Source organism: Shewanella sp. SR43-8, assembly GCF_014163775.1.
Lineage (GTDB): Bacteria > Pseudomonadota > Gammaproteobacteria > Enterobacterales > Shewanellaceae > Shewanella > Shewanella vesiculosa.
Genome location: NZ_JACJDX010000015.1, coordinates 1 through 57671 on the forward strand (window position 1 = coordinate 1; position 57671 = coordinate 57671).

53 protein-coding genes and 2 pseudogenes (1 of these 55 running past the window's edge) are annotated in these 57671 nt (G+C 40.9%); 34 read left to right on the forward strand and 21 right to left on the reverse strand.

All coding sequences use genetic code 11. From position 1 onward, the window contains the following. Positions 1-835: 835 nt before the first annotated feature. The 4 genes from H5114_RS17555 to H5114_RS17570 all read right to left on the reverse strand — a co-directional run bounded on the left by H5114_RS17555 (position 836) and on the right by H5114_RS17570 (position 4196). Positions 836-1735 (reverse strand): ABC transporter ATP-binding protein, encoded by a 900-nt coding sequence (locus tag H5114_RS17555; RefSeq protein ID WP_182723641.1) that lies wholly within the window; start codon positions 1733-1735, stop codon positions 836-838. Further along, the gene (locus H5114_RS17560) at positions 1732-2565 is read right to left on the reverse strand and encodes an ABC transporter permease (protein ID WP_182723642.1); all 834 of its coding nucleotides are present in this window, start codon (positions 2563-2565) and stop codon (positions 1732-1734) included. Before H5114_RS17560 ends, H5114_RS17555 begins: the two co-directional genes overlap by 4 nt. A 38-nt stretch (positions 2566-2603) precedes the next feature. Then, positions 2604-3257, reverse strand: a complete 654-nt coding sequence (locus H5114_RS17565; RefSeq protein WP_182723643.1) for a YceH family protein — start codon at positions 3255-3257, stop codon at positions 2604-2606. A gap of 105 nt (positions 3258-3362) precedes the next feature. Continuing rightward, positions 3363-4196 (reverse strand): S1 RNA-binding domain-containing protein, encoded by an 834-nt coding sequence (locus H5114_RS17570; protein ID WP_182698523.1) that lies wholly within the window; start codon positions 4194-4196, stop codon positions 3363-3365. A gap of 587 nt (positions 4197-4783) precedes the next feature. On the opposite strand from H5114_RS17570, the gene speA reads away from it, so the two are divergent. The 13 genes and pseudogenes from speA (at position 4784) to lpxM (ending at position 19946) form a co-directional block, all read left to right on the forward strand. Further along, on the forward strand, positions 4784-6694 hold the full coding sequence (gene speA / locus H5114_RS17575; protein ID WP_124018118.1) for a biosynthetic arginine decarboxylase: 1911 nt from the start codon (positions 4784-4786) through the stop codon (positions 6692-6694). A gap of 73 nt (positions 6695-6767) precedes the next feature. After that, positions 6768-7697 (forward strand): adenosylmethionine decarboxylase, encoded by a 930-nt coding sequence (locus H5114_RS17580; RefSeq protein WP_182698524.1) that lies wholly within the window; start codon positions 6768-6770, stop codon positions 7695-7697. 198 nt (positions 7698-7895) lie between these two features. Further along, positions 7896-7979: pseudogene (locus H5114_RS20655) on the forward strand (hypothetical protein); the annotation flags it as partial. Positions 7980-8173: 194 nt separating this feature from the next. Then, positions 8174-8812 carry a pyridoxamine 5'-phosphate oxidase gene (gene pdxH, locus H5114_RS17590; RefSeq protein WP_124018120.1) on the forward strand — a complete coding sequence of 213 codons (639 nt, stop codon included), beginning with the start codon at positions 8174-8176 and terminating at the stop codon, positions 8810-8812. Continuing rightward, positions 8812-9309, forward strand: coding sequence for a YaiI/YqxD family protein (locus tag H5114_RS17595; protein WP_220492609.1), 498 nt, complete (start codon positions 8812-8814; stop codon positions 9307-9309). The genes pdxH and H5114_RS17595 overlap by 1 nt, the downstream gene beginning before the upstream one ends. Before the next feature lie 50 nt (positions 9310-9359). Then, positions 9360-9935 (forward strand): YceI family protein, encoded by a 576-nt coding sequence (locus tag H5114_RS17600; protein ID WP_165870182.1) that lies wholly within the window; start codon positions 9360-9362, stop codon positions 9933-9935. Between the two features lie 82 nt (positions 9936-10017). After that, complete coding sequence (locus H5114_RS17605) at positions 10018-10368, forward strand: DUF3802 family protein (protein WP_124018123.1); 351 nt, start codon at positions 10018-10020, stop codon at positions 10366-10368. A 52-nt stretch (positions 10369-10420) separates the two neighbouring features. Next, positions 10421-11305: a RimK/LysX family protein gene (locus tag H5114_RS17610; RefSeq protein WP_124018124.1), complete on the forward strand. Its 885-nt coding sequence runs from the start codon at positions 10421-10423 to the stop codon at positions 11303-11305. A 206-nt stretch (positions 11306-11511) separates the two neighbouring features. Then, positions 11512-14355 (forward strand): ExeM/NucH family extracellular endonuclease, encoded by a 2844-nt coding sequence (locus H5114_RS17615; protein WP_182723645.1) that lies wholly within the window; start codon positions 11512-11514, stop codon positions 14353-14355. 394 nt (positions 14356-14749) lie between these two features. Next, positions 14750-15733, forward strand: coding sequence for a phenylalanine--tRNA ligase subunit alpha (gene pheS / locus H5114_RS17620; RefSeq protein ID WP_182698526.1), 984 nt, complete (start codon positions 14750-14752; stop codon positions 15731-15733). Positions 15734-15748: 15 nt separating this feature from the next. Further along, positions 15749-18136 carry a phenylalanine--tRNA ligase subunit beta gene (gene pheT / locus H5114_RS17625; RefSeq protein WP_182723646.1) on the forward strand — a complete coding sequence of 796 codons (2388 nt, stop codon included), beginning with the start codon at positions 15749-15751 and terminating at the stop codon, positions 18134-18136. A 3-nt stretch (positions 18137-18139) separates the two neighbouring features. Continuing rightward, positions 18140-18439 (forward strand): integration host factor subunit alpha, encoded by a 300-nt coding sequence (gene ihfA / locus H5114_RS17630; RefSeq protein WP_011637176.1) that lies wholly within the window; start codon positions 18140-18142, stop codon positions 18437-18439. Positions 18440-19010: 571 nt separating this feature from the next. Next, entirely contained in the window at positions 19011-19946 is a 936-nt protein-coding gene (gene lpxM / locus H5114_RS17635; RefSeq protein WP_124018128.1) for a lauroyl-Kdo(2)-lipid IV(A) myristoyltransferase, read from the forward strand. 150 nt (positions 19947-20096) lie between these two features. Here the strand turns inward: lpxM and hisIE are convergent, their stop codons facing one another. The 8 genes from hisIE to hisG form a co-directional block, all read right to left on the reverse strand. Beyond that, a complete protein-coding gene (hisIE, locus tag H5114_RS17640; protein WP_182723647.1) occupies positions 20097-20735 on the reverse strand; it encodes a bifunctional phosphoribosyl-AMP cyclohydrolase/phosphoribosyl-ATP diphosphatase HisIE in 639 nt (212 codons plus the stop codon). Positions 20736-20786: 51 nt separating this feature from the next. Further along, positions 20787-21560 carry an imidazole glycerol phosphate synthase subunit HisF gene (gene hisF, locus H5114_RS17645; RefSeq protein ID WP_124018130.1) on the reverse strand — a complete coding sequence of 258 codons (774 nt, stop codon included), beginning with the start codon at positions 21558-21560 and terminating at the stop codon, positions 20787-20789. Next, positions 21542-22279 carry a 1-(5-phosphoribosyl)-5-[(5-phosphoribosylamino)methylideneamino]imidazole-4-carboxamide isomerase gene (hisA, locus tag H5114_RS17650; protein ID WP_182723648.1) on the reverse strand — a complete coding sequence of 246 codons (738 nt, stop codon included), beginning with the start codon at positions 22277-22279 and terminating at the stop codon, positions 21542-21544. The genes hisF and hisA overlap by 19 nt, the downstream gene beginning before the upstream one ends. Continuing rightward, positions 22276-22926: an imidazole glycerol phosphate synthase subunit HisH gene (hisH, locus tag H5114_RS17655; protein ID WP_182723649.1), complete on the reverse strand. Its 651-nt coding sequence runs from the start codon at positions 22924-22926 to the stop codon at positions 22276-22278. The genes hisA and hisH overlap by 4 nt, the downstream gene beginning before the upstream one ends. A gap of 9 nt (positions 22927-22935) precedes the next feature. Next, positions 22936-24003: a bifunctional histidinol-phosphatase/imidazoleglycerol-phosphate dehydratase HisB gene (gene hisB / locus H5114_RS17660; protein WP_124018133.1), complete on the reverse strand. Its 1068-nt coding sequence runs from the start codon at positions 24001-24003 to the stop codon at positions 22936-22938. A 121-nt stretch (positions 24004-24124) separates the two neighbouring features. Further along, positions 24125-25198, reverse strand: coding sequence for a histidinol-phosphate transaminase (gene hisC, locus H5114_RS17665; RefSeq protein ID WP_182723650.1), 1074 nt, complete (start codon positions 25196-25198; stop codon positions 24125-24127). 72 nt (positions 25199-25270) lie between these two features. Then, positions 25271-26557 carry a histidinol dehydrogenase gene (hisD, locus tag H5114_RS17670; protein ID WP_182723651.1) on the reverse strand — a complete coding sequence of 429 codons (1287 nt, stop codon included), beginning with the start codon at positions 26555-26557 and terminating at the stop codon, positions 25271-25273. Positions 26558-26562: 5 nt separating this feature from the next. Further along, positions 26563-27462: an ATP phosphoribosyltransferase gene (gene hisG, locus H5114_RS17675; protein WP_124018136.1), complete on the reverse strand. Its 900-nt coding sequence runs from the start codon at positions 27460-27462 to the stop codon at positions 26563-26565. A gap of 859 nt (positions 27463-28321) precedes the next feature. Between hisG and H5114_RS17680 the strand changes: the two genes are divergently transcribed. After that, positions 28322-29191 carry a diguanylate cyclase domain-containing protein gene (locus H5114_RS17680; RefSeq protein ID WP_182723652.1) on the forward strand — a complete coding sequence of 290 codons (870 nt, stop codon included), beginning with the start codon at positions 28322-28324 and terminating at the stop codon, positions 29189-29191. Positions 29192-29404: 213 nt separating this feature from the next. Here the strand turns inward: H5114_RS17680 and H5114_RS17685 are convergent, their stop codons facing one another. Continuing rightward, positions 29405-30748: a hypothetical protein gene (locus H5114_RS17685; RefSeq protein WP_182723653.1), complete on the reverse strand. Its 1344-nt coding sequence runs from the start codon at positions 30746-30748 to the stop codon at positions 29405-29407. A 185-nt stretch (positions 30749-30933) separates the two neighbouring features. Here H5114_RS17685 and H5114_RS17690 point away from each other — a divergent pair, with 185 nt between their 5' ends. The 11 genes and pseudogenes from H5114_RS17690 (at position 30934) to rnd (ending at position 41790) form a co-directional block, all read left to right on the forward strand. Next, a complete protein-coding gene (locus H5114_RS17690; protein ID WP_182698535.1) occupies positions 30934-31302 on the forward strand; it encodes a Fis family transcriptional regulator in 369 nt (122 codons plus the stop codon). Between the two features lie 213 nt (positions 31303-31515). Beyond that, positions 31516-32526 (forward strand): annotated as a pseudogene (locus H5114_RS17695) (permease). Between the two features lie 25 nt (positions 32527-32551). Next, positions 32552-32782, forward strand: coding sequence for a thioredoxin family protein (locus H5114_RS17700; RefSeq protein WP_182723654.1), 231 nt, complete (start codon positions 32552-32554; stop codon positions 32780-32782). Positions 32783-33179: 397 nt separating this feature from the next. Continuing rightward, complete coding sequence (locus tag H5114_RS17705) at positions 33180-35105, forward strand: ATP-dependent DNA helicase (RefSeq protein WP_182723655.1); 1926 nt, start codon at positions 33180-33182, stop codon at positions 35103-35105. 74 nt (positions 35106-35179) lie between these two features. Next, a complete protein-coding gene (gene tsaB, locus H5114_RS17710) occupies positions 35180-35881 on the forward strand; it encodes a tRNA (adenosine(37)-N6)-threonylcarbamoyltransferase complex dimerization subunit type 1 TsaB (protein WP_182723656.1) in 702 nt (233 codons plus the stop codon). A 59-nt stretch (positions 35882-35940) separates the two neighbouring features. Further along, entirely contained in the window at positions 35941-36270 is a 330-nt protein-coding gene (locus tag H5114_RS17715) for a hypothetical protein (RefSeq protein WP_182723657.1), read from the forward strand. After that, on the forward strand, positions 36263-36940 hold the full coding sequence (locus H5114_RS17720; RefSeq protein WP_182723658.1) for a M50 family metallopeptidase: 678 nt from the start codon (positions 36263-36265) through the stop codon (positions 36938-36940). The genes H5114_RS17715 and H5114_RS17720 overlap by 8 nt, the downstream gene beginning before the upstream one ends. Next, positions 36937-37800: a class I SAM-dependent methyltransferase gene (locus tag H5114_RS17725; RefSeq protein ID WP_124018146.1), complete on the forward strand. Its 864-nt coding sequence runs from the start codon at positions 36937-36939 to the stop codon at positions 37798-37800. The genes H5114_RS17720 and H5114_RS17725 overlap by 4 nt, the downstream gene beginning before the upstream one ends. Positions 37801-37821: 21 nt before the next feature. Further along, positions 37822-38715, forward strand: a complete 894-nt coding sequence (locus H5114_RS17730) for an alpha/beta fold hydrolase (protein ID WP_182723659.1) — start codon at positions 37822-37824, stop codon at positions 38713-38715. A gap of 198 nt (positions 38716-38913) precedes the next feature. Beyond that, entirely contained in the window at positions 38914-40587 is a 1674-nt protein-coding gene (fadD, locus tag H5114_RS17735; RefSeq protein WP_182698541.1) for a long-chain-fatty-acid--CoA ligase FadD, read from the forward strand. A gap of 90 nt (positions 40588-40677) precedes the next feature. After that, complete coding sequence (rnd, locus tag H5114_RS17740; RefSeq protein WP_182723660.1) at positions 40678-41790, forward strand: ribonuclease D; 1113 nt, start codon at positions 40678-40680, stop codon at positions 41788-41790. A gap of 91 nt (positions 41791-41881) precedes the next feature. Here rnd and minE read toward each other — a convergent pair whose 3' ends face one another. The 3 genes from minE to minC are packed head-to-tail and all read right to left on the reverse strand — an operon-like array spanning position 41882 to position 43647. Continuing rightward, positions 41882-42142, reverse strand: coding sequence for a cell division topological specificity factor MinE (gene minE, locus H5114_RS17745; protein WP_124018150.1), 261 nt, complete (start codon positions 42140-42142; stop codon positions 41882-41884). Positions 42143-42144: 2 nt separating this feature from the next. Beyond that, positions 42145-42954, reverse strand: coding sequence for a septum site-determining protein MinD (gene minD / locus H5114_RS17750; protein ID WP_124018151.1), 810 nt, complete (start codon positions 42952-42954; stop codon positions 42145-42147). A gap of 27 nt (positions 42955-42981) precedes the next feature. Further along, the gene (gene minC / locus H5114_RS17755; protein WP_182723661.1) at positions 42982-43647 is read right to left on the reverse strand and encodes a septum site-determining protein MinC; all 666 of its coding nucleotides are present in this window, start codon (positions 43645-43647) and stop codon (positions 42982-42984) included. Between the two features lie 117 nt (positions 43648-43764). Here minC and H5114_RS17760 point away from each other — a divergent pair, with 117 nt between their 5' ends. The 3 genes from H5114_RS17760 to H5114_RS17770 all read left to right on the forward strand — a co-directional run bounded on the left by H5114_RS17760 (position 43765) and on the right by H5114_RS17770 (position 45551). Next, positions 43765-44043, forward strand: a complete 279-nt coding sequence (locus tag H5114_RS17760; RefSeq protein WP_124018153.1) for a YcgL domain-containing protein — start codon at positions 43765-43767, stop codon at positions 44041-44043. 31 nt (positions 44044-44074) lie between these two features. Next, the gene (locus H5114_RS17765) at positions 44075-45043 is read left to right on the forward strand and encodes a lytic transglycosylase domain-containing protein (protein ID WP_182723662.1); all 969 of its coding nucleotides are present in this window, start codon (positions 44075-44077) and stop codon (positions 45041-45043) included. Positions 45044-45104: 61 nt separating this feature from the next. Then, positions 45105-45551 (forward strand): YcgN family cysteine cluster protein, encoded by a 447-nt coding sequence (locus H5114_RS17770; RefSeq protein WP_124018155.1) that lies wholly within the window; start codon positions 45105-45107, stop codon positions 45549-45551. Between the two features lie 460 nt (positions 45552-46011). Here H5114_RS17770 and H5114_RS17775 read toward each other — a convergent pair whose 3' ends face one another. Further along, a complete protein-coding gene (locus H5114_RS17775; protein ID WP_182698545.1) occupies positions 46012-46761 on the reverse strand; it encodes an SDR family oxidoreductase in 750 nt (249 codons plus the stop codon). 582 nt (positions 46762-47343) lie between these two features. Here H5114_RS17775 and H5114_RS17780 point away from each other — a divergent pair. Further along, positions 47344-48993 (forward strand): methyl-accepting chemotaxis protein, encoded by a 1650-nt coding sequence (locus tag H5114_RS17780; protein ID WP_182723663.1) that lies wholly within the window; start codon positions 47344-47346, stop codon positions 48991-48993. A gap of 84 nt (positions 48994-49077) precedes the next feature. Here H5114_RS17780 and H5114_RS17785 read toward each other — a convergent pair whose 3' ends face one another. Further along, the gene (locus H5114_RS17785; RefSeq protein WP_182698547.1) at positions 49078-49392 is read right to left on the reverse strand and encodes a hypothetical protein; all 315 of its coding nucleotides are present in this window, start codon (positions 49390-49392) and stop codon (positions 49078-49080) included. A gap of 194 nt (positions 49393-49586) precedes the next feature. Between H5114_RS17785 and H5114_RS17790 the strand changes: the two genes are divergently transcribed. Both H5114_RS17790 and H5114_RS17795 read left to right on the forward strand, forming a co-directional pair. Next, positions 49587-50081, forward strand: a complete 495-nt coding sequence (locus tag H5114_RS17790) for a putative 4-hydroxy-4-methyl-2-oxoglutarate aldolase (RefSeq protein ID WP_124018159.1) — start codon at positions 49587-49589, stop codon at positions 50079-50081. A 25-nt stretch (positions 50082-50106) separates the two neighbouring features. Continuing rightward, positions 50107-51930, forward strand: coding sequence for an AsmA family protein (locus H5114_RS17795; protein ID WP_182723664.1), 1824 nt, complete (start codon positions 50107-50109; stop codon positions 51928-51930). Between the two features lie 262 nt (positions 51931-52192). On the opposite strand, the gene H5114_RS17800 is transcribed toward H5114_RS17795, so the two are convergent. Beyond that, entirely contained in the window at positions 52193-53746 is a 1554-nt protein-coding gene (locus tag H5114_RS17800) for a LysM peptidoglycan-binding domain-containing protein (protein WP_124018161.1), read from the reverse strand. A 152-nt stretch (positions 53747-53898) separates the two neighbouring features. After that, positions 53899-54678: a hydroxyacylglutathione hydrolase gene (gene gloB, locus H5114_RS17805; RefSeq protein WP_124018162.1), complete on the reverse strand. Its 780-nt coding sequence runs from the start codon at positions 54676-54678 to the stop codon at positions 53899-53901. Positions 54679-54849: 171 nt separating this feature from the next. Here gloB and H5114_RS17810 point away from each other — a divergent pair, with 171 nt between their 5' ends. Continuing rightward, positions 54850-55629, forward strand: a complete 780-nt coding sequence (locus H5114_RS17810) for a methyltransferase domain-containing protein (protein WP_182723665.1) — start codon at positions 54850-54852, stop codon at positions 55627-55629. A gap of 26 nt (positions 55630-55655) precedes the next feature. Here the strand turns inward: H5114_RS17810 and rnhA are convergent, their stop codons facing one another. Then, on the reverse strand, positions 55656-56129 hold the full coding sequence (gene rnhA / locus H5114_RS17815; RefSeq protein WP_182698551.1) for a ribonuclease HI: 474 nt from the start codon (positions 56127-56129) through the stop codon (positions 55656-55658). Between the two features lie 77 nt (positions 56130-56206). Between rnhA and dnaQ the strand changes: the two genes are divergently transcribed. Continuing rightward, positions 56207-56935: a DNA polymerase III subunit epsilon gene (dnaQ, locus tag H5114_RS17820; protein WP_124018165.1), complete on the forward strand. Its 729-nt coding sequence runs from the start codon at positions 56207-56209 to the stop codon at positions 56933-56935. Between the two features lie 10 nt (positions 56936-56945). Next, positions 56946-57671, forward strand: the 5' portion of a protein-coding gene (locus H5114_RS17825) for a TIGR03503 family protein (protein WP_182723666.1). It continues 612 nt past the right edge of the window; the window shows 726 of its 1338 coding nt (coding positions 1-726); it begins with the start codon at positions 56946-56948; its stop codon lies off the right edge, out of view.

Here is a 57671-nt window from a genome sequence, read left to right on the forward strand (position 1 = left end):
CATACCCATACCCATACCCATATCAATCATCATCATCCTGCTCTTGCTATCGATTGTTATCATCAAAAACTATCTGTTTTTATCAAGTCATGATCAATTGCTGTCCATCATCCATCTTCTACCATCCATCATCATAAATCTCAGTTTTACTTAGGTTTATTATATTAATTCCTGATGCTTAGACCTGGTATCGCGTTAATCATTTTTCATTAGGGTTTGTTTAATCATCGATTACTCGCCGCTATGGGCTTGAGGCTTGTCATTTAATAGAGAATAAGCTCGACTCGGGATAATAAACGATTATCAAACAGTAGTTTGTATCGCGGATTGGATTTCATTATTTTGCCATGGGCTGGTTATTAAGGTGTTGATCGGTGTTGCTAACAAAACAAATGCGAGGTTAATGAAATAGGCCGAATGGGATGGATTTTGCTTACTTACTTCCCATAGCTTAACCTGAGTAATTAAAAATTTGTTCAAACTGATCTGCTAGATGTAATGACAATAACTGGCTGATGTAAGTTGTGCGCTGTGTGATTAATTTACTCTTGGTTAATACAGTCTATGCCTGCTAGTTCAAGCGAGTGGCTAAGGAGTGCGAGTTTAAGAGTATTTTTGGGAATGGATAGTGTTTGAGCACTGTTAATATCAAGAGATGATCACTGAATTGAGAGGTGATGATGAAGTGACATTTTTGGATCCCCTCGTTTATGAACAGTGCTAGTTAATCATAAATAAGGGGACTACATACTATTGTAATAACGCGCAGTGAGTCGCTTTCTCATCACTAGCGAAGCTGATGAGCATAAGTCATATTCTGAATAATCTTTAAATATTAAGAGAATAAGGTTTCTTCTAAGGTTCGGCCTTTCAGCAAGGCTTTATATTGCCATTGATTCACCGTAAACAGTTCAAATAATTGTATTTCAATGGCGAAGCCAGATTGTTTTTGGTACTCAATAACATATTGATCATCACCGATACGTCTAACTTGAATAACATCGTTTAGCCCCAATAGTTTTTGGTGGAGGCTATCCATGTCACACTGTTTCATTGTCAGGGTAATAAAGTCAGTCGCTTGACTGGCTTTTATCGATACAGATTGTTGTAGTTTGCCATGCTCAAGATAGACAACTTGGTCGCACAATTTCTCCAATTCATCTAGGTTATGTGAACTGATCACAAATGTCGTATTATCTGATAAATCTTTAACAATCTGGCGGATTTTTTTCGCATTGGCAGGATCAAGTCCAGCTGTTGGTTCATCAAGTAAGACAATTTTAGGTGAACCCATTAACGCTTGTGCTATTGAGACTCGTTTGCTCATCCCGTGACTTAAGCTTTTGGGCTTAGCTTCAGCTGAATCGGTTAAATCAACAAGCGCAAGTACTCGTAATGCTTCTAGCTTGGCGGCTTTTGTTGTCATGCCTTGTAATTGGGCAAAGAATTGCAGTTGTGACACGATACTAAAATTAGGATCTAATGCTGCATCTTGTGGTAATGCCGATAATAGTCCTTGCAGCGCTTTGCTACCTGGCTTGTGGCCTAAAATGCTAATACTGCCATTGGTAGGTTGAATATACCCACATAATAAACTGAATAAGGTCGTTTTACCGGCCCCATTAGGACCAACTAATGCAATGGGTGCGCCCTGTGTCAACGTTAACGATACTGTGTCGAGCGCCAGTTTATTACCATATTGTTTAGAAAGGTTGTCACATTGAATGATACTCATAGTGCGCTCCGACTCATTAAGTGTTTACCGACAAATAAAATAACCGCAGTTTGCAGTAATGGAATGGGAGCTAGTGCGAAAGAGCTTAACCCTTGAGTATTAATTAAATTAGAAATTTGCGAACCTGGCAATATCCAATTTAACCAGCTCAGTTGGGGGAAGTTCATATTGATCAAGGCAATAAAAATCGATACCACAGCCCACAAGATAACCGCAAAGATACTCGCTTGTCTGGCCGAGTTGGCATGTAATGACAGCACCGCCATGGCGGCGGTGTAGGGTAATAATACAATGACTAAGTTCACCATCACTAATAGGCTGGTGGTGATTGATGGCAGTAATAATGACATCTCACGCGAAAGAGCCAATGCGATGGTGGCCAATAGTGTTAACACAATAAGCATTAATTGGATCAGCATTTGACCTAGGAAACGTCCAAAAAACAAACTGCTACGACTAACTCTTAAGGTTAAAAATCGCAAGCTACCACGTTGCTTATCTGAGCTAAATTGATCTGCGGCGATAAAAATACTGAACATAGGAAACAGATATAGTGCGGCTAGCCAGAACACTGCAAATTCTTCAACTGGCCATTCGAATAGATGGCGTAAACTCCCAGGTCCAAAGAGTGCTTCGGTAAAGTCTCTGAAGTTTGGCTGCATAATAAATTCAGATGCACTCTTAATTGGATACAGTAATAAAATTGCCCAAATTAACATAAAGGCAATTAATGAAATCATGCCGCTTTTATTGGTAAAGCGTTTGCTTAACTCATATTTGGCTAATAACCAAATATGAGTCAATGTTGATGGGGAGGCAGTACTTTCCATAATGTTGTCCTTGCTTACCGTTTAACGAAAAGCATAAGTTAGTCTAATAGGGGTTCTAATTGTGCGAGCTTTTGTTCCAGCAATTCAACTCTGCGCTCTAATTCTGCAATCCGAGTATCTTGCTGTAATGTTTGCTGCGTGTGGCCTGAAACCACAATGGCATCACTACTGTTAACATCATAGTCGTCAACATTACCACTGAAGCACTCAAGAAAGCGGCAATCACGTTTATTCGGCTCTCGAGCAAGTTGTACTACTAAGGGTTTTTCACCTTGGCTTAATGCCAGTAATACTGCTTCAACTTGGGATACATCAGTGAACTCGTGCAGTCTATTTGAGCGAGTTTTGAGTTCCCCTGGTGTTTGAGGACCACGTAATAACAACACACAAATTAATCCAACTTCAGCACTGGTTAACTGTAATTCGCTGAACTCGGTATTACAAAAGCGATGTTTATATTTTACGACGCGACTACCAAAACCGGATTGCTCACTGATTAAGCGTTTTTTAGTGAGGTCTTCGAGTATCGTTTGTACTTGAGATTCACTGAGTGACATAACCGGTTCACGGCTACTTTTTTGGTTACATGCTAAGGTAAGTGAGTTTAATGACAGGGGATATTGATCAGGAGTTGTAAGTTCTTTTTCGAGCAAGCACCCGATAACTCGAGCTTCTAGCGGGGTTAATTCCATAAACAGTATCCTTTTAATAAAAAGCATGATTCTATTACTTTTATAACAGAGCCATGCTTTTTCTCAAAGGATTGCACTAGTTTAGGGAGGTTAATCGATTATTGTTCACACAGTTAAGCGAATACCGTCACTTTCGATAGTGATTTCACCTGCTTTAAATAAACCACCAATAGATTTTTTAAAGGCTTTCTTACTCATAGCGAGTTTGTCATAAATAACATCGGCATCAGTTTTGTCATGTAAAGGTAAAAAGCCGTTTGCGCTGCGCAGTTTATTGATGATCAAGCGAGCATTTTTATCGAGCTCATCTTTGTCACCTTTTTGCAGCACAAGATCAATTTTGCCATCACTGCGCATCGTTTTAATAAAACCGGTGACTTTTTGGCCAAAGCGAAGTTTTTGAAACACTTCATTTTGGTATATCACTCCCCAGTGCTGGTGATTGATAATAGCTTTGTAGCCTAAATCTGTTGTGCCGCCAATAATCAAGTTAACTTGTTCGCCTTCGGTGTAATGAGCTTCTGTTTTATCAACAAACTTATCCAGTTTAGAGGAGGCCATGATGCGTTCATCGGCATGGTTAGCATGAACATACACTAAATATGAGTGGCCTTCTTCGGCAGGTTTGTGTTGCTCGCCAAAAGGCAGCAATAAATCTTTATCTAATCCCCAATCTAAAAAGGCACCATATGGGCCTGTTGCAACCACTTTTAAGTAAGCATATTCACCTACTTGAGCAAGTGCTTTTTGGGTGGTAGCTATCACAATGTCTTCTGAGTCTAAGTAAAGAAATACATCGACCATATCACCGACATTACAACCGGTAGGGACAAATTTATTAGGAAGCAAAACTTGCCCAAGCTCTTGAGCATTTAGATAAACCCCAAAATTAACTTGTTTAACGACTTCTAATGAATAACGTTTACCGATTTGTATCATGAATGACTCTGCTCTACTTTAATGAAAGATAAAAATGAAAAGACGATCTTTGGAAATCCGTTTAATTATACACGTAAATTTAGCTGACGTTGTGCCAATTAAGCACGATTAAAAATCATTTATGGTTGAGGTACTGTTTATTGATGTTTAACTCATCGATTATAGACGTTTTTTTCTGGTAATTATTCGGTAATTAACTTGCATTACTCGCCATTGCAGGTTTTAATTGCGCCGTTTTTATAAAGGCTGAAAATGTTACTGGTTTTGGGATTAAAAAGTGATCTAACCGTGCGCGAAATCAGTAAAAAACCTGTTACAGCAACTAGTCGATACTCTGTTAGTAAAATTTGCATGATTTGTGAATATCTGCGTAAGATGATTAGCATTAGATGTTGTGCAATAGATAAATAAAGATGAGATGACATTAGGGCACTTGGCAGTGCCTTTTTAGTCAAGAGTTTTGTAGCTTCAATCGTGCTGCACACTCTTTTACTGTTGAGATAACCTTGTTGTGTTATCTGGATTTTTAACAAGTAGATGCCCCTATTGCGGCACTGCTAACTTTGATACAAATACGGAAAATAATTATGTCTGATTGGTCTATCGAAGATGCTCGCTCGGGTTATAACGTGACTCACTGGAGCCAAGGTTTTTATGGTATTCGTGAAGATGGCGAAGTGACAGTGTCACCTAACCCACAAAATCCTGATCATAAAGTTGGCTTAAATGAATTAGCTAAAAGTATGGTTGAAGCAGGCGTTTCGTTACCGGTTTTAGTCCGTTTCCCGCAGATTTTGCACCACAGAGTGGAAAGTTTATGCGAAGCATTTAATGATGCAATTAAGAAGTACGATTATCAAAATGATTACTTGTTAGTTTACCCAATTAAAGTAAACCAACAGAAAACGGTAGTTGAAGAAATTTTAGCTAGCCAAAAATCGAAAGAAGTCCCTCAATTAGGGCTTGAAGCTGGTAGTAAGCCTGAATTAATGGCTGTATTGGCCATGGCACAAAAAGCCAGTTCAGTGATTGTATGTAATGGTTATAAAGATAAAGAATATATTCGTTTAGCGCTTATCGGCGAAAAGCTAGGCCATAAGGTGTATATCGTTCTGGAAAAAATGTCAGAACTTAAAATGGTATTAATTGAAGCAGAAAAGCTCGGTATTACACCTCGTTTAGGTTTACGTGTACGTTTGGCTTTCCAAGGTAAAGGCAAATGGCAAGCCAGCGGTGGCGAAAAGTCCAAGTTTGGTTTATCTGCAGCGCAGGTGTTGAAAGTTATAGCTGAATTGAAAAGTGCTAACATGCTTAATTCTCTACAGTTATTACATTTCCATTTAGGGTCGCAAATTGCCAACATCCGTGACATTCGCCAAGGCGTAAGTGAAGCTGGCCGTTTTTATTGTGAATTACGCCAACTGGGTGCCAGTATTGATTGTTTCGATGTCGGCGGCGGGTTAGCGGTTGACTACGATGGTACTCGTAGCCAAAGCAACAACTCAATGAATTATGGTTTAAATGAGTATGCAAACAATATCGTCAATGTATTAACCGATTTATGTAATGAATACGAGCAACCAATGCCGCGTATTATTTCTGAATCAGGTCGCCATTTAACGGCGCATCATGCAGTGTTGATTACGGATGTTATAGGTACTGAAGCCTATCTTCCTGAAAATATTCAGGAACCAAGTGAAGATGCACCGCAATTGCTCCACAATATGTGGCAATCTTGGTTAGAAATCAGCGGTCGTTATGATCAACGTGCGATTATTGAAATTTATCATGATAGCCAAAGTGATATTTCTGAAGCACACTCATTGTTTGCTGTGGGTCAATTAAGTTTGGCTGACCGAGCTTGGGCAGAACAAGCTAATTTACGTGTTTGCCATGAAGTGAAGGGATTATTAAGTAACAATAACCGTTATCATCGTCCAGTGATTGATGAATTAAATGAAAAATTAGCCGATAAGTTTTTCGTTAACTTCTCATTATTCCAGTCATTACCTGATGCATGGGGTATTGATCAAGTGTTCCCTGTGTTGCCTTTATCGGGATTAGATAAAGCGCCAGAGCGCCGTGCGGTTATGTTAGATATTACCTGTGACTCAGACGGTATTGTGGATCAATATGTTGATGGTCAAGGTATTGAAACTACCTTACCTGTACCTGCGTGGAGTGCTGACAGCCCGTATTTGATTGGTTTCTTCATGGTGGGTGCGTACCAAGAAATCTTGGGCGATATGCATAACTTATTTGGTGATACTAACTCAGCAGTAGTGCGTATCGATGAGCGTGGATTAAGCCAGATTGAGTCTGTCTTACAAGGCGACACGGTAGCAGATGTATTGCGCTACGTTAATCTAGATGCTGTTGACTTTATGCGCACCTATGAAGAGCTTGTGAATCAGCATATTGTTGAAGATGAGCGAGCTAGTATTCTAGAAGAATTGCAGTTAGGTCTTAAAGGCTACACTTACTTAGAAGATTTTTAATCTCTTCTATTAGGTTAACTTGTTATCCAAAAAGCCTAGCACCCTCAGGTGGCTAGGCTTTTAAGTTGCTAAGATGTTTTTTGAAGGTTCAGAGAAAAAGTTAGAGATTATTGTTGATGCAGCCGCGCCTAAATTACGGTCTTTAGATCGAACGTTTTGGCAGGGGCTTGTTGCTGCCTCAAATGCAGACATTTTATCTAGCATAAGCAATGATTTTTGTGATGCTTATTTATTGAGTGAATCAAGCTTATTTGTTTGGGATGATCGTATCGTTGTGCTCACATGCGGGGCTAGTACGTTAGTCGAATCAGCCTGTTACTTCATTGAGCATATAGGTGAACAAGCGATTTCCTATGTGTGTTATCAGCGTAAAAATGAATATTATGCTCATTTACAAGCCAGCTCTTTTGGCGATGATGTGCTTAGGTTAAGAGATTTTATTGGTGGGCAGGCCTATAGAATGGGTCATTTAGATAGCCATCACCATTATATTTTTACCACAGATAAGCATTATCAAGCCAGTCCACTTGATACCACCAATGAATTACTGATGTATCATATTTCTGGTACCGTAGCAGACTATTTACGTGGCGAGCATCAATCAACAGAACAAATTAGTCAGCTGTTACAATTGGAACAATTATTCAGCGGTTTTAGTGTTGATCAATATTTATTCAGTCCTTTAGGGTATTCCATTAATGGTATTCGAGGTGCTGAATATTTTACTATACACATTACGCCGCAGGAAAATAGCTCTTATGTGAGTGTTGAAACCAACATCGATATTAGCTCAAATCAGGTCGATATTTTTGCTGAGCTTATCGTATTATTACAGCCTAACAGCTGCGATATTATTGGCTTTAATAGTCATATGGCCAATAAGCCAATGTTAAATTATGTGTGTTTAAGCCATTGTTCGATGACTCTTGAGCAAGGTTACAACATACATTTTAGCCACTATCAGCAAGATTGCTTAGAAGTGCTGAAGCCTATTTTATTATAATTATCGGTGCTAGCTATCTTTTGCATAGCCTATGACTCCTTTCACCGACAAAGCTAATTATTGGCTTTATTCAAATGTATTTAGCTATTTACGCCAAGCGCTTAATTTTAAACCCATTGACTCTAACACTGTCATCGTGATTACTTAGATGGTGCTTTTTCATCCGCTACGGGTACCTCAGAGTGTTGTGGCTTAACCTGTGATAAGTCAATGGCAATTATGCGCGGTTTACGTGGTATGAGTCTTGTTGCGATAGATGTTGTTGCAGTCGCAGCATCATAAATTCTGCTGAAATTACCGTGCTTGCAGGTGCAACATTGGACCTTGAAATACTGTATGTTTGCACCCAAGGTAAAGGCTTAATTAAAAAGTAATTTTAACTTTACTATTAAACACCTAAGCCAACGTGTTGACGTTGGCTTTTTTGTGTTAGCTCAGCGTAGAATACAACTTGCAAGCTTTAATGAGGAGCCAGTATGAGTGATTTAAGTGATATTCGCCGTGAATATACCCAAGGTGGATTAAGAAGGGCTAATTTACCTGCTAACCCAATGGATCTGTTTGAACAATGGATGCAGCAAGCTAAAGATGCTCAGCTTTCCGATCCAACGGCTATGTGCGTTGCTACGGTTGATGAAGATGGTCAGCCATTTCAACGTATTGTGTTACTGAAGAAATTTGATGACAACGGTTTTGTTTTTTTTACTAATTTAGAAAGCCGCAAAGCTAAACAAATAGCCGTTAATAGCAAAATCAGTTTATTGTTTCCATGGCATCCACTTGATCGCCAAGTCGCGGTATTAGGTCAAGCGGAGCCATTATCGATGTTAGATGTGGCAAAATACTTTATGTCTAGACCCAAAGACAGCCAAATTGCTGCTTGGGTATCTAAGCAATCAAGCAAAATTAGTGCGCGACAGGCCCTTGAAGGAAAATTTGCAGAAATGAAAGCAAAGTTTGCCCAAGGTGAAGTCCCTCTGCCGAAGTTTTGGGGCGGATATTTAGTTCGTCCTGCCAGCGTTGAGTTTTGGCAAGGTGGTGAACACAGATTACACGACCGATTTATTTACACCAAAACCGATGCTGATTGGAATATTGATCGTTTGGCACCTTAATGAGTGTTAATGAACAGGAGCTTTTAGCTGTGATAACGAATAAAATCTGGGTTGATGCTGATGCTTGCCCTAATCCGGTTAAAGAGATGTTATTTCGGGCATCTGAGCGGAAATCGATTCAACTTGTGCTGGTTGCTAATCAGATGATTAAAGTACCAATATCACCTTTAATTAGCATGATCCGAGTGAGCTCAGGTTTTGATGAGGCCGACAACTACATTGTCGAACAAGTGGCAAAAGGGGATTTGGTGGTTACTGCTGATATTCCCCTTGCATCGGATGCGGTTGATAAAGGTGCGCTTGTATTAAATCCCAGAGGAACGGTTTATACCGTGGAAAATATCAAACAGATCCTGACTATGCGTGACTTTATGGAAGAAATGCGCAGCAGTGGTATTCATACTGGTGGCCCGAATAGTTTTTCACAAACGGATAAGCATGCGTTTGCACAAGCATTAGACAAATGGCTGGCTAAATTGATCCCCAGCAAAATATAAGCAAATATTACTCTATACTTAATCTGACTTTCTATACTAAGGACTTTATGATGAAAAAATGGTTACCATTATTAGCCGCTAGCTTGCTCAGCACATCTGTGATGGCAAGCGACTGGCAAGTCAATCAAGATCATTCTCGAGTAAGCTTTATTTCGATTAAGAAAACTGATATTGCTGAAGTGAATCATTTTAAACACGTTGCTGGTTCATTAACGGATGCGGGTGCATTTTCTTTATCGATTGATTTAACCAGTGTTGATACTGGAGTTGAAATTCGTGATCAGCGTTTGCAGTCAGTGTTATTTGAAGTCGCGCAGTTTCCAACATTAACGATAGATGCGGTGGTCAATCCTAAATTGCTTGCCGGATTAAAAGTCGGTGACACATTAACGACCCAAGTTGAAGCGACCATTATGTTACATGGTCAGAAACAACAGAAGAGCTTTGATGTGTTAGTGGCAAAATTATCTGATAAGAAAATGGTGGTTTCAAGTTTAGCGCCTGTGATTGTACAAGCAAATGAATTCGGTCTTGTGGCAGGTGTCGAAAAACTCAAAGAATTGGCCGGTTTACCGAGCATCAGCTTAGCAGTGCCTGTGTCATTTGTGCTAACCTTAGCGCAGTAGTTATCGGTGATTGAAAATGGCATTCGATCATCACGATTGAAAGCCATTTTCGGTTAAGTCGTTTCAAGAAAGGTAGGATAAAATGGTTACTGACAAAGAAGGGTACATACATTTAATTCAGTATTTAACTGAACATTTAGGGCTGTTTGAGTCATCTGAGAATAATGTAGCGGCAACTGAAACTGTCATGGAATTGTTTGAAGAGCAGTTATCTGCTCAGATTATTATGGTTTGCGGCCAGAACCCACAGTTATCGTTTGCTGAGCGCAATATGGTGATCCGTGAAATTGACGCAATTGTATACGATTTAGAAGAGATTTTAGCCTCTGTCGCTAATCATTTAGCCACCCCTGAACAGAGTATTTTTATTACTGAGTTTTCTGGTTTAATTAAAAATTTATTTGATCAAGAAGTTGATCATTTGTTGCGTTAAACGCAGCTAAACGCCCGCTATTAAAGCGATTTGTGGATTTTTGGAATTGATCATGTTTAAAAGAATTGTGATTGCCGCTGTATTGTGTTTCCTTTCTATATCCGTATTTGCAAGTGATAAAACCGTTTTAAGACAAGTTGAAACCATGACTGTTGCTAAGTCTGGACTTCATTATCGTGCCCGAATTGATACCGGTGCAGCCAATACCTCATTACACGCAGTCGATATAGATATTATTGGCGGTGCATCTAAGAAAATGAAAAACGATGTCGGTAAAATTGTTGAATTTACTACACAAAATGAGCGTGGTGAGAAAAAACGTATTCAAGCTGAAATAGTCAGTACATCTAGAGTCAAAAATTCTCAAGGGATTGAAACACGTTATATGGTGAAACTCGACGTCGGTTTTGCCAATGAGTTTCATAATATTCATGTTAATTTACGTGATCGTAGCCATATGAATCACAAATTACTCATAGGGCGTAACTTTTTAAAGCATGATTATATCGTGGATGTTTCAGATAAAAAAATGATTGGGCCTCTAGCTGAGTTGAGTATTAAGCAAACTGGCTTGTTGTATAATACCCGCATTGATACGGGGGCTGTTGAAAACTCATTACACGCGGTGAATATTCGCGTCGATAAAGAAGACACAGTTAATATCGAAAATAACATAGGTAAAATGATCACATTCACCACAGCTAACGAAAAAGGTCAGCAAGCTGAGGTTCGCACCAAAATTCGTGGTACCTCATTAATTCGTAATGCACAAGGTACAGAAAGACGATACATGGTGAGGTTAAATGTTGGTGAACCTCGTCATGAATATGTTGTTGACGTTAACCTTAAAGACCGCAGCAAAATGGGTTACAAATTATTAATTGGCCGCAATTGGCTGCAAGGTCATTATATGGTCGATGTGTCCAAAAAACATTAATCACAGTTAAACCAATTCATCTCATTAATACCGCTCATTATGAGCGGTATTTTTTTATTACTTTTATCAGATCCTGCAACATACCTGCAACCTAACTGTCATCGGTTACCGATATAGTAACAGCCGATTTACGCTATAAATCGATAAAAATATGTTTACGATATAAATCAGTTAACTAAAATTATGGATAATAATAAGGGTCTATTATGTTAAGCAATAAAACCTTGCTTGCTGCATCAATATCAACATTAATGGCTTTTCAAGTCAGCGCACAAGATTTACTTATTTCAGAATACGTGGAAGGTAGTAGTAATAATAAAGCTATCGAATTATATAACCCAACAGGCACCAATATTGATTTAAGTGATTATGTATTATCATTTTATTTTAATGGTAATACTTCTGCGTCAACCAAGATTAATCTTTCAGGCAACATTGCGGCTAACTCTACTTTTGTGATTGCTGATAATGATGCTTCAGCAGATATTTTAGCATTGGCCCAGTTGACTTCTAATGGTAGTTTTTTTAATGGTGATGATGCCATTGTGCTGACTCATAGCGACAATGTTATCGATTCTTTAGGCCAAGTAGGCGTCGATCCCGGTGCTGAATGGGGCAGTGGCGATACCTCTACCCAAAATAATACGTTGCGCCGTGATACAAATAATTTAACTGCAGATCAAGTGATTGACGATGCCGTAACATTTGTGGGCTGGCAAGGTTTTGCGCAAGATGACATTAGTGACTTAGGTCGATTTTCAGCCAATGGTTCAACGGATCCTGTTGATCCTGTTGATCCTGTCGACCCTGTTGAGTTTGTCTGTGGTCAATCAGCTGTCGCTATTCATGAAATACAAGGTAATGCACAAGCCAGCGCATTGATAGGGAATACAGTGGTTGTTGAAGCCATTGTCACCAGCGATCAGCAAGCGGGTTTAAAAGGCGTGTTCTTGCAAATGGCTGACCTTGAAGCTGATGCTGATATAGACACTTCGGAAGGTATATTTGTCTATACCGGCACTCAGGCGTTACAAGTTAATGCGGGCGATAGGATTCGATTAGCCGCAAATGTAGCAGAATATAACGGTGTGACCCAGTTATCGGGCGTTAGCCAATTTGCGCTTTGTGCTACTCAGCAAATGTTGCCAAGTGTCTCATCGGTTACCTTGCCAATAAATGACAATCAGCAGCTTGAGCGTGTTGAAGGTATGCGTGTGTATTTTGACCAGGATTTAGTGGTCAATGAGGTATACAGCTTAGGCCGCTATGGGGAAGTGTTATTAGGTAGTAGCCGCCACTTTATTGGAACTCAGGTCGCGACTCCAGGTGCTGATGCTGTTGCCGTTACAGCCGCGAATTCCCGTGACAGCATTATTTTAGATGATGGTTCAACTCGCCAAAATCCTGAAGTGATCCCGTATCCTGCGCCCGGGCTATCGGCTAATAATACCTTACGAGTGGGTGATAGTGTGACTAGGCTTGAAGGGGTAATGCATTATGGCTTTAATCAATTCCGCATTATGCCGACCAGTTTAGTAAATGTTATCCAAAGTAATCCACGTCAAATGGCACCAGAAGTGGTTGCCGATGCCGATTTAAGAGTCGCCAGTTTTAACGTGCTCAATTACTTCAATGGCGATGGTAACGGTAACGGTTTTCCAACTGATCGCGGTGCTGATTCAGCCGTTGAATTTGAGCGTCAACGCGCAAAAATTATCAATGCCATGCAAACGATCAATGCCGATGTATTTGGTTTAATGGAGATTGAGAATGATGGTTATGACACTAGCTCGGCCATCAGTGATCTTGTTCGCGGTTTAAATGCGGCACTAGGCACAACAACTTATGCGTATGTAGTGCCTAGCGTGGCAAAAATCGGCACCGATGCGATTACTGTGGGAATGATTTATCGCACTGATAAACTGACGCTATCTGGTGAGGCTGGGATTTTATCATCAGCAAATTCACCCGCTGATGATAATGGCGTGCAATTGTTTGATGACAGTAAAAATCGTCCAATGCTCACCCAGCAATTTACGGTCAATGGCACAGACGAGAATCTTGTGGTTGCCGTGAATCATCTAAAATCTAAAGGCAGCAGCTGTGATAGTCTTGGTGATCCTGACTTACAAGATGGTCAAGGTAATTGTAATCAAACCCGAACTCGAGCAAGTGATGCTATTGGCCAATGGTTAGCGGCGCAATACCCTGATAGCAAAGTACTGGTAATAGGCGATTTAAATGCCTACGCAAAAGAAGATCCGTTAACCATGCTAGCAAGTCATGGTTATAATGAATTAACCAGCTATGTCGGTGCCCAAAAGCCTTACTCTTATGTGTTTTCTGGCGAGTCAGGTCAGCTAGATCATGCTTTAGCCAATGATGAATTAGTCAGCAACTTAGTCGGCATTACTCAATGGCACATTAACGCCGATGAGCCTATCGTGCTGGATTATAACGAAGAGTATAAATCGGCAACACAACTGCAAGAATTGTATCAAGCGGATGCATTTCGTTCATCCGATCATGATCCTGTGATTATCTCGTTTAAATTTGCTCCAGCAAATGCGTTACCTGTGGCCAGCTTTGAGCAACAATTAAATGGCAGTGTATTGCACGTTCAGTCAACTTCAACTGATAGTGACGGCCAAATTGTTCAGCATCAATGGGACTTTGGTGATGGCACTGTGGTATCTGGCGTGACGGCTTCGCATCAGTATTTGCAACCAGGCGATTACCAAGTGCAATTAACCGTTACCGATGACAAAGGTGATGTTGCGACGAGTGTTAGCAGCATAAGTATTGTGGAGCCTGTCAACATGGCCCCCATTGCGCAAATTCAGCGAGTAAATTTATGGTTTATGCAGTTATTTATTTCAACTAGCTATGACCAAGACGGTGTCATTAAGCGCCAGCAATGGGTCTTTAATAATGGCCGCAAAGCGCGCGGACCTGTGGCCTTTAGTTTCAGCCGTCGTGAACATACCGTTGAGTTAACTGTGGTTGATAATGACGGTGAAACAGGCTCAGCAACGATGCGCTTTAGATAATAAGATTTGACTGATTATCGATGAGTATCTATTTGAGTTAGTCTCAGTAAAAAGGCGCATAACGCGCCTTTTTTATTACGTAATTATGCCAAATGATTTGTGGCTGGCATGTAAAAATTCCCCTGCAGTTAATAAGAATGATAGGCAATAGGCAATCACTAGCAACATAGACGTCGAAATTGTAGTTAAATACAACTATTTGGCATTAAAAAGTCCAATAATGACTAGTAAAATGGTAGTCGCTAACGTAAAATTTCAGTCTTTATTTTTAACCTTAGTTTTAGCTCTTTGTGGCTTTTGACAAGAGTTAAACTACCGCGTCGTCACTATTGATTGTTAATAGTCGACCAGACGCCCAATCGCATTGATATGCACAAATGCAGTGGATGATAACATGCAGCAGTTAACCGAGATCGTAGAACAAGCCTTAGAGGTCATTGATAAGGCCAGTGATCTAAAGACATTGGATGATATCCGTGTCGATTACCTTGGTAAAAAAGGTAAAATCACTGACATGATGAAAATGATGGGGTCATTAAGCGCAGAAGAAAAACCTGCCTTTGGTGCCGCAGTCAATCAAGCAAAGCAAGCCGTTCAACAACAGTTGACTGAGCGTATCGACGGATTGAAAGCATCAGAATTAGAAGCTAAATTAATTGCTGAAAATATCGATGTCACTTTACCTGGTCGTACGTTAGATATTGGTGGCTTACATCCGGTTACGCGTACAATCGAACGTATCGAAACATTCTTTGGTGAACTTGGGTTTGTTGTCAAGCAAGGTCCTGAAATCGAAGATGATTTCCATAATTTCGATGCGTTAAATATTTCTGAGCATCATCCTGCTCGTGCCGATCATGACACGTTTTACTTTAATCCAAAAGTGATGTTGCGCACCCAAACTTCTGGCGTGCAAATTCGCACGATGGAACATGAAAAGCCACCTCTACGGATCATCTCTCCAGGCCGGGTTTATCGTAACGATTACGACCAAACACACACGCCAATGTTCCACCAAGTTGAAGGCTTAATGGTTGCAGAAAATGTTAACTTTGCTGAGCTTAAAGGTATCTTGCATGACTTTTTGCGTAACTTCTTTGAGCAAGATTTAGAAGTGCGTTTCCGCCCATCTTATTTCCCTTTCACAGAACCTTCTGCCGAAGTGGATGTGATGGGTAAAAACGGTAAGTGGTTAGAAGTATTAGGCTGTGGCATGGTACATCCAAACGTACTGCGCAGTGTGGGTATTGACCCTGAAAAATATTCTGGTTTTGCTTTTGGTATGGGCGTTGAGCGTTTAACCATGTTGCGCTACGGCGTAAATGATTTACGTGCCTTCTTCGAGAACGATTTACGTTTTCTTAAGCAATTCAAATAACGGAGCAAAAATTAGATGAAATTCAGTGAATCTTGGCTTCGTGAGTGGGTTAACCCATCAGTAAGTCGTGACGCATTATCACACCAAATCACCATGGCCGGCCTTGAAGTTGACGGTGTTGATCCTGTAGCTGGCGATTTTAGCGGCGTGATCATTGGTGAAGTGGTTGAATGTGGCCAGCATCCTGATGCCGATAAACTACGCGTTACCAAAATTAATGTTGGCGGCGATGAACTTATCGACATCGTTTGTGGCGCACCAAACTGCCGTTTAGGCTTAAAAGTTGCGGTAGCTATGGTCGGCGCAATATTGCCTGGCGATTTTAAAATCAAAAAAGCCAAATTACGTGGTCAACCATCAATGGGCATGTTGTGCTCGTATGGCGAGTTAGGTATGGACATCGAAAGTGATGGCATTATCGAATTACCACTAGATGCGCCTTTAGGCGTAAATGTGCGTGAATACTTGCAATTAGATGACGCCATTATTGATGTTGATTTGACAGCTAACCGTGCTGATTGTTTAGGCATGGCAGGGCTTGCGCGCGAAGTGGGCGTATTAAATCGTCAAGCAGTGACCGAGCCTTCTTGGCAAGCTGTTACAGCGACTATTGACGCACCGTTTAGCATTAATGTTGTGGCGCCAGATTTGTGCCCTCGTTACTTAGGCCGTGTGGTTAAGAACATTAATGTTAAAGCTGCTACGCCATTATGGATGCAAGAAAAGCTACGTCGCAGCGGTATTCGTTCAATTGATCCAATTGTTGATATCACCAACTATGTGTTGATCGAATTTGGTCAGCCAATGCATGCGTTTGATTTAGCTACCTTAAACGGCGGCATTACTGTGCGTTTGGCAGATGGTGTTGAAAAGTTAACTTTGCTAGATGGTAACGAAATTACTGTACCTAACGACACCTTAGTGATTGCCGACGATAAACAAGCTGTTGCATTGGCAGGCGTGTTTGGTGGTGAGAGTACCGGTGTGAGTGAACACACCCAAAACATCCTTTTGGAATGTGCTTTCTTCTCACCACTAGCCATTATGGGTAAATCACGTCGTTTAGGCTTACACACAGACGCGTCACACCGTTTCGAACGTGGTGTTGACCCTGAGCTACAACATAAGGTGATGGATCGTGCTACTCGCCTAGTATTAGATATCTGTGGTGGTGAAGCAGGGCAAGTGATTGAAGCTTTGTCTGCGGAGCATTTACCAACAGCGGCTAATATTACTTTGCGTCGTAGCAAGTTAGATAAAACCTTAGGTCACTTTATTCCTGACTCTGACGTGGTTGAAATACTAGAACGTTTAGGTTTTAGCGTGCAAACCAACGCTGATGTATGGAATGTGACCACCGCGACTTATCGTTTTGATATGGCGATTGAAGAAGATTTGATCGAAGAAGTGGCGCGTATTTACGGCTACAACAACATTCCTAACGTTGCCCCTATGGCTGCGTTAAGCATGTCTGATCACCAAGAAGCTGATATCTCGCTTAAGCGTGTGCGCAGTGTGTTTGTTGCACGTGGTTTTCAAGAAGCGGTGACCTACAGCTTTGTTGATCCCAAAATGCAGAATATTGTGCACCCAGGCGAAGAAGCCATGGTGTTGCCAAACCCGATTTCAGTTGAAATGTCAGCCATGCGTTTGTCGATGTTTACTGGATTATTGACTGCTGTAGGTTACAACCAAAGCCGTCAGCAAAATAGAGTACGTTTATTTGAGACCGGTTTACGCTTTGTTCCTGATGCACAAGCAGATTCTGGTGTTCGTCAACAAGCTATGCTGGGCGCGGTTATTTCTGGTGTTCAAAATGACGAACATTGGTCAATGGAATCGAAAACTGTCGACTTCTTTGATTTAAAAGGTGATTTAGAAGCAATAATCGGCTTGACAGTTGCCTCTACAGAATTTAGTTTTAAAGGGGCAACACATCCTGCGCTGCATCCAGGTCAATGTGCTGAAATATTGAGAAATAATCGAGTCATTGGTTACATCGGTGCTATCCATCCTAGTTTGGAAAAGCCGTTTGGCCTCAATGGTAAAACAATTGTTTTTGAGTTAGAACTGGATGCATTATTGCACGCCCGTTTGCCGCTAGCCCAAGCTGTATCTAAGTTTCCTGCCAATCGTCGCGACATCGCGGTAGTAGTAGATGAAACTGTTTCTGCAACTGATGTTATGAATTTGATAAGAAAAGTTGGCGAAAATCAGTTGGTTGGCTTAAACTTGTTCGATGTATACCAAGGTAAAGGTGTTGAGCCTGGCAAAAAGAGCCTAGCCATCGCACTTACGTTACAAGACACTACTCGCACACTTGAAGATAAAGATATTACTGAGGCTATGGAATCAGTGGTATTGGCTCTAAAGACCGAGTTCAACGCATCGTTGAGGGATTAAAGTATGGCACTTACCAAAGCCGAAATGGCAGAACATCTTTTTGAAACATTAGGCATTAACAAACGTGTGGCTAAAGAGATGGTCGAGTCTTTTTTTGAAGAAATTCGTGAAGCACTCGAAAGTGGTGAGCAGGTCAAGTTATCTGGCTTTGGCAACTTTGACCTTAGGGACAAGAATCAAAGACCGGGAAGGAACCCGAAAACTGGTGAAGATATTCCGATTTCTGCACGTCGTGTTGTTACCTTCCGTCCTGGACAGAAGCTAAAATCACGAGTTGAAGCGGCAAACTCGGGTAAAAAATAATTCACTAGTTAATACGCCAATCCGATCGGATCTGTATTACGAAGAGCCACTCTTAATTGAGTGGCTCTTTTGTTTTTGAGTTTGACGAATACCGTTTATCGTCTGTATTGATTATGGATATTATACCCATTCCAATATTTATCTGGTCATTCAGTGGGAGTGTTGTGCCTTTTAGGCAAGTAATAGGATTGTAGGCATTGTTGTTCTACCTCAAAAATCATATTAAGCAGTGTAGATGGTGCAAAAACCCGCCCTTGGGACTCACTTAAGGTTTCCATTTTTTGTGGCATTGTTTTATGAGGGACAAGCATTATTTCAACAATGCGCCTCAAACTGAAAAAATCCAGTGGCTCTGATTGAGCACGTAATTAATGGAATTGGTATTTCAAATTGTTATATCGGATAATCTTATTGACGCTGTCTTATGCGTCAGAGCGATGCTATAGGTGATACTGTCGTTTTGTTATTGTTGATTATAATGTTGGTTTGCACTCCTTAATCACGAGTATAATGACCTTGTTAGTATATTATTTTTTGCCGTGGCTCACGGTCAGTTTATTTGGAGATTCTTTTGGCACGACAAGCAAAATATTTTGACACTCGTTTTAAGCAATCATTACTGCATCCTCGTTACTGGGGAACATGGTTAGCCATCGCCGTGTTGTTTCTGTTTGGTGTTCTTCCCGCAACTGTAAGAGATCCTATTGCGAAATTATTGGCCCGCGTGGTGATGAAAGTTGCCAGCAAACCAATACGAATCGCAAAGGTTAATATTACCCATTGTTTCCCTGATAAGTCGCCTGACGAAGTCGATGAGTTAATTAAACAAAATGTTGAGACTTTTGTGATTACCTTATTGTCACAAGCTGAGTTGCTTATTCGGTCTAAAGCCTACTTAAAACGCCGTATTCAACTTAATGGCTTCGAAAATGTGCAAGCTGCTCGAGATGCTAAGCAACCGATCATTTTTATTATGCCGCATGTCTGGCCGATGGAATACGCGGGCCTGAGAATCAACTTAGAAATTCCGTTAGTGACTATGGTTAAAGCACATCGAAATGGATTATTTAATTGGTTTAGTAACCGAATGCGTAGCAGTCAAGGTGGACGTGTGTATATGCGTGAAGCAGGGATCAGAGCCTTGTTAGCCGAATTAAAAAACGATAATAGTTTTTTCTATTTGCCTGATGAAGATCTCGGACCTGATAAAAGTATATTTGCGCCTTTTATGGGCACAGTGAAAGCCACATTACCGGTCGTAGGGCGCTTAGCTCAAGCAGGTAATGCCCAAGTCATGCCAGTTAAGATTGGTTACGATCAACAAGCTAAGCAATTTATCATGACTGTGATGCCAGCGATAAATCCCCAAGAGATGGTTGGTAAAGAGAACGAAGCTATTGCATTAAATAAAGTGGTTGAGCAAGTGATTAATGCCTATCCAGAACAATACATGTGGTTTTTAAAACTACTGAAAACTCGCCCTCCGGGTGAAAAAGAGTTTTATTAATCATATACGATTTGAATGCATTATTATCGGTTATGATATTCTACTCATTCGTTGTAGTGTGTATCAGTTGTTTAACGACAACCATGACTTTGATAATATTAGTAAAAAGACGCCTCGGCGTCTTTTTTACTAATAAAATGGGCTAAAACGTTACTGACCGGTGGCAGACTTGCTGGCTTTGGTATGGCGCTCTAGTAAGTTTTGATTAATATCGGCCATCGACAAACCTTGATCTTCAAGCAACACGATTAAGTGATACATCAAATCCGATGCTTCATTAACAAGCTCTTCTTTGTCATGAGTGGCTGCGGCAAGGGCTGTTTCAAGGCCTTCTTCACCGACTTTTTGGGCAATGCGTTTAGTACCACGTTCAAATAGTGAGGCAGTATAGCTTGAATCAGCACTTTGGCCTTTACGGGAAATAATCAGTTTAGTCAGATTATCGATAAAAGGATGTGCGTTGCCATCTTTCCAGCAGCTTTCTGTCCCTGTGTGGCACGTAGGCCCATTAGGAATAACTTGCACTAGAAAGCTGTCGTTGTCGCAGTCTTTGTCGATAGCGATGAGGTCAAGCGTGTTGCCAGAGGTTTCGCCTTTGGTCCATAAACGTTGTTTAGAGCGACTAAAAAAGGTCACTTGTTTAGTGGCTAAGGTTTTCTCTAATGCCGCTTGATCCATATAACCTAGCATAAGCACTTTGCCCGTTAGGTGGTGCTGCACCACTGCTGGTATCAAGCCTTGTTGCTTGTCCCAATCTACGCCTGTGCTATCAAATTTGATGTCTGTCATTTGTAATCTCTTTTTGGGTGAGGCTATGTTTAGTCTCGTAAAAATCTAAGCTTATAAACGAATCGCGATGTTATTGGTGTGCAAGTATCTTTTTAACTCACCAATATCAATGATGCCTTTATGAAACACACTTGCTGCTAATGCGGCGTCAACTTTGGCAAGTTCAAACACTTGTTTAAAGTGCTCCATAGTGCCTGCACCACCAGAAGCAATTAACGGCACATCGCAAATAGCGCGTACCATGCTAAGTTGTTTGATGTCATAACCACCGCGCACGCCATCTTGGTTCATGACGTTCAATACAATCTCGCCACAACCGCGCTTTTGTACTTCTTCAACCCAATCCTGAGTATACCATTGAGTGTCTTTGGTCGCTGCTTCATCGCCGGTAAACTGTTTTACTTTGTAACTGTCAGTTGCAGCATCATAAAATGAGTCAATGCCGATAACGATACACTGGCGGCCAAACTCATCTTGTAGGCGTGATATCAAACTCGGGTCGCTTAATGCTGGCGAGTTAATTGATATTTTATCCGCACCAAAAGCGAGTTTTTCGCGTGCTTGCTCGATGGTTTTAATTCCACCGGCGACGCAAAACGGAATATCAATTTGTTCAGCAACGCGGCTTACCCAGGATTTATCGATAACCCGGTCGTGTGCACTGGCTGTAATGTCATAAAACACTAACTCATCAGCGCCTTCTTCGGCATAACGCGCGGCGAGGGGAACGATATCACCGACAATTTCGTGGTTGCGAAACTGTATACCTTTAACCACTTTACCTTCGCGAACGTCAAGACACGGAACTATGCGTTTGGCCAGCATTGTATTGCCTCCTCGACGGTAAATTGATTAATCAATAAAGCTTTGCCGATAATAATACCTGATGCTTTACTGTCGCGGACTGCGGCAACGTTATCGAGCGTAGCAATGCCACCAGAGGCTTGCCAAAGGATAGTAGGGTAAGTCGCGGCAAGTTCAGTGTAGAGCTGCGTATTGGCGCCAGTTAAGGTGCCATCACGGCTGATATCAGTCACCAAAGCATGCTTAAGGCCGACGGTTTCAAATTCAGCCACTAACGACTCTAATGACTTACCACCCCCCGACTGCCAACCCGATACCGCGACAATTTTTTCGCCGTTATCGTTGATGTTAACGTCCAGAGCCAAACAAATGGCTTCACTGCCGTATTTTACAAACCAGCTTTTCACCAGCTCAGGCTCTTTAACCGCAAGTGATCCAATGACTACACGCTTAACACCGATAGCTAATAATTCTGTTACTTGCGCTTCAGTTCGAATACCGCCGCCGACTTGAATATCAACATCAAGCCCTGCAGCAAGTTCAGCGATTAATTGGGTTTGGCGTTTATTAGGATCTTTTGCACCGGTTAAGTCGACGATATGCAGCAGTTTTGCCCCTTGGGCTTGATAAGACTGCAATTGTGCCAGAGGGCTTAAGTCAAAGGTGGTTTGCTTGTCATAGTCACCTTGGTACAAACGCACCACTTGGCCGTCAATTAGATCAATGGCAGGAATAATCACTGTGGTGTCCCCATGTTTAAGAAGTTCTGCAAAATTTGTGCGCCCACTTTGGCACTTTTTTCTGGGTGGAATTGCACCCCAAAAAAATTACCTTTACCAATGGCGGCACTGAATGACTCGCCATAAGTGCTACTGGCTAGGGTGTATTCACTGATTGGCGCACGGTAGCTGTGAACAAAATACACGTAGCTGCCATTTTCAATGCCGACAAATAATGGGTGATCACTCAGCTCAATTTGATTCCAGCCCATGTGCGGCAGGGGCATACCCTTGCTGTCCAAGTCACCAATATCAGTCGGCACTAAGCCTAAACAGGTGATATTTTGTTCGCTACGACCACCATGTTCATTAGACAATGATGCCAGCATTTGCATGCCTAAACATACGCCCATAACAGGTTGCGTTAAGCTTTTAATCAGCTCAATTAGGTGTTTTTGTTTTAAGGCGTCCATGGCCGCACCAGCGGTGCCAACACCTGGCAGTACCACTCTTGCTGCGCTGCGGATCACATCAAAGTCAGCGCTGACTAAGACATTGGCGTTAAGGCGCTCAAAAGCAAACCGTACAGAGCTTAAATTGGCACAGCCGGTATCAATAATCACGGTAAGATCATTGGTAGCGTTTGAAGCGTTCGATACTTGTGTCACATGAACTCCTTACAGCACACCTTTGCTTGATGGCAGTATGTCACCTTCTACTTTCACCGCTTGGCGAAGCGTACGGCCTAACACTTTAAACAGTGCTTCTACTTTGTGGTGATCGTTATCGCCTTGCGAACCAATGTGTAAGGTGCAACGTAGGCCATCAGCGAATGAGCGGAAAAAGTGTGGCACCATCTCGATAGCCATTTCACCGACCATTTCACGATCAAAGTCAGCATTGAACTTTATGAATGGGCGACCAGAAATGTCCATTAGGCACTCGCCGCTGGCTTCATCCATAGGTAAGCTGAACCCAAAACGAGCGATACCGCGCTTGTCGCCAAGGGCCTGACGAATCGCGTCGCCAATGGCCAGTGCGGTATCTTCTACACTGTGGTGGTCGTCAATTTCTAGGTCGCCGTCAACATGCACGTCCATTTTAAAGTTACCGTGGGTTTGAATTTGATCCAGCATGTGGTCAAAAAAGCCAATTCCGGTTTCAATCTTTCCCTTGCTTTGATTATCTAAGTCGATGGTCACTTTGATGTTGGTTTCTTTGGTGGTACGCACTACTGTTGCCACGCGACCTTTACTTAATAAAGCACTGGTTATAGCGTCCCAGTCGAGTGTTTGACGATTGTATTTAAAGCTTTTAATGCCCATTGCATTGGCAAGTTCAACGTCGGTCTCACGATCGCCAATCACTGCTGAAGTGGTAAAATCTACTTTGCCTTGGGTTAAGTAGTCTTTTACTAAGCCTAGTTTAGGTTTACGGCAGCTGCAGTTTTCATCATTAAAGTGTGGACAGATAACCACATCGTCAAATACCACACCTTGGCTTGCAAAAATTTGCATCATCATGTCGTGCGGGGCATCAAAGTCTTCTTTTGGAAACGAAGGAGTGCCCAAACCGTCTTGGTTGCTGACCATCACCAAGCGAAAACCGGCTTTTTGCAATTTAAGTAACGCTGGGATCACTTGTGGTTCAAACACTAATTTTGCCAAACTATCGAGCTGCTTGTCGATGGCAGGCTCTTCCACTAATGTACCATCGCGATCGATGAATAATATGTTCTGTTTCATGTTCAATGCCTTAAATAGGGTGTAATTTTATTTGTTTTAATCTGTTGGTTTTATCTATTCAATTTGATCTATGTGTTTTTCAATAGGCTAATCACTGTGCTTATTGAAACGGCTTTAACTTCTATGCTAATGACTCTGACACCGCTTTTTCAAACAAAGCGATAATCAAATTGGTTTGTTGTTCATTGGTAAAGCTAAAGCGAATTGCATCAGCAAGGCGTGGATCTTTGTATGCACGGGCAACCACGCCGGAATCACTTAATCGTTTGGCTGCAGCGCTAACATCGTCAAATTTTGCTAACACATAGTTACCATTAGCAGGCAGTACTGTAGCGCCATAGGCGGTTAACGCAACGCTTAAGCGTTGGCCTTGTTCAATTAAACTGGCGACTTGAGTTCGCATAGTATCGATGCCAGCGGGACTTAAGGCGCTTACCGCAAGTTCAGATACTGGCAAAGGTACTGGATACGGTGCGATAACTCGCATCACTAAATCGATAATGGCATCACTCGCAAGCATAAAGCCACATCGAGCACCAGCTAAGGCAAATGCTTTTGATAAGGTACGCAACACCACAAGGTTAGGGTACTGATCAAGTAAATCAGCCACGCTGTAGTCTGGGCAAAATTCAATATAAGCTTCGTCGACCACTACAATCGAGTTTGGCGCCGCTTGAATGGCTTGTTCAATCTTGTCTTTAGCAAGTACGGTGCCGGTTGGATTATTGGGATTACAAATAAACACTACTTTTGCATTGCCTATTTGGGTTGGCCACGCGTCCGGTAACTGATAGTTGTCGGTTAAACTTAGCGCTGTGACAGCCACATTAAAGGTTGCGGCACTAATTGAATACATGCCATAAGTCGGTCCAAAGCAAGCAATACTGTCGACGCCAGGGATACAAAAGGTGCGAATGAGTAATTCAATCGCTTCATCAGCGCCACGACTGGCAATTATGTTACTGGCTTTCACACCTGAATAACTGCTGTAAGCATTGATGAGTTCAGGTGGCTGGCATTCTGGATAACGGTTCACTTTATCAAGGTCGCTATTATTAAATGGCGATTCATTGGCATTGATCCAAATATCACCTCTACCGCCAATACGTCTGGCACTTTGATAAGGTGTTAACGTGAGTAATTCGGGTCTGGCCAAGGTGTTTGGATCAAAAGTCGCTACTTGGGTCTGGCTCATGGCTATGCTCTCTACTTTCAACTCTAATAAGGTGTTAACTGAACACGACAGATTTTGCTCTAGGCTTAACAGTTAAATACTGGCTAAACGGATTGCGATAGCATTTTTATGTGCATCTAAAAGCTCATTCTCTGCTAATACCATGACACTTTTCCCCAAGGTTTGTAATCCCTGCTGACTGAGTTCTTGCACTGTAAAGCGGCGACTAAAATCGGCTAATGACAAGCTAGATACCGAACGGCTGTAACCATAGGTCGGTAACACGTGGTTGGTGCCACTGGCATAATCGCCAACCGATTCAGGGGTGAATGCGCCTAAAAACACAGAACCCGCACCGCGAATTTGCTGTAGTACTTCCCGAGGTGCAGCCGTTTGAATAATCAAATGCTCCGGGCCATACAAGTTAGACACTTTAGCGGCCGCATCCATATCACTGACAATGATACTTCTGCTGCATTTAAGCGCTTCTGCGGCGATGTCTTTACGGCTCAATGGTGCTAATTGCTCAATTAATGCTTGGTTGACTTGCTCTGCCAGTGCTAATGAATCGGTCACTAGCATCACTTGCGAGTCAACACCATGTTCTGCTTGCGACAATAAATCTGATGCTACAAAAGCAGGATTAGCATCTTTGTCAGCAATCACGAGTACTTCAGAAGGACCCGCTGGCATATCAATTGATACGCTAATACGGCTGTCTTGTGACACTAAGCGTTTCGCCTCAGTCACGTAACGATTACCCGGACCAAATATTTTATCAACGTTTGGTACGGATTCTGTTCCAAAAGCCAGTGCTGCTATGGCTTGCGCGCCGCCAACTTGGAAAATATCGGTAATGCCGCAAACATTGGCTGCATAAATAATTGCATCATTAATTGGTGGAGGGCTGACTAATACGCGTTTGCCACAACCGGCTATTCTTGCCGGTAAGGCTAGCATCATGACCGTTGAGATTAATGGTGCCGTACCGCCTGGAATATATAAGCCAACACGCTCGATAGGCTCGCTTCTGAGTTCACAACGAATTCCTGCTTGAGTTTCAATATCTACACCCTGAAACACTTGCGCCTTATGAAAGGTTTCAATGTTGTTGACCGCTTGTGCAACTGCTTGCTTAACGTCGTCACCCACTCGTGCACATGCTGCAGCAATGGCGTCAGTTGATAACGCTAATTCTGTTAGCTCAACACCGTCAAATTGTTTGTTATAAGCCAATAATGCGCTATCACCTTGAGCGTTAACTTGCTCAATAATGTTGCGAACACCTTGCTCAACACTTGCGTCACCCACTAATGGAGAGCGCGCTAAGGTTTGTCGTTGCTGTTCGGTAGATAAAGAAGCCCAATCGAGAATTTGCATTTGTGTTACCCCATCATTTTTTCAATAGGCATGACCAGAATTGAGCTTGCACCTAGCGCAGTTAATTCTTCCATTGTGTCCCAGAATAAATCTTCAGTACTTACAACGTGAATTGCCACCCGATTAGTGTCGTCATTTAGTGGTAATACGGTTGGGTTTTCAGCTCCAGGGAGTAGGGCAACGATTTGATCTAAGGTTTCAATTGGCGCGTGCAATAAGATGTATTTACTTTCGCGAGCACGGATAACGCCATTAACACGCGATAGGATTTTATTGATTAGTGCTTGTTTTTCAGTTGATTGAGTTGTATTAGATTGGATGATGCACGCCATTGAACGGTAAATCACTTCAGTTTCATACAAGCCATTCGCTTCAAGGGTGGCACCTGTAGAGACTAAATCACAAATACCGTCTGACAATCCTGCTCGTGGCGCTACTTCAACCGATCCCTTTAGCATACAATCGCTGTAGTTAATGCCTTTTTCTTGCATAAAACGGCGCAGTAAATTCGGGTAAGAGGTTGCAATGCGTAAGCCTTCAAGTGAGTTGGCATCTTTGTATTCAAACTCATTGGGTACAGCTAATGATAGACGGCATGAACCGAAATCTAACTCACGTAATTTAGTGCATTCAGCAGGCTTGTTTGCGAGTTGACGCTCAATTTGCTCTTCTTCAAGAACGTTCTCACCGATAATACCTAAGTCAACAACACCATCCATTACTAGGCCTGGAATATCATCATCACGAACGCGTAATAAATCGATTGGCATATTGTCTGCGTGTGCAATCAAGCGTTGCTCATTTACATTAAATTTAACCCCACAGCTTTTTAGTAACTGTTGAGACTCTTTTGATAAACGGCCTGATTTCTGGATGGCGATACGTAAACGTTTTGACTCACTCATGTGATACTTCCTTATGTATTAAATATAAAATTCTGTAAATTTAAAAGCTTAAATAAAAATATAAATTTAGAAAAACAAAAAACCCCTGAAATTCCTTCCAGGGGTTTATGTGAAATTTTGTTCACCACCAGAAGGATAACATCCTTCGGCAGTAAGCATCCGAAGGCTACCGCATATGGTGATGATGGTGGAATGTAGTCACTTGGATGTTCATATTAATTACTCTTTAAGTATGCTTGCTGTAATGGTTGTTATTGACTATCAATTAACCATTACGTTTACATTAATTATTCGCTAAAAACTATACGATTAAACTTAACCGTATTTATAACAGTTTGCAATAGTCAATAAACATAAAATGCGATTTACAGGTCAAAATTTTTGCATAAGTTATAAGTTTAATGTCAAGTTACCTAAATAAACCAATAACAAGATATTTATTGGTTATTAATAAAGCGATATGAGTTTATTTGTTCACCGTTAGGACAGCAGTCAGCCAAATTTACAGGATGGTGTTATCTTCGGGTTAACTTTTTTGTAACCATTGAGTCGTTGATTATCTAATGATACTAAATACTATGTTGTATTAATTTTACTCATTTAATACATCGGAAAGGTCATAAGCTGATGGTAAAATAGGTCAAAATTGGAGTGAAAAGTGAATATTGTTAATGGTTTATTTGTTTTTTATTGAATCGATACACTATACTTTGTTGCTAATATGGCTTCACACATTACACTCCTTTAATGGGTGTCATTAAAGGATATTCATTAAAGTCATTGAGTATATTTAACTAAGCTCATAATATTACATATTGCTTTATTAGTGATAAAACAACGTTCTCGGGGTATGCATTGTATGAAGACCATTGACCTAGCTGCGCTTAGGGAAGTTATGGATTTAATGCTTGATGCTGTTTGTGTAGTGGATAAAAGTGGTTGTTTTGTATTTGTGAGTGCAGCGTTTGAAGATATATTTGGCTATGCACCAGCTGAAGTCATCAATAAACCAATGATAGATTTTGTTTATCCTGATGATGGACTAAAAACACTTAAAGTTGTTGAAACACTGATGAGCGGAGTGCATCAGCGGCGTTTTGAAAATCGTTGGGTCCGCAAAGATGGCAACATAGTTGATATTCTGTGGTCAGCAAGGTGGTCAGAAGATCATCAGTTGAGGATTGCGATTGCTCACGACATCACTGAGCGCAAAAAAATGGAACAACAACTTCATTACATTGCAGGACATGATCCATTAACAGAATTGCCCAATAGAGCATTGTTATTTGAACGCTTGCAAACGTCATTAGGGTTAGCGCGTCGTGAGGGAGCATCTTTATCATTACTGTTTATTGATATTGATGGGTTTAAGCATGTCAATGACAGTTATGGCCATTTGGTTGGTGACAAACTGTTAAAGAGTATAGCTCAACGTTTACGCCATTGTGTTCGTAAATCGGATACGGTTGGACGCTTTGGCGGCGATGAGTTTTTAGTTGTACTAAACTGTATTAATTCTCTAGAGAAAGTGCTTGTTATTGCTGAAAACATTCGTTCTGAACTCGATAAACCTTATCGGTTTGATGATCTCGTTCTGCAGCTATCCCCTAGTATTGGTATGGCACGTTATCCTGATGATGGTGATGATGAACAGCAATTGATTCAACATGCAGATAAGGCTATGTATAGTGCTAAAAATGCGGGTGGAAATAGAGTCAATGTCAGTTGATATAGTGCTAACTCAGCTGGTTACTTAGCCTATATTGTCAGTTTAAATCATACCCTTTTTAAGCAAAAAACCGCATCTAACCCGCATCCTCTCTCAGCACACCTAGTGTTTAATCTGTTTTGTTTATCATGAATTGATAACAGCATACTGATATTGTTAAATTATCACATAGAGTCACTCAGCAAGTCATGGAGGCCATCTCATAATGGGCATTTATGGATAAATAATATTTGACGATGTCAGCTGTAATTGTATTTGAGTGCTGATTTCACCTTTTTGACTGGCCGTTAGTTGGCTTGAGTTATCAATGGCTGCCAGCGCCGATCGCTTATCAAATCCACTCCACACAGTAATAGTATTTATAATCGATTCTAGTCGTGTTGCGGGGTCATTAATGAGTTCGGCTACATTAAACGCTTGCTGCGGATCTGTTTGGTTCAGCTGAGCTGAACGTTGATTTAATGCAATATCTTTGTTGTTATCAGACAATGGATTAATCAATTGTAAAAAATCGTTTTCAGAATATTCTACTAGGGCATAGCTAGCGTTAATAATAATATCGCGTTGCACTCTAGCCTCGTAGTTATCAAGTCTGGCTAACATCATGTTAGGTTCAACACTGGCGATTTCTGCTAGGGCGCTATTGAAATAGTCTTGGTTTAAATTGTAGCTTTGTTTTTGATTATTTAAAAAAATCAACGCGGCCTCTGGATCGGTTTCTGCCATTTTGCGTGAAATAATGAAAACGCCACTGGCGCGTTGTTCAACTGCAATGCCGTCCAACCAATCAACAGCTTCTTGAATATTCTTTTCAACTAGCTGATATACCATCGAGGTAATCAGATAATTTGTCGACTCATTCAATGGTAACGATGCAATAAGATTTGCAGCCTCATTAGGTGATTGTTCAATGTAATAATACATAGTATTTAAGTACATTTTTAAGGTCGATTGTGTTTCAGGTTGTAACTTTAACCATTCAAATGCCCCTATTGCATCTGAGCTTGCCCATGAATCGACAATCGACATCATTATCGATGACTTCATCGGCTCTACTGCTAATAAATCAATCTCGTTTAACGCCTGCTGTGGATTAACGGTCGCTAGACCGCGCAAATAACTGTCGAGTAATGATTCGTATAGCTCAGTGGATTTTTGGTGTTCTAACCATGAGATCACGTTCGAAAATTGCATTTTCCCAGCGATTTCTAAAATTAAACCGTATAAGTCTTCGTGTTGCGTTTCTTGGGCAACGAGCAATGCTTCAAGGGGATCTTGTTCAGCCAATTGCATGATACGAAAAATCGACATGTAAGGTGTTTCATCGCTGTTTAATGACGCCTTAAAAGCATCGCGGTCTAGAGAGTTTTGCGAAGGATAATTTACTGAATGCAAGGCTAGTTTCTCTGCCGATAGCGAATTTAGCGTGTTGGTTTGTGGAGTTTGAGTCAACTCCTCTGTGGTTTTAGTTGTGTCTATGACATCACTCGGCCAGATCAGTGGATAACTGATAAACCCGATACACCAACTTATTACCACCACGATTAACCATTTCATTACTGCTTTTCCTTAAGCTTACTGTGTTTGCTCGATTCACTCTCATTTAGGTTACGTTATTATGATGCTGTTAATATTGCAATAAATTGTTCCGCCACAGATATGATAGAATGACTGTTAACTGACTAACTTTTATATTGAATTAATCATTAGTATCTAGACTATGTGGCCCCAAGCGAGTATTTATGCGTAAAAATGACAAAAAAAGAGACAATCAAATAAGGCTAGGGTTAACGGCCGTATGCGAACATGCATTAAATGCCTATCCTGGTTTTGCGTGGATTACCCATATTGTTGACTATGATTTGTATCCTAAGAGCCTTCAGATAGTGTGTATATTTGATACTGAAACACAACTAAGACAATGTAGCCAAAATGGTGATAAAGCCGCATTATTAGACTTAATTAAGTGTACTTTAGCTAAAGATGGCATTGAGTTTAAAAATATTAATCAACATGTTAGCTTCGATACAGAAACCGCCTGTGAGCAGCAACATAAGGGAAACTGGGCATTGCGATTAAATGAAAGAAAGCATAGTGCTAGCTTACACTAATTGATTGTGTCTGCTGCTTTTTATCTGTTAGCACACCTTATAAGATGATGTTGCATATCATTCATTGATTGAATTAAGATTTTCCATTTCAACATTTCCCGTATTAGCTTGTTTAAGTTTATTTCTACTATCCGCAAAAGCGAGATCTAGCGCTTATATCGCCTGAGTAAAAGCCGTTATCCTAATATCAAGTAAATTTGGGGTTACCGACTTATGTTTCAGGTCTTTTCAGATTTTGTCTCTTGGCTTGTTTACAGTGTATTGGGATTGTCTCCAGAGACAAAACTCGGCGATGCCCTGCATTTTTTTGCTGAAGATGTGACTAAAATTTTTGCTTTGTTATTGGTGATGATTTATCTCATTGCTTTAATGCGAGCATCGTTAAATGTTGAGCGAGTCAGAGATTATTTAGCCGGCAAGCACAGAGGGCTAGGGTACCTAATGGGATCGGGTTTTGGTGTGGTAACGCCATTTTGTTCTTGCTCGAGTATTCCGGTATTTTTAGGCTTTACCTCTGCGGGGATCCCATTGGGGATCACCATGAGCTTTTTGATTACCTCACCTTTAATCAACGAAGTGGCGATATTGCTGTTAATGAGCCTCTTAGGGCTTAAGTTTACCTTGTTATATATCGCTGTTGGCATGAGTGTCGGTATGCTGGGCGGCTTGTTTCTTGACAGCATTAAGGCTGAGCGTTGGTTACAATCATTTGCAGCAGAAGCGTTAAAACGTGGTCAGCAGAAGGCTGGCAATACAGTTGATGATAGTGCCAATGTGCAAGCCATGTCGTTAAGCCAAAGGCATCAATTTGCCAAAACTGAGATGCTAGATATATTTGGCTGAGTGTGGAAATGGGTCATTATTGGTGTGGGCTTGGGCGCCGCATTACACGGCTTTGTCCCAGACGGCTGGATTGCCGCGCATTTGGGTGACGGACAATGGTGGTCTGTTCCTGCTGCTGTGTTACTCGGTATTCCGTTATATTCGAATGCGACCGGAGTTATTCCGGTCATGGAAAGCCTGATTGTTAATGGTTTGCCAATAGGCACCACATTGGCATTTTGTATGAGCACGGTGGCTGCCAGTTTTCCTGAGTTTATTTTGCTAAAGCAAGTCATGCAATGGCGATTGCTCGTCATCCTATTTTGTTTACTGTTGGTTGCATTCACCTTAGTGGGGTGGATATTTAATGGGGTTGCACCGTTTCTATTGTCTGCTAATTAATTAGGCTAGTCGCAAGGAGTAAAAAATGAAAATCATTAAAGTCTTAGGTTCTGGTTGTAAAAAATGCCTTGAAACTGCGGAACTTGTTCAAGCGGTTGCGGATGAAAAAGGGGTCACGATAACAATCGAAAAAGTCACCGATATGGCGCTAATTATGGCTTATGAGGTGATGAGTACACCAGCAGTGGTGATTGATGAAAAAGTGGTCCACAAAGGCAGTAAACCCACCAAGGAGCAAGTGGCAATGTGGATATAGAAGATATGTTTTACGGATGATTTTGTGATGCCTGATATATTGTCATTTGACTTATTCGGTCAAAATCGGCAGAAAAAGTCACGAGCATAAGTGTTAAACGCAAGGTTACCAATGAAAAAGTGGTATTTGAATTCACCCCTGAACACCACATTCAAAACCAGTTCTCTGAATTACTAAAAAATAAACTTTTGATTATATTTTATACGAGTCAAGAAATGCTGAGTCACGCTGGTGGCCAGCATTTTTGTTTCTGGTCTAAATTTAGTCAAATCATCGATATTGTTTATACAACTGCCTTTACAACTTTTGGCGATAAACAGTTGGAACATGGAGCGGTTATAAGCATAATAGCGCAAACCACATCACATCAGCATTAGCGCGATAATTTGAGGATGCTTTGAGCTCTACATTGACCCAATCTGTAATCCATGAGTTTAGCGAGCGTGGTGCGTTAGCCAAACATGTACACAATTATCATAATCGCCAAACTCAAACTGATATGGCTGTTGCGGTAAGCGATGCTATTGCTAAAAAGCATAATCTCATTTTAGAAGCGGGCACAGGCGTAGGAAAAACCTTCGCGTATTTAATTCCAGCCTTGCTCAGTGGCAAACAAGTGGTGGTGAGTACCGGCAGTAAAAATCTACAAGAACAGTTATTCCTCAAAGATTTACCAGCATTGTTAACCATGCTCGATATCCATGTGCCTGTTGCATTACTTAAGGGGCGTAATAATTACTTATGCCATTTACGCCTTGAAAAACAGATGCAAATGGCCAGCCAATTAAGCGAATATTATATTGATGATTTGCTTAAGATTAACCAATGGGCACATTTAAGCAAAGATGGTGACATAGGCAATTTAACCTCGGTGGCAGAGCATTCTGACGTTATTCCTAGTGTTGTTAGCACCAAAGAAACCTGTACGGGTAAAAAATGTGACCATTATGACGTGTGCTTTACCCGTAAAGCGCGGATTAGGGCGATGGAGGCCAAAGTGGTGGTGGTCAATCATCATTTATTTTTTGCCGACCGATTACTCAAAGACACCGGATTTGCCGAGTTACTGCCAGATCCTGATGTGGTCATTTTTGATGAAGCCCATTTAGTGCCAGATATTTGCATTAACTATTTTGGTAGTCATATATCCAGCCGCGAAATTGATCTGTTATTAAATGGCATCATCAAAATTCACAAAGAGGTGATCCGCGACAGCATTCAACTAGAGCAATTGTCGCAACGTGGTTTGTTAGCGTTAAGTGATTGGCATAATGCCATGTACGACAGTCAAGTATCTGATTGGCGAAAAGTACTTGCCAATAAACACTTAGCGACAGTGTCGTGGGCATTACAGCAAGCGTTGACTGATCTGGCCAATTCTATGCGCCATCATCTTGGTCGCGATGATCAACTCGATTTAGCGTTCGAGCAATTGTATGAATTGTCTCAAAAGCTGCAAGATTATTTTGAATGTAAAGATATTCAAGCAGCTTACAGTGTTGAACTAGGTCCGCGTTTTATCATGTTAAGACTTAGTCCTATCAATGTCGCTAAACAATGCCAACAATTATTTGATGCCAATACTCGGTGGATTTTTACCTCGGCAACCTTGCAGGTGAACCGCAGTCTGGCTCACTTTGCGACTGAGCTAGGATTATCATCGGCACAACAAATTATTTTAGATAGCCCGTTTGATTATCCTAATCAGGCAGTATTTTGTGTGCCACGTCATTTAGGTAAAGTGGGGCAGTCGCAGCATACGGTTAAACAACTGGTTGATGTATGTGTTCAAGCAATCAATGCTGCGCAAGGCCGCACGTTTATCTTGTTTACTAGCCATCAAATGCTCGAGCAAGTTGCATCGGCATTGCAAGGTAAAGTGGCTTATCCTTTATTGGTACAAGGCCAAGCGAGTAAACAAAGTTTGTTAAATAAATTTAGACAGTTAGGTAATGCCGTTTTGCTCGGTACCAGCAGCTTTTGGGAAGGGGTCGATGTTCGAGGTAAATTATTAAGCTGCGTGATTATTGATAAGCTGCCGTTTGTGTCACCAGATGATGCCTTATACAAAGCCCGTGCCGCCAATGCCGAGCGTCAGGGACTTGACCCCTTTAGCCATATTTCTTTGCCGCAAGCAGTCATTAGTTTAAAGCAGGGAGTCGGGCGGCTTATTCGCGATGAAAAAGATCGCGGGGTACTTATCTTGTGCGATAACCGCATTGTTAATCGGGCTTACGGGCAAGCTTTTATTAATTCTCTGCCACCAATGCAGCGTACACGTGACTTAGACCGTGCATTACAATTTTTAAAACAAATTCCTTAAGCTTTTTAAAACGGTGCGCATCAGTTATCATATTAAGTCTAATTTGATGCTTTTTTACTGGGTAACCCATCATAATGCCAAAGCCGTTAACCATCCTCGCTCTTGATACTTGCACCGAAACTTGCTCTGCTGCGTTAACCACCAATGGTAAGGTGTTTGCACTTATTGCCGATGCTCCTCGTGAACACAGCCAACGTTTATTGCCTATGGTTGATGATGTATTGGCCCAAGCCCAAGTGACATTGGCCGATGTGGACATGATTGCCTATGGCCGTGGCCCTGGTAGTTTTACCGGTATTCGTATTTGTACCAGTATGACGCAAGGTTTAGCGTTAGGCCTTGATTTACCCGTTATTGGTATTTCAACGTTAGCCGCAATGGCTCAGTTAGCAATATCACAACACAATGCCTGCCAAGTTCTATGTTGTATTGATGCCCGCATGAACGAAGTCTATTGGGGCCAATACATTGCCAAAGACGGCATAGCGACATTAGTGGGTGAAGAACACGTTAGCGTACCAGAGGCAATTGAATTAATACTCGATACCCAGCAAAGTATTAGTGTATGCGGTACCGGTTTTGAAGCTTATCCAGAGTTACTCAATATTGCGCCAAACATGACACTATGTGCAGAAGCGACTTATCCAGATGCGAAAGCCATGTTAATTCTGGCGCAGCACGGGTACCAACATGGATTACAGACCAGTGTTGATGAACTGGCACCAGTGTACCTTCGAGATACCGTTACATGGAAAAAACTTCCTGGTCGAGAATAGCCATTAAAGGTAATTTGACATAGAGTATATGATACAAGTATGGGTAAATGGTGTCGTTAATGGCGATAAATGCAGCATTATCAATGGCAAATAATCAATCAGGTCCAATAACCCTGAGTCAAGCTGTTGCTGGTAATCGGCCTATTACGGCGGCCATTGAGCCTATTGTTGTTAATGTCTCTGCTTCCGAGCAACAAATTCAAGGCATTGAAGCGCGCAATATGGCCATAGTTGATGATTCAACTTTGTCGGCTAAACAGCAAGCTCGGGTTGAATATGACCGTGATACTTACAGTCAACGGGGGGCTATCGCGGAATATTTATCAACACAGCATTCTGCTAAAAGAGATGAAATTCAACAAATGGTTGGTATTGATTTATATGCCTAATGTTCCGTTGTCTGCAACACCCAGTCGCAGCCGTTTTATGATTGAATTACTGCTAGCTTTCCTACTGACTCGATTTCCTTATATCTCTATCCCTTTTAAATGGTTTGAAAGCTACTTTCACGAGTTATCTCACGGTATCGCAACGTTATTGACTGGTAGCTCTGTGAGTCATATTCAATTATTTCCAAATGGCGCGGGCTTTTGTTTTAGTCAAGGTGGTAGCAGTATACTTATTGCCTACGCTGGTTATTTTGGTGCGGCGCTATGGGGATACTCAATATTTCTGATGGCAACCCAAAAGCAAACGATTAGATTTACCTTAACCTTGTTAGCCCTCACTGTGGCTGCGTCATTACTTTTTTGGGCGCGTGATGTATTAACGATCATTATTCTTAGCGTATTAATAATACTTTTTTTGTTACCACTTAAATTAAAAAATAGTAGTCTGCTAAACACCTTACTGCGTATATTAGGCCTAATGATTATCCTTAATGCCATGGCTAGTCCTATGGTGTTATTGGGGTTAAGTGGTCAAGGCGATGCGGTGATGTTAGCTAAAATGACTTGGCTACCCGCATGGTTATGGGTGATAACATGGCTTGCATTCAGTGGGTTTATGTTATGGCTCTGTTGGCGTAAAGTTGATCGAAAAAAGGGAGTGTCAAAATGAAACGTAACATGATGTTAGGGGCCTTAATTGGCTTATCAAGTTTAGGTATGTCAACGGTAATATACGCTGCGGATAGTGTTGACGAGAAATCCGTTACTGCGCCGCAGGTCAATGCTGCGCTCGCCAAAGCTGTGGCCAGTGAGTTTCGGTCGACTAAAAATAAACTGCGCGATCAATATCGTCATCCAGCAGAAACATTAGCATTTTTTGGTGTAAAACCTGATCAGACTGTGATTGAGTTATGGCCAGGTGGGGGGTGGTATGCTGAAATTCTTGCGCCTTATTTAGCCGCTGATGGCCAATATGTTGCTGCCAATTTCGAAACAAAACCCACTGAAGATAATCGCCAAACAGCGTATTATAAATCTGCGGGGATGAAGTTTGAGCAATGGGTCAGTGAAAATAAAGCCAGTGTGGGCAATGTTCAGTTTGTTACTCTCGATCCACCGGCTAAATTGTCATTAGGTAAAGATAACTCGGCAGATTATGTATTAACGTTCCGGAATTTGCACAATTGGGCCATGAAAGGCGAGTTAGAAGGTGTGTTTAAAGCCGCCCATGATGTATTAAAGGTTGGTGGCACACTCGGCGTTGTTGAACACCGAGCCAATGTCGATATGGCTGCTGAAAGTGGTTATATGGAACAAAACCAAATGGTTGAACTTGCTAATAAATATGGTTTTAAATTAGCGGCTAGCTCTGAAATAAACGCTAATCCTAAAGATACAAAGGATTACGACAAAGGTGTGTGGACATTACCCCCAAGTTTGGCCAAGGGCGATCAGGATAAGCAAAAGTACCTTGATATTGGTGAAAGTGATCGCATGACACTTAAGTTTACCAAAACAGCAGCTCAATAATTTTTGCAAAGTGAGTCAACAATGTTGAATGTTAACGTAGAAGAAATTCAATTGCCGTTGGCTCATATTACGCTTGCTGCAAAACGTTATGGTCATGCTGACAAGCCAGTAATATTAGCTTTACATGGCTGGCTTGATAACGCTGACAGTTTTGTTCCGCTAGCGCATGCCTTTGCACAGCAAAAATTATTCGATAAATTTCAACTAGTATGTATTGATTGGCCTGGGCATGGATTATCAGATCATCGCCCGGGTAGTTATCCATTACATTGGGTTGATTATATTTATGACCTGCAAGCCGTCATCCATACACTTTCACAAGATACTGGTCCTATTATTTTATTGGGGCATTCTCTTGGCGGCATAATTGCGTCGGCTTATAATGCCTGTCTTGCTGAAAATATTCATAAACTCATATTAATTGAAGCGCTTGCCCCTTTATCTGAGTCTGCTTCTAAAGCCAAAGATCGCCTGCGTAGAGGTTTGCTGCAACAACAACGTTTTAATCGCCAAGTAACCAGAGACTCTTCGACTTATTCTTCTATGGATTTGGCGGTACAAGCCCGCCATAAACTGACCGGATTAGCCATTCCATGGTGTGAGCTTATTACTAAGCGAAATATGGCAATAACAGATGGGCAGTATCATTGGCGAAGTGACCCTAGATTAAAATTAGACTCACTTAATCGATTTAGTTTTGAGCAGGTTGATGCACTGATGAGCACTAGTAATACGTCTACTTTACTCATGGTTGGTCAGGATGGATACAAACACCTAACCGCCTCAACAGAACAGGCTAATAAATGGTTTTCTAATATTGAAATCATTCAGTTAAGTGGAGATCATCACCTCCATATGGGTAATGCTTATACCGTCGCTGAATCGATTGGAGCATTTATTCTAAATAGGCAGTAGCACTGGCTGAAATCGCTGTTATTTTTGTTTTATTTATGTGACTATAGTCGAAAATTAAAACACTTGTATGATTTAGGTCACTACGAGCATCATAATAAAGCCTGCGATAACAATATTAATGATACGTGGGCAATAAAATATTTTACCACTGACGGGGAATGCACGTCTTAGCACAGTGGGTATTATTAGGAGACACCTGTGGACCAGCCTTGGATTAATAACTTACCTGAACATGTTCCGGCCGAAATCGACCCATCTCAATTCAGTTCTTTAGTCGATATGTTTGAAGATTCAGTAGCAAAATATGCTGATCAGCCTGCGTTTATTAATATGGGCGCGACCATTACGTACCGAAAACTCGAAGAACGAAGTCGAGCATTTGCAGCCTACTTACAAAATGAATTACATTTAAAAAAAGGCGACCGTGTCGCCCTTATGATGCCAAATTTACTGCAATATCCTATTGCTCTGTTTGGTATTTTGCGCGCTGGTATGGTGGTGGTTAATGTCAATCCACTTTATACCCCACGGGAATTAAAGCATCAATTGGTTGATTCTGGCTCTAAAGCTATCGTCGTGGTGTCAAACTTTGCTAACACCTTAGAAGAGATTGTTGATCAAACACCGATTGAGTCGGTGATTATTACCAATCTTGGCGATCAACTCAGTGCTCCGAAACGCACACTAGTTAATTTTGTGGTTAAATACATCAAAAGATTGGTACCAAAATACCATTTACCACATGCATTATCGTTTCGTGATTCGCTCTCTAAAGGTCGACGCCTACAGTACATTAAGGCCGATATTGGTGGCGAGGATTTGGCTTTTTTACAGTACACCGGTGGCACGACTGGGGTCTCTAAAGGTGCCATGTTAAGCCATAAAAACGTGGTCAGTAACGTTTTGCAGGCCAGTGGTGCTTATTCTCCAGCCCTTGATGATGGTGCAGAGTTTGTCGTGACAGCATTGCCTCTGTACCATATTTTTGCCCTAACAGTGAATTGTTTACTGTTTTTACATAAAGGCAGCAAAAATTTATTGATCACCAATCCTCGTGACATTCCTGCTTTTGTTGCTGAGATGAAAAAGTATCCGTTTACTGTCTTAACCGGTGTTAATACCTTATTCAATGCTTTGGTTAATAATGAAGAATTTACTCAACTTGATTTTTCTGGTTTAAAATTGTCTATTGGCGGTGGTATGGCGGTGCAGCGTGCGGTCGCGGATAAATGGCAAAACCTTACTAAGACACGCTTACTCGAAGGTTATGGTTTAACTGAAGCTTCACCATTAGTTACATGCTGCCCATATAACCTCAGTGGGTATAATGGTTCTATTGGTTTTCCTGCACCATCGACCACGATTCAAATTAGAGATGAAGATTCAAAAGTATTAGCTCAGGGTGAAACCGGCGAGTTATTTGCTAAAGGTCCGCAAGTCATGCAGGGATATTGGCAACGTCCGGAAGAAACTGCCACTGTGATTGATAAAGATGGTTGGTTAGCGACTGGCGATATTGGCTATATGGATGAAAAAGGTTTCTTTTTCATTGTGGATCGCAAAAAAGACATGATTTTAGTGTCTGGTTTTAACGTGTTCCCAAATGAAGTGGAAGAGGTTGTCGCGTTACATCCCAAGGTTATTGAAGTCGCTGCGGTTGGCGTTCCTAATGATGCCAGCGGTGAATTAGTGAAGATTTTTGTGGTCGCAAAAGACAAGTCACTTACAGAAGAAGAATTGATTAAGCATTGTCGTCATCATTTAACGGGATATAAAATTCCTAAACTGGTAGAATTTAGGGACGAATTACCGAAAACCAATGTGGGTAAAATTTTACGCCGACAACTTCGAGATGAAGTTAACAAAGCATAAAATGATAGCCGGCAACTGAGCCGGCTTTTTTATACTTGGCAATTCTCAGTTTATGACCATTACTCACATCCCTTTTTAGCGGAGCCTATTTTGTTAACGTTTGAATATATCAGCGATGATGCCAGTTTGTTGTCATTAGTTGAACAATACCAACACAGCGCCTTATTGGTGCTTGATACTGAGTTTGTCCGTACTCGAACCTATTATGCTAAATTAGGCCTCATCCAAGCTTATGATGGTAAAACCCTAGCATTAATTGATCCGGTTGCGATTAAAGACTTAAGCCCATTTTGGCAGCTATTAACTGACCCCAATATTGTTAAGTTAGTGCATTCATGTAGCGAAGATCTTGAGGTATTTGCTCATTATGGCGAATGCCAACCTAGCCCATTATTTGACAGCCAAATTGCGGCTAGTTTTGCGGGCCTAGGTCATGGTTTAGGTTATGCCAAACTTGTAGATGCATGCTTGCAAGTTGAAATTGATAAGGGTGAATCACGAACCGATTGGATGAATCGTCCATTGTCTGATTCACAATTGCAGTATGCTGCTAATGATGTATTTTATTTGTATAAATTATATCCTCAGTTACAACAGAAGCTTGTAGCAGAAAATCGTCTCGAATGGCTGTTTGAAGAAGGTCAGCGTATGACCGAGGGACGTTTGTCACTGCCAGAAGGTGACAGTGTTTACCTTAAAGTTAAAAATGCCTTTCAGTTATCAAGTCAGCAGTTAGCCTACTTAAAGGTATTGGCTAAGTGGCGATTGACTAAAGCGGTGAGCCGTAATCTTGCGCTTGGCTTTGTGGTCAAGGACCATGCATTAATTGCATTGGCCAAAAAGCAGCCCACAACATTGTCTGAGCTCAACAGTTTAAATGATTTAACTGATCAAGAAAAACGCATACACGGTAAAGATTTATTAGCGGTAATGGCGACTGCAGATTTAACAGATCTACCTGAAGAGGTAGATGTTGTGGCACTAAAGTCTGGTTATAAATCGGCTTTCAAAGAAGTTAAAACGATATTAACTGAGCTATGTGAGCGTGAAAACGTCGCATTAGAATTTGTTGGTTCGAAGCGCCATATTCACGAGTTTTTGCTCTGGTTGTATCACAATAAACAAACACCAACACCATTACTCTTTGTGGGGTGGCGCGGCCAATTGGTCGGTGATTTACTTGCGCAAGTTAAGTTTAATTAATTCAATAGCGTCATTAAACGAAAAAGGATACCGGCAGCAATGCCAGTATCCTTTTTGTTATATTAAGTCAGTCAATCTAAAAAGATGAGCGTTACTTAGTGTCCGGTAAGGTGACGTTAAGTTCTAGTACAGATAAGTTGTCATCATTTTGGTCTAACTGCACAGAGACTTGGTCATCTGATATTTGCACATATTTACGGATCACTTCGATGATTTCTTGTTTCATCTTTGGGAAGTAATCCGGTGCACCACGTTCTCCACGCTGATGAGCCACAATAATTTGTAATCGCTCTTTTGCCAATGACGCGGTATTGGGCTTTTTACTGCTTCTAAAATAATCAAGTATCGACATAATTAGCTCCCAAATATCCTTTTAAGGAATCCCTTTTTTTCTTCTGTAATAAATCGAATTGGTATATCGTCGCCTAATAAACGCGCAACGGTATCGCCGTAAGCCAAGCCTGCATCGCTTTCTTGGTCAATAATCACAGGTACACCTGAGTTTGACGCCTTCAATACCGACTGAGATTCAGGGATAACCCCCAGCAATTCAATAGCAAGAATATCCTGCACATCTTCAACACTGAGCATTTCACCTGTTTTAACTCTGGCCGGCGAGTAGCGAGTTAATAGTAAATATTCTTTGATAGGTTCCAAAGTCAATTCAGCTCGACGCGAGCGACTCTGCAGCATGCCCAAAATACGGTCTGAATCACGTACTGAGCTTACTTCTGGATTGGTGGTGACAATGGCAATATCGGCAAAGTAAAGTGCCATCATTGCACCTTGTTCAATACCCGCTGGTGAATCACACACAATAAAGTCGAAATCTTTGGCTAAATTTTCAAGGACTCGGCCGACGCCTTCTTTGGTCAGCGCGTCTTTATCCCGTGTTTGAGAAGCGGGTAAGATAAATAATTTGTCGCAGCGTTTATCTTTAATTAATGCTTGATTCAAATTGGCTTCACCATTGATGACATTAACAAAATCGTATACGACCCTGCGCTCACAACCCATAATCAGATCAAGATTGCGTAAACCAATGTCAAAGTCGATAACGACTGTTTTGTGTCCTTTTAAAGCCAATCCGGTGGCAATTGCTGCACTGGATGTTGTTTTTCCCACACCACCTTTACCTGATGTGACAACAATAATTTGCGCCATTTATATTTATATCCTTGTGTTTGCCGATTATTGGGGCAATGTTTCAACAGTAAGGGATGCGCCCTCAAGGCGAATACAACCTCTTTGGCTTAAGTCGTATTGTTGCAAGTGTTCAGTCAACCAATACTGTCCAGCAATCGATACTAATTCTGCTTCTAACGAGTTAGCGATAATCACACTTTGATTATCTCCCGCTGCACCCGCCATGGCTTTACCACGAAGAGCACCATATATATGAATGCTACCATCAGCAATGACTTCAGCGCCATTACCAACTGCACCAAAAATGATTAAATCAGCGTTTTGTGCGTATATTTGTTGTCCAGAGCGCACATTTTGCTTAACAATTTTAGTTGCTCGTTCAGGAAGTTCTGCTTTACGCGCTTGTTTGCCAGACTTTACCACTGCAATCCCCATGTGTTTTGCTTGTTCAACTTGCTCTGGGGTGGCGTCGGTAATGCCGACAATAATAAGGTTACGGTCAATCAATAATTGTTTTAGGGCATTAAAATCAATTTGGATATGCTGAATGGCTGATAAATTTAATACCAATGGTGCGCCCAAAAAAAACTGCGGCGCTTGTGCCAGCTTGTTGTCTAATTCAGCAGCAATAATATCGAGATCGTGATGATTAATATGCAGCACTGATAATGTAAAAGACGTAGCCTTTAATTCGAGATTTTGTTTAGCCATCCCGGCGTGATTCTCCATACTTCAGCGATAAACTGATTTACAATTATTTTTTGTGTCACCATGTTATAGTGTGCTTAGTTGACTATCAAGTTTGAACCTTTGGAAATTTACACTAAAATGATATGTGCAGTATATAAAAGCGGTCGAAGAGCGGATACTTACCTTTTTGTCAAAAAACGTGATGTATTTGATGACGTTCCTGAGCCTTTAATGGCAATGTTTGGTACTCCGTCATTAATCATGATTGTCCCACTATCTAAACGAGATCACTTGGGCATCGCAGATATTAATAAAGTGAAGTCTGCATTAGTTGAACAGGGTTATTACTTACAAATACCACCACCGCCGGTTAATTTACTCGAACAGCATAAACAAGAATTAGCGCTTAAGAAATAAGCATAATCTTAAAGGAGTAATCAACACGAATATGATCCCCAGAATCATTCTAAGCGTTTTTTTTTACTTCTTTTGCTCTCATGTTGTGATGGCTGAAGACAGCCATCACAATTTTGATGACTATCTATTATTGCTACAACAAAAAGCACTCGCTGCAGGCGTTAACCAAGCTATAGCAGAACGCAATATTGCGGCGATTAAGATATTTAAGAAAGCCAATCTCAACGCTTCAGTAGTTCAACCTAAGACATTAGAAGACTTCATCCCACAAGCTGTGCCCGAAATCACCGTCAGTACTGCAAGAGCAATGTTATTGCAGCATGAATCTAAACTCGAACAGTTGAGTAAAACGTATCAAGTGCAGTCGCGTTTTTTGATGGCATTATGGGGGATGAATTCTCGTTTTGGTGAGCAGCCAGGGCGTTTCCCTGGATTATCAGTTTTAGCCTCACTTGCCTACAAAGGCGATGAAGAAGCATTTTATATTGCTGAATTTATTGCTGCACTTAAGTTAATTGAGCAAAAAAATATCAGTGAAGATGCATTGCTGAGTTCTTCATCTGGGGCGATGGGGCAGATGCAAATGATGCCGAGCCAGTTGCTAAAGTATGCTGTTGATGCTGATAAAGACGGCAGGATTGATGTTTGGAACAGTATGGATGATGCTTTTGCATCGCTGGCGAATATGTTGCATCAACAAGGTTGGCAGTCCGGTTCTACATGGGGAAGGCAGGTCAAACCCACTATGGCACTCGATCCTGGTTTGCTTGGTTTAAGAGTCAATCACACATTTGTTCAGTGGCAGGCTTATGGTATTAGGCGTTTTAATGGCGCAGACTTACCGCAACGCAGTGACATGAAGGCGTCCTTAATTGCACCTGATGGATCGAAAGGGCGTTTTTATTTAGTCTATGATAACTTCCTTTTATTACATCAATTTAACCCGACTTTGCATGATACTTTGGCGATAACTTATTTGTCTGAAAAAATTAAGCAGTAAATTGCGGCCCATTGGGTGTAAAATGCAGGCAAATTTCGATAAAAGCTACATTAGATAACCAATGATGACTCAGTTTTGGACTACCACCCCCTTAGAAGACATGACCACCGAACAATGGGAATCGCTGTGTGACGGCTGCGGTAAGTGTTGTTTAAATAAAATCATCGACGATGAAACTGACGAGCTTTATTATACTAATGCTGCATGCCATCTACTGGATGACAGCAGTTGTGGTTGTCGTCGTTATCCTGAACGCTTTACCTATGTACCTGAATGTACAGCAATTACACCCGTTAATATCGCTGAGTTGACTTGGTTGCCTGATAGTTGTGCTTATCGGCGCGTATATGCTGGCAAAGGATTACCGAGTTGGCATCCGTTACTTACAGGAAATAAAGATGCCATGCATGCGGCGGGGATTTCGGTACAAGGGAAAACAGTTAACGAAACGAAAGTGAAATACTTAGAAGACTGTATTGTTTTGTGGCCTATGTTAGATGTTGAATAGTCAGTGTTGACTGTATAAGTGATTAATAATAAATGTATTAAGATATTGCATTATCGGTTAATGGAAAAGTAATGTGGTTCATGTCCAATCTATAATGAATCAATTTATGGTTATGTTTTGCCACAATCTTATACAGTTTAAGCGTGTAAGATGGTTAACCCTGCTTGGCTTGATACATTGGACCAATAAGGCCAAGTAACCATACTTGTCCTTATTGGTATCAGATTTGCCCTTTTCGGCAAATAAAAGCGGATTCTCGTATTACAAGCAGAGTCATGTGAGTTAATTACAGGTTAATTCAATAAGGTTAGCCAGACAAAAAATGATTTGATAATCACTTTTATCCCCAACTGAGCTTATTTCTCTTTGGGTAAATAAAACTCGGCCATGATGAGTTAATCATGAGTGATTAAGCTACCCTCGTCGCTAGGTGCTTTGTTGCTATGTGACTATGATTAACTTAACTCATGTTGCGCAGCATGCTCAGCGGAGCAATACGTAATACCCAGTGTAAAATGGCCCAAGGATAACTAGGGACAAATGCATTGGCTTTTTCTTTCTGAATAGCCTTCACCATGGCTTTACAGCCCGTTTCAGTATCAACAATAAACGGTACCGTTTTTACCTTTTGGTTAATTTCACTGCGAATAAATCCTGGATGTACACAAGTAACCTTAATCGGTGTGTTCAGTACATCGATGCGGATACCTTCAGACAATGAAGTCACGGCGGCTTTTGTGGCAGCATAAACAGTCATTGCACGTCTAAATCCACGAACAGCACTGATAGACGAAATAGTCACTAGATGCCCACTGTTTTGTTCTCGAAAAATTGTCATCGCCGCTTCACATTGGGCGATAGCGGCAATAAAGTTAGTTTGCGCAGTCTGCAAATTAGCAGCAAAAAAGCCAGTGCCTATAGATGCGCCTTTACCCATGCCTGCGTTTACAATGACTCGGTCCAGCTGTCCAAACTCTTGCTTAAATTGATTAAATACCTCAAAAACTTGTGGGTGATCATTTACATCAAGTGACTTAATTATCACCTTGATATTAGGATTAATGACAAGTAATTCTTGTTTTAATGTTTCAAGGCGGTCCATACGTCTGGCGCATAGTGCAAGGTTATGATGCTGTTTAGCAAACTCAATTGCCATGCCGCGCCCTAAACCTGAACTTGCCCCTGTTATAAGAATGTTTGTTCGTTTCATAATGTGCTCTTTTATTAATACGTTGTTTATAATAGAGATGAACAATGAACACTTACGCTGGCATCAAGCCTACATTAAGCGACGGAACCATCAAAAAGCCATGTTCATTAATGCTAAGTAAGCTTAAGCACTGTTGCTTTCGCTGTAACTGAGTCAGGCAGAAACTGACTAATTGTTTATTAAGACTAAATATTGGTTGGTTATTTATTGATGATATTTGTACATATAACAGGAGTTATTTTCCCGCAAGAGACGAATACCAATAGCGAGTCATGTGTTTGGTTTGAGCGATAAATTGTGCTAAGCCAGTCGTCATTCGATGGCTAAAATACTACCCAAATGCACTCTCAGTATCTGCGTTCGTAAAGTGAGAGTTTCGCCAGTGTTTATTTATCATTGTTTACCACTAAGTATTTATTTTTTTTGCGATTTTTAAGTGAAAATATTGACAACTGTCCAGTAAGGCACAACAGTTACAAAACAGTATCTTGATTCAATTGATTTTATACTATACATATTATTTCTGAGTCTGAGTTAATAATCATTTCAAAACCATTTTAATTATAATGTCATGGTGCCCGTATGAACCCAACAAATATGTTTTTTCGTAAAACCACTATTTCTAACCGTTTACTAGGCATGTTGGCACTAGCCATTATCGCTACTGTGATTGTTTTCTGGTTTTCATTAACGCGAGTTGAAAATGTGTTAATTAATGAAAAAGAAGCCAAGTTAAATGCGTTAGTCGATGTTGCAATTGCAATAACTGATAAATATTATCAAGATGTTCAGACTGGAAGTATGGCTGAAGATGAGGCTAAAACTTTAGCATTAGCTGCAATAGATAAACTGCGCTATTCAGGTAACGAGTATTATTTCACTATTGATATTCAAGGCACCATGATCCAGCATGCTTTTGCAAAACAGTTAGTTAATACCAAGGTATTAGCAATGCAAGATCCAAATGGGGTAAAACTGTTTCAAAAAATGATCCAAGGTACGGAACAAAAAGATGTTGCTCGGGTTGATTACATGTGGAATAAACCCCAGCAGGAAAACCCAAGTCCGAAAATGTCTGTAGTTAAGCGATTTAAACCCTGGGGCTGGATCATCGGTACAGGTATTTATGTTGATGACATTCAAGCTGATAGAAACCAATTTATAACCCAATACCTATTATTACTGACACTGGTGTGGCTGCCGGTCATCTTATTATTATTTTTTATCATTCGCAGTATTTCAGGACCAATGGTTGAGACCATTGCAGCGTTTAAGAATATTGCTAAGGGTGAGGGGGATCTAACCCTACGGTTGTCCGAAGAGGGTAATGATGAGCTCAAACAAATTGCTCATCATTTCAATACTTTTATTGAAAAAGTCCAAAAAGTGATTATCTCTGTCAGCGACTCAGTCGATGAATCAAGCCGCTTGGCGAAGAATATGTCAACGATTACACAGCAGGCTAATCAAATTTCATCCAACGTACAAGCCGAAACAACTAATGTTGCCACTGCCATTAACCAAATGTCGGTAACGGCATCTGAAGTGGCCTCTAACGCACAGTTGGCAGCCGAAAGTACCCATAATGCAGACACTGAAGCAGATAAATCCGCTGCCGTTGTCGATAATGCGATGCAAAAAATATCAGAGCTATCGACAGAATTAGCCGCGACAGAAGAGGTTGCTAAAAGCTTACAAGTGAGTTCGAGTAAAATCGGGCAAATTCTTGATGTTATTGTTGGGATTGCCGATCAAACTAATTTACTCGCATTGAATGCGGCGATTGAAGCTGCCAGAGCCGGTGAGGCTGGCCGTGGCTTCGCCGTCGTGGCTGATGAGGTTAGAACGCTGGCGAGTCGTACCCAAGCATCAACAAGTGAGATTAATCTTATTATCGATGCCATCAGAAGTGCCATCGATAGCGTTAATTCCTCTGTTGAAAGAGCTAAAACTAAATCATCAGAAACCGTTAATGAAACTCAGCAAGTCGTTGGAGCACTCAATAACATTAAATCGTCCATTGATCAGATTTCGCAAATGAATATTCAAATTGCGGCGGCAACAGAGGAGCAAAGTACCGTTATTACAGAGCTTAATATGAATATTACCCGTATCAATGACATGTCATTAGATAACAGAACTCAAAATGAATTGATCAATAAAGGCAGTTTGGATATTGAAAAAGGTGCGATCAAGTTGCATCAGCTTGTGGAGCAATTTAGAGTAAAATAATACATTGTCAATCGGGCTAATGTTTTTTAGTCCGATTGAACGTTTATATTTTACAACCAAAGCGAAAGAGGCAGAGCATCACTATTAACGTTGCAATTGCACCATAATATCGATGACATCTTGATATGAGATATTATATTTTCGAGATAGATTGATGATTTTTGTTTTATAGGTTTGGATATGTTCTTGTTTAAGCAGGTCTAATTTTTTTTGTTCAACAATTGAATTGACCGTGTCTTGCAATATTAATAAACGACGCAAACTAAAATCCAACGAATCAATATACGCTGTCATTTGTTGTTTATTACGTGCATTTTCAAGGTTTGTTGTTGTGCGTTGTTCGAAGTCTAGCTCGTCAAACGCATCCATCATTTTCTGTAAATTTAAATCGTCACTCATAAGTATGATTGTTTACGTTATTTTTCGGAAATTATATGCATTTTTATTGTATAAGTCACTCTTTAACTTGGTTTGTACAGCGCTTGATAGTCTGGACTAGCAGCACTTTTTAAAGTGAATAATATATCGTTAACAAAACTTGTTGAATTGCCTAATAATTAGTAATCTAAGATTCTGATTTTCAAGGAGGACTTATGCTAGATTTATTACCTGATCTATTCGATCATTACCCTGAGCAATTAGTTTTATTGCCTAATCCATGGCAGTCCTTTGGTGCTAAGCCGATATTTTACGGTGAAGTAGTGACGGTAAAATGCTTCGAAGATAATTCCAAAGTTAAATCTGAATTAGCCAAAAATGGTCAAGGAAAAGTATTGGTTGTGGACGGCGGCGGTTCGACTAGACGTGCGCTATTAGGTGACATGATAGCTCTCAATGCATATGACAATGGTTGGGAAGGTATCATTATTAATGGCTGTATTCGTGATGCAGGTACCATTAATACTATGCAGATCGGTGTGCAAGCATTAGGTACAAATCCGATTAAAACGGATAAAAAAGATGTTGGTGATGTCAATGTAGCTATTGAGATTGCGGGTGTCAGCATCTTTCCTGGAATGATGATCTATGCTGATTTAAATGGTGTTGCCGTCAGTAAGCAGGCATTAGATCTTACTATTTTAGCGTAAACAATCAACAGACAAGGAAGCAACAATGAAAGTAGTAAAATGGTTATTAGCAATTGTGCTAACTCTAGTAGTAGGTGTGACAGTCTACTTAACAATGTTTTTCGACCTTAATAACTTTAAACCGCAAATAGTTGATGCCGTTAAAAAACAAACCGGTCGTGATTTACAAATTACCCAAGACTTAAGCTGGAGTGTGTTTCCCTCTTTAGGCATTAAGCTCGGTGGTATAACTCTTACTAACCCAGATGGCTTTACTCCTGCATCTATGCTCAATGTGAATGAGGCTGTTGCGAATGTGGCGCTAATGCCATTATTTAGCCAACAGATTGAAGTAGATTTATTAAAGCTTGATGGTTTAACGCTGAATCTGGTTACGCAAAAAGACGGTACAACCAGTTTTGATGGATTAGTGTCAAAAAGTACGGCGGATAAACCACAAACTGCAGCAACCAATGATGCCAAACCTATGTCATTAGAGACATTGGATATAGGTGGTATTGAACTGACGAATACCAATATTAACCTCATTGATATGGCCAGCAATACGACGCAGACCTTTAATTTAAAAAGCTTCACCTTAGGTCAGTTTAGCCTGGGTCAGTTTGCTGATTTTGCTTATGAGTTTTCTGCGACATTGCCAGATATGCAGCTTGCATCATCTGGACAAGGTAAAGTCAAAATTGATCAAGCATTGAATCATGTCACTATTAATGATTTTGCTATGGTACATAACGCCAAAGGTGACAGCTTGCCGAATAAATCGGTTACCGCTGAGCTCACGACACAAATGACAATGGCACTGGATGCCAAAACTATCGATCTACAGTTGACTAGAATGTCTGCTATGGACTTGGCTGCCACCGGGGACATTAAGGTTAACTATGCTAATAGCGTTCCTAAAATTGCGATGAGTTTAGACGTGGGTGATATTGATCTTGATGCGCTGTTCCCAAAGCAAGAAGGTAATACTAAAGAGTCTGCCACAAAGATCGACACAGTATCGACTCAAGAGCCTGATCTGTCAGCACTTAAATCAGTAGATCTCACCCTAAATTTAACGGCTAAATCAATTAAAGTCAGCAATATGCTCACGCAAAACTGGCAAATGAAAATGGCTATCAATAAAGGTATCTTGAACTTGTCGTCGCTTACCGCTGACTTATACCAAGGCAAGTTAGCACTAAGTGCAAAATTGGATGCTCGCAAGGCAGTGCCAACATATCAATTTGATAAGAAATTGATTGGTGTGCAAATTCGTCCACTTTTAACCGATGCGGCTGAAGTGGATTTAATTTCAGGTACTGCAAGCTTTGAAGTTAAAGGCAGCGGCTCGAGTTTAATTGCTGATAATCTGAAAAAGAACCTTGATGCCGTTGGTAAATTTGAAGTCGCTGATGGTTCGCTTTATGGGGTTAACATTCCACAGATGATCCGTAGTGCTCAGCAAAAATTAAAAGGCGACTTGTCTGAATCCAGTAAAGAAGAGTTAAAAACTGACTTTACCAGCCTGACTGGCAGTTTCACCATGAAAGATGCCGTTGTGACTAATCCTGATTTGACCATGGCTGCCCCCTTAATTCGTTTAGCGGGTAAAGGGACGGCAAACATCGCGTCAGAAGCCTTAGATTATGCATTAACAACGAGTGTCGTTGGGTCGTTGTCAGGACAGGGTGACGCTAATGATGAGTCGCTTAAAGGTGTCGATATTCCTCTAACCATAAAAGGCACATTCCAAGAGCCTAAGTTTGGCATTGATACGAAGGCATTATTGGAAGGCAAGCTTAAAGGTGAAACCGATAAAGCTAAAGAAAAGCTAAAAGAGGGGTTATTTAAGAAGTTAGGGATTTAAATTCATTCTCGTTGAGAATAAAGGCTGTCGTCGCTTATTGTGACTACAGCCTTTATTTATAACGTTAGCTACAAGGTACTTAGGTGGTGAAGTTTGCCTAGAATATCTGTTGCCACACAGATATAAGCGCCTAATAAGTTAGCATGGCTATTAATTTTAAAACATAAAAAAAGGACAAGTGCATACTTGTCCTTTTTTATAATCCAAAATCAGTACTAAGGTGAAAACTGTTATAGGATAATCATCTTAGAAGCAATGTTAGTTAGCTATTGGTCATAATTAATTTTAATATTTGACCAGGTTGAATTAACTTGCTGTTTTGCAAACTATTCCATTCAATTAACTCTGCCACCGTCACTTTATATTTTACTGCTATACGCGCCAATGAATCACCTGATTGAACACGGTAGTTAACCGTTTTTTCATTATTACTGGTGCTTGCTGTCATTTCATTTGGATAAATAACTAAGTTTTTACCTATTGATAACGTTGACTGTTTTGTCAGGTTATTCCACTTCATTAATTGTGCCACAGTCACTTGTTGTGACTGAGATATTTTCCATAATGAATCACCAGACTTTACCGTATAGCTTTGCTTGTTGGGGCTAGATTTCACAACCGCTTTACGAGCGAGAACTTGGTCTGCTGTCATAGTCGCTAAATCTGGGTCTTTCGCAGCAACTGGAATAATTAAAAATCGTCCAGCAATAATGTTATTGCCTTTAATACCGTTACTGCTTCTAATTAAAGATGCCGTTGTTTCAAATTGATCAGCAATTCGACTGATGCTGTCACCAAACTTAATTTTATAGCGAACCCAGTTAATACGAGAGTCTGGTTCTATAGTAGCTAATGCAAGTTTAAAGTTTGTTGCTTTATCACTGGGCAATATTAATTGATGTGGTCCTTGTGGTGCAGTTGCCCAACGCTTTAAACCCGGATTGAGCGCCTTTAAGTCTACTATATCAATTTGAGCTAAATCGGCTGCTAGGTTGATATCAAGTTGGCTCTCAATAGGAACAACTTCTATTTGCGGCACATTGTCGATAGGCGTTAACGTTATGCCATATTTATCGGCATGCTTAATGACATCAGCCAATGCTAATAATTGTGGGACGTAATGTGCCGTTTCTTTGGGTAACGATAACGACCAAAAATCTGTTGATTTGCCGCGAGCTTGGTTGTGCTTAATCGCATTTAAAATTCGACCTTCACCTGAATTGTATGCGCCAAGTGTATAAAGCCAATTTTGATCCATTTTAGGATAAAGGTACTGAATTAAGTCTAATGCACCTTTAGTTGACGAGGCCACATCGCGGCGACCGTCGTACCACCAGTTAGTTTTTACCCCAAAAGACGTTGCAGTTGGCGCGGTTAATTGCCAAAGGCCTGAGGCATGGCCGCTGGAATAGGCTAGTGGATCAAAACCACTTTCAACTATCGGTAATAAGGCCAGTTCAATTGGCAAATGACGCTTTTCGAGTTGATCGACAATATAATACAAAAATGGGCTAGCGCGTTGAGTGATAATTTCTAAATGCTTGGGATTATCGATGTACCACTGTCGATAGCGAGCAACTAATTCGTTGTCTGTTATCGGTAGTGTCATTTCATTACCGATCCGCAGCCATAGATTATTGACTTCGGAAACTTGTACTTCTATCTCATCTAGTGTTACTGCCGACGACTTTTTGCTTTTAGCGTTAATGGCGACAGTCTGTTGATCTATATCTGTTTGCGGGCTAGTACTTTGAAGGGTCTGACACCCTGTTATTGCCAGTATGCTACCAGCAATAATAAATAAGTTTGCTTTCATTTGAAGATACACTTCCTCAAGTTCTCAGGGCGTTAAAATAAAGGCTCGAACATACCAAGTGCCTATGAGACTCTGTTGGTCATGCTTTAGTTCAGTTTGGCATTGTAGATTAAATTATTTAGCTTGTCTTATTAAAGTGTTTTCATGTTACTTTAGAATTGGTTTTTCCATTCTCTTATTAAAGTAAATGATTGAATCTCATTAATATTGTCGACCCCACTCTTAGCGGATATTGCGACTTGGGTCTCATTTAAATGGCAGCGAAGGAACGGATTTATGGCTTTTTCTGTCGCGATAGAACTCGGAATGGTCGGTTTGTTTTGTGAGCGTAATTGATCCACTTTTTTGGCATAATCAATTAATTGTAAATTTTTTGGCGTGACATGTAAGGCAAAATCCAGATTGGACCGGGTATATTCATGAGCACAAAAAACCAGAGTTTTATCAGGTAAATTGGCTAACATAGTTAACGAATGCAACATTTGCTCAGGCGTTCCTTCGAATAAACGTCCACACCCGCCACTGAATAGGGTGTCGCCACAAAATAATTTATCGTCAATATAATAAGCAATGTGACCTAAAGTATGCCCTGGAACGGCCATGACTTGAGTTAGTCCTAAATGTGGAATTTCGATACTCATCGTTGTCTCTAGGGTCAACGGCTGGGTTAATCCATCAATGCGCTCGTTACTGGGTCCATAAACAGTCAAGTTATCATTGAAGTGTTGTTGCAGTTTTTCGATACCGCCAGTGTGATCACTATGATGATGAGTAATCAATATGCCAATGAGGTTTAGATCGGTAGTGGCTAAATAATCGATAACAGTTTGACCACAACCTGGATCAACCACATAAGCATTAAGGCTGTTTGTTTGATGGATTAACCAAATGTAGTTGTCATTAAAAGCTGCAATGGTATGAACGTTAAGCATAATCTGACTCGAGTGATGATTGACTATCTGTTAGGGTAACGGATATCGTTTAATAACTTCAAGTAAAGACAGATCGAAGTTTCAATTATGCTTAGCTGAAAATTAAATACCTTATGGTAGAGTGAATCTAATCAATACAGCATTTTTGCACAATAAACCTTGGCGGGCTTCATGTTAAAACCCCTTATTTGGCAAGATTTACCTTTTGGTGAGTTATTGCAAACCGAGATAGAAGCTAAATTGGCTCCTTGGTGGCCCCGTATATTTGGTTATCATTTACTCAAGGTTGGGGCGTTAAGTGGTCAGGTAAATAGTTTATCTTGCAGTATTACTCGGCATTTTTCTGTTTATGACGCTACAAATGCCAGTATTCAGGCTGACCCACACCATTTACCCATACAGCAAAGTGCTATTGACACAGTATTAAGTTGTTTTTTACTCGAGTTCGAGTCAGATCCCTATCAAATTTTACGTGAGTTTGACCGGGTTCTCATTAGCAGTGGTTATATATTCATTGCCGGTTTTAACCCTGTCAGTCCTGCTTTTATTGGTAAGATTTTGCCAAAGTATCAAACTCAATTGCCTTGGAGTGGGCAGTTTTTTATGCCATCTAGAGTGAAAGATTGGCTTGGGTTATTGGGCTATCAAGTCTTAGCGGATGAGCGTTTAATGTATCATTCGTTGTTAGGACAAGGTGCGGATAACCGTGGCCATCAAGCTAAAAAAAGCCCGCAAACTCCATTGTGGCAAAAAAGTATTGCTAACTGGTTACCTAGCACGGGCAGTGTCTATTTAATCGTGGCTCGAAAAATGACCACTCCGCTAACACCCATTAAAGATAAATCCAAAATAAAAGCGCCTACCTGGTCGCCGGCGCCAACGGCAGGTCGTTCAGGATTAACAAATACCCAAGTTGTTGAAAAAGCGTTGATAAAGCCCAAAAATTCCTAAGTATATGCAAATAATGAGCTTGACTCTTATTCGGGCTGATATCCAATATCAGTTTGTTGAGGTTTAGCTTCTGCGGCTTTTCGGGCTAACACGTCACAACGTTCATTTTCAATATGGCCCGCATGGCCTTTTACCCAGCGCCAGTCAATTTTGTGTAATTGACTTACTGCGTCTAAACGTTTCCATAAATCTACATTTTTAACTGGTTGCTTAGTTGAAGTTATCCAGCCCTTTTTTTTCCAGCTATGGATCCACGTCATAATACCCTGGCGCATGTACTGACTGTCGCTGGTTAAAATGATATTACAGGGCTCATGTAAGGCTTCTAATGCGATAATTGGAGCCAAAAGCTCCATCCGATTATTGGTCGTTAATGAAAATCCGTCAGCCATTTCGTGCTGCTGATGTTTATATTTCATTACCACGCCATAACCACCCGGCCCTGGGTTTCCTAAGCAAGAACCATCAGTAAAGATATACAGCTGTTTGAGTTCGGCCATCAAGTTGTTACCATAGCTAAATATTCGCGCCAGTATACTCAATTTATACAAAGGCGAGGGCTGAATGAGTAAAAAATATGAACATTATTTCTAGTGCAAGTCGTCAAGTTATTCTCGATACCGAAACCACAGGTATGAACCAAGCTGGTGGCCCTATTTATGTGGGACATCGCATTATTGAAATTGGTTGTGTTGAGGTGATTAATCGCCGTTTAACCGGCAGGACTTATCATCAATATATTAATCCTGGTCAAGCCATTGATGAAGAAGCGATTCAAGTGCATGGCATTACCAATGATCGTGTTGCCAATGAGCCACGGTTTCACCAAATCGCCAAAGATTTTATTGATTTTATTGATGGTGCTGAAATTGTCGCTCATAACGCTAACTTCGATGTTAGCTTTATGGATCATGAGTTTTCCAAACTCAATCCAGTTGGTCCCAAAACCAAAGATATTTGCAGTATTTTAGACAGTTTAGCCATTGCCAAAAGGTTACATCCTGGCCAAAAAAATAACCTAGATGCACTGTGTCGACGTTATGGCATCGACAATGGACGTCGCACCTATCATGGGGCGTTACTTGATGCTGAAATTCTCGCTGACGTTTATTTAATCATGACCGGTGGACAAATTAAGTTTAATTTGTCTAATGAAAAAGCGGGCCAAGAGGGCGGCGGGATAAAAAATATCGATCCTGCAGCGTTTAATCTTAAAGTCGTTGGCGCGTCAGCCGATGAATTACTATTACACGAACAACGACTTGATCTCATTGAGAAGTCAGGTAAATGTCTCTGGAGAGGGTAAACCAACTTTTATGAGTGCCATTCGTGCCGGTTATCTAGCGATTTCTTATTTATTTTTGCTAAGTATCATCTTAGTTTGGCAATCTACTGCCCAAGCTTCAGTGGTAGCTGCATCGCAAGCTGCAGAATTAAAAAATCGTTTTCGCATTGATCATATGGTTGATCATCTCACATTAGTGATCCAACGGAGCTATGGTTCAGCCCCCGTTGTGGTGATTTTACCCGATGGCAGTAAATGGTATTCAAATCGTCATCCACAAACCGTCAAGTGGGTTGACGGTATTGCTGCCGACATGATTTATATTGAGAAGCCGATGCCTGGTCCTTGGCAGTTATTAGGCAGTGTGGTGGAAGGATCGACCATTCAAAAAATTTCTGCACTCGATATTGCAGTGGAACCTTTACCTCAGCCTCTTTATCAGGGCGAACGCTTGAAGGTGACGGCAAGGCTGTTAGGTGATGATTTAACCATGAGAATGCCGGGTTTAGACTATATGGTGGAATGGACCGCTCGTTTCACCAGTCAACACCTTGCTACTGACGATAATTTTGCTACTGGTACTGTTATTGTTGGCGAATATAAAGACAATGGTGAATTGTTTGATGAAGTTCCAGACGATGGCATCTTTACTGGCAGCCAAAATTTGCAACAACCCGCGGGTCATTATGTGCTTAATGTCACTGCGCGAAATAATGTGTTTGAGCGCGAATATACAATGCCTTTTGAGCTTTCAGCA

Excerpts from the sequence above, each read along its gene's own strand:
- ihfA (WP_011637176.1), top strand. The coding sequence starts at position 18,140 with ATGGCACTTACCAAAGCCGAAATGGCAGAACATCTTTTTGAAACATTA.
- H5114_RS17780 (WP_182723663.1), top strand. The coding sequence starts at position 47,344 with ATGAACCCAACAAATATGTTTTTTCGTAAAACCACTATTTCTAACCGT.
- H5114_RS17790 (WP_124018159.1), top strand. The coding sequence starts at position 49,587 with ATGCTAGATTTATTACCTGATCTATTCGATCATTACCCTGAGCAATTA.
- H5114_RS17785 (WP_182698547.1), bottom strand. The coding sequence starts at position 49,392 with ATGAGTGACGATTTAAATTTACAGAAAATGATGGATGCGTTTGACGAG.
- hisF (WP_124018130.1), bottom strand. The coding sequence starts at position 21,560 with ATGCTGGCCAAACGCATAGTTCCGTGTCTTGACGTTCGCGAAGGTAAA.
- H5114_RS17775 (WP_182698545.1), bottom strand. The coding sequence starts at position 46,761 with ATGAAACGAACAAACATTCTTATAACAGGGGCAAGTTCAGGTTTAGGG.
- H5114_RS17725 (WP_124018146.1), top strand. The coding sequence starts at position 36,937 with ATGAAACGTAACATGATGTTAGGGGCCTTAATTGGCTTATCAAGTTTA.
- H5114_RS17765 (WP_182723662.1), top strand. The coding sequence starts at position 44,075 with ATGATCCCCAGAATCATTCTAAGCGTTTTTTTTTACTTCTTTTGCTCT.
- H5114_RS17690 (WP_182698535.1), top strand. The coding sequence starts at position 30,934 with ATGCGTAAAAATGACAAAAAAAGAGACAATCAAATAAGGCTAGGGTTA.
- H5114_RS17720 (WP_182723658.1), top strand. The coding sequence starts at position 36,263 with ATGCCTAATGTTCCGTTGTCTGCAACACCCAGTCGCAGCCGTTTTATG.
- H5114_RS17770 (WP_124018155.1), top strand. The coding sequence starts at position 45,105 with ATGATGACTCAGTTTTGGACTACCACCCCCTTAGAAGACATGACCACC.
- pheS (WP_182698526.1), top strand. The coding sequence starts at position 14,750 with ATGCAGCAGTTAACCGAGATCGTAGAACAAGCCTTAGAGGTCATTGAT.
- H5114_RS17555 (WP_182723641.1), bottom strand. The coding sequence starts at position 1,735 with ATGAGTATCATTCAATGTGACAACCTTTCTAAACAATATGGTAATAAA.
- H5114_RS17715 (WP_182723657.1), top strand. The coding sequence starts at position 35,941 with ATGGCGATAAATGCAGCATTATCAATGGCAAATAATCAATCAGGTCCA.
- dnaQ (WP_124018165.1), top strand. The coding sequence starts at position 56,207 with ATGAACATTATTTCTAGTGCAAGTCGTCAAGTTATTCTCGATACCGAA.
- minD (WP_124018151.1), bottom strand. The coding sequence starts at position 42,954 with ATGGCGCAAATTATTGTTGTCACATCAGGTAAAGGTGGTGTGGGAAAA.
- H5114_RS17795 (WP_182723664.1), top strand. The coding sequence starts at position 50,107 with ATGAAAGTAGTAAAATGGTTATTAGCAATTGTGCTAACTCTAGTAGTA.
- minC (WP_182723661.1), bottom strand. The coding sequence starts at position 43,647 with ATGGCTAAACAAAATCTCGAATTAAAGGCTACGTCTTTTACATTATCA.
- H5114_RS17580 (WP_182698524.1), top strand. The coding sequence starts at position 6,768 with ATGTTTTTTGAAGGTTCAGAGAAAAAGTTAGAGATTATTGTTGATGCA.
- hisIE (WP_182723647.1), bottom strand. The coding sequence starts at position 20,735 with ATGACAGACATCAAATTTGATAGCACAGGCGTAGATTGGGACAAGCAA.
- hisC (WP_182723650.1), bottom strand. The coding sequence starts at position 25,198 with ATGAGCCAGACCCAAGTAGCGACTTTTGATCCAAACACCTTGGCCAGA.
- pdxH (WP_124018120.1), top strand. The coding sequence starts at position 8,174 with ATGAGTGATTTAAGTGATATTCGCCGTGAATATACCCAAGGTGGATTA.
- speA (WP_124018118.1), top strand. The coding sequence starts at position 4,784 with ATGTCTGATTGGTCTATCGAAGATGCTCGCTCGGGTTATAACGTGACT.
- H5114_RS17685 (WP_182723653.1), bottom strand. The coding sequence starts at position 30,748 with ATGAAATGGTTAATCGTGGTGGTAATAAGTTGGTGTATCGGGTTTATC.
- H5114_RS17810 (WP_182723665.1), top strand. The coding sequence starts at position 54,850 with ATGTTAAAACCCCTTATTTGGCAAGATTTACCTTTTGGTGAGTTATTG.
- hisG (WP_124018136.1), bottom strand. The coding sequence starts at position 27,462 with ATGAGTGAGTCAAAACGTTTACGTATCGCCATCCAGAAATCAGGCCGT.
- H5114_RS17730 (WP_182723659.1), top strand. The coding sequence starts at position 37,822 with ATGTTGAATGTTAACGTAGAAGAAATTCAATTGCCGTTGGCTCATATT.
- H5114_RS17565 (WP_182723643.1), bottom strand. The coding sequence starts at position 3,257 with ATGGAATTAACCCCGCTAGAAGCTCGAGTTATCGGGTGCTTGCTCGAA.
- H5114_RS17600 (WP_165870182.1), top strand. The coding sequence starts at position 9,360 with ATGAAAAAATGGTTACCATTATTAGCCGCTAGCTTGCTCAGCACATCT.
- rnhA (WP_182698551.1), bottom strand. The coding sequence starts at position 56,129 with ATGGCCGAACTCAAACAGCTGTATATCTTTACTGATGGTTCTTGCTTA.
- H5114_RS17560 (WP_182723642.1), bottom strand. The coding sequence starts at position 2,565 with ATGGAAAGTACTGCCTCCCCATCAACATTGACTCATATTTGGTTATTA.
- H5114_RS17800 (WP_124018161.1), bottom strand. The coding sequence starts at position 53,746 with ATGAAAGCAAACTTATTTATTATTGCTGGTAGCATACTGGCAATAACA.
- H5114_RS17610 (WP_124018124.1), top strand. The coding sequence starts at position 10,421 with ATGTTTAAAAGAATTGTGATTGCCGCTGTATTGTGTTTCCTTTCTATA.
- pheT (WP_182723646.1), top strand. The coding sequence starts at position 15,749 with ATGAAATTCAGTGAATCTTGGCTTCGTGAGTGGGTTAACCCATCAGTA.
- tsaB (WP_182723656.1), top strand. The coding sequence starts at position 35,180 with ATGCCAAAGCCGTTAACCATCCTCGCTCTTGATACTTGCACCGAAACT.
- H5114_RS17570 (WP_182698523.1), bottom strand. The coding sequence starts at position 4,196 with ATGATACAAATCGGTAAACGTTATTCATTAGAAGTCGTTAAACAAGTT.
- hisB (WP_124018133.1), bottom strand. The coding sequence starts at position 24,003 with ATGAAACAGAACATATTATTCATCGATCGCGATGGTACATTAGTGGAA.
- H5114_RS17615 (WP_182723645.1), top strand. The coding sequence starts at position 11,512 with ATGTTAAGCAATAAAACCTTGCTTGCTGCATCAATATCAACATTAATG.
- hisD (WP_182723651.1), bottom strand. The coding sequence starts at position 26,557 with ATGCAAATTCTCGATTGGGCTTCTTTATCTACCGAACAGCAACGACAA.
- minE (WP_124018150.1), bottom strand. The coding sequence starts at position 42,142 with ATGTCGATACTTGATTATTTTAGAAGCAGTAAAAAGCCCAATACCGCG.
- H5114_RS17595 (WP_220492609.1), top strand. The coding sequence starts at position 8,812 with ATGAGTGTTAATGAACAGGAGCTTTTAGCTGTGATAACGAATAAAATC.
- H5114_RS17680 (WP_182723652.1), top strand. The coding sequence starts at position 28,322 with ATGAAGACCATTGACCTAGCTGCGCTTAGGGAAGTTATGGATTTAATG.
- gloB (WP_124018162.1), bottom strand. The coding sequence starts at position 54,678 with ATGCTTAACGTTCATACCATTGCAGCTTTTAATGACAACTACATTTGG.
- H5114_RS17760 (WP_124018153.1), top strand. The coding sequence starts at position 43,765 with ATGATATGTGCAGTATATAAAAGCGGTCGAAGAGCGGATACTTACCTT.
- H5114_RS17605 (WP_124018123.1), top strand. The coding sequence starts at position 10,018 with ATGGTTACTGACAAAGAAGGGTACATACATTTAATTCAGTATTTAACT.
- H5114_RS17700 (WP_182723654.1), top strand. The coding sequence starts at position 32,552 with ATGAAAATCATTAAAGTCTTAGGTTCTGGTTGTAAAAAATGCCTTGAA.